The organism is Xanthobacter cornucopiae, assembly GCF_043195065.2.
GTDB lineage: Bacteria > Pseudomonadota > Alphaproteobacteria > Rhizobiales > Xanthobacteraceae > Xanthobacter.
In genome coordinates, this window is record NZ_CM195531.1 from 4,784,551 (window position 1) to 4,841,356 (window position 56,806).

Consider the following 56,806-nt stretch of genomic DNA (forward strand, 5'->3'; position numbering starts at 1 on the left):
AGTCCATCGTCGGCCGCTTCCTGGAGCATTCGCGCATCTATTGCTTCGGCGCCGGCCACGGCCTGCCGAGCCCCCAGGCCATCGTCTACATCTCCTCGGCCGACCTGATGCCGCGCAACCTGGACCGCCGGGTGGAGACGCTGTGCCCCATCACCAATCCCACCGTGCACGAGCAGGTGCTCGACCAGATCATGGTGGCGAACCTCATCGACAACCAGCAGAGCTGGCGGGTGTTGCCCGACGGCTCTTCTGAACGCATAGTCCCCGCTCTGGGCGAAGAACCCTTCAACGCCCATCAATATTTCATGACCAACCCGAGCTTGTCTGGACGTGGAAAGTCTCTCAAGGATTCTTCGCCGCGCAGTCTACTCGTCCGCCGCTGAGGTGACGGACGATCCCCATCGCGCGCCCGGCCGGCTCATGGTCGGCGCGCCGGTGGCGGTGATCGACATCGGTTCCAACTCGGTCCGCCTGGTGGTGTACGAGGGGATGAACCGGGCGCTGGCCCCCATCTTCAACGAGAAGGCACTGTGCGGCCTCGGCCGCGAGGTGCTGTCCACCGGCCGGCTGGCGGAAGACGCGGTGCAGCGCGCCTTCTCGGCGCTGCGCCGGTTCCGCGCGCTGTGCAACGCCATGGGGGTGGGGGCGGTCTATGCCCTCGCCACCGCCGCCGCGCGCGACGCGCAGAACGGGCCGGCCTTCATCGCCGAGTGCGAGGCCATCTGCGGCACCACCATCGAGCTGCTCACCGGCAAGCGCGAGGCCGAGCTGGCCGCCTGCGGCATCCTGGCCGGGGTGCATGAGCCCGACGGCGTGGTGGGCGACCTCGGCGGCGGCTCGCTGGAACTGGTGGACGTGAAGGGCGGGCGCATTGGCGCCGGCATCACCCTGCCGCTGGGGGGGCTCGCCCTGCAGGACCGCTCGGCGCGCTCCACCCGCAAGGCCGAGAAGATCGTCAAGGACACCATTCCAGACGCCGGCGTGCTCGGCGACCTGGCCGGGCGCACCTTCTATGCGGTGGGCGGCACCTGGCGGGCGCTGGCGCGCCTGCACATGTTCCAGAAGGGCTATCCGCTGCATGTGATGCACGGCTACGTCATTCCCGCCCGGGAGGCGCTGGACTTCACCCGCATCGTGCATCGCGCGGACGCCGACACCCTCGCCCATATCGACGTGGTGTCGGACGCGCGCCGGCCGCTGCTGGCCTATGGTGCGCTGGTGCTGGAAAACGTGGTGCGCCAGGGCCGGGCCTCGGAGGTGGTGATCTCGGCGCTGGGCGTGCGCGAGGGCCTGCTCTATTCGCTGATGACGCCGGAGGAGCGGGCCGACGATCCGCTGCTGGTGGCGGCCGCCGAGCTGAACGTGCTGCGGTCGCGCTCGCCCCGCCATGGCGAGGAACTGGTGGCCTGGACCGACGCCTTCTTCGCCTCGTCTCCGGTGCTGGAGGAAGCGGCGGACGAAACCCGCCTGCGCCGGGCCGCCTGCCTGCTGGCGGATGTGAGCTGGCGCGCCCATCCCGACTATCGGGGCGAGCAGAGCCTCAACATGATCGCCCATGCGGCGCTGGCCGGGCTGGATCATCCCGGGCGGGCCTATGTCGCTCTGTCGGTTTACTTCCGCTATGTGGGCATCAGCGCCGACGATGCGCAGACCCGGATTCTGGAGCTCGTCTCCACCGGCCAGCTCGATCGCGCGCGCATCCTGGGCGGCGCCATGCGCGTCGCCTACCTGCTGTCCGCCGCCATGCCGGGCATCCTGCCGCGCGCGCCGCTGCGGGTGCGGGGGGAGCAACTGGTGTTGAGCGTGCCGCGCGACATGGCGCCGCTGGTGAACGAGCGGGTCCAGGCCCGCCTGCGCCAGTTGGCGCGCCTGACCGGGCGCGAGCCGGTGACGGAAGTGGTGGACTGACGCCATGTCTCCCCTCTCCCTTGTAGCCGCGGGCGAGAGGGGCCGGGGCACCTGATGGTGCCCGGAATGGCGCCTGAACGGGGCTCGTCAGCGCCGGACGCGTCCCCGTCCCGCCGGGGCAGGCTCACCCGCAGCTCCGCTTCCCTGAGGGGGCGGCGGTGTGGGGGGCTCGGGTGGCGGGTGCCTGTTCGGGTTTTGAGCGCCTTCGTGCGACCGAACCTCGGTCATTGCGCACACCAATTCGCCCCGGGAACCTGACGCCGGCAGGCGGTGCACCTGAATGGTACCGGGGCGATGGCGCAGGCCGGCCGGGCGGGTGCGCCTCCATTCCAGCGGGGAGGTTTGGCGGCAGGTCCGCTTCCTTGAAAGGCGGCGGTGCGGGGGCTTGGCTGGCGGGTGCCTGTTCGGGCGTCCCGCGCCCGTCGCGGGGCCGGGGCCGGGGCCCCGGCCCTGGCGCGGACCAGCTCGCCCCGGGAACCTGACGCCGGCAGGCGGTGCACCTGAATGGTACCGGGGCGATGGCGCAGGCCGGCCGGGCGGGTGCGCCTCCATTCCAGCCGCGGCGGTTTGGCCGCAGCTCCGCTTCCCTGAGAAGGGAGACATGCGGGTGCCCGGATGCCGGGTCTCTGTCCGGGCCTCAGGCACCCTGCGGGCGGCTGGGCCGGTGTCACGGCGGGTCATGGCGGTGGGCGGGCGTGTTTGCGCCGTCGTCGCGCGGCTCATGCGGACGGGGGCAAGAGGAGAACGCAGGCCACCGATGGGGTGCGGGGCAGTGGGCGTCGTCAGCCTCAAGGGGCCGTGCCCTCGGCGGGCGGCGCGTTACGGAAGCCAGCCTCGCAGCGGGTGCGAGAACGTGGCCGGCGCAGTTTGCTGCTCCCGGGGCGCCCCCAGTGGAACGAACGGGGGCCGTGCCAACACTTCAACGCACGCCGGGCCTCCCGGACATTCCCAGGCGAACGTCGGGCTCGGGAATGGCGGCCGGTGCGGGTCTGCGCGGCTGCGGGCGGAAAACCGCTCAGCGGTCCACCGCCACCACGCGTCCCTTTTCCACCGCCAGGGCCACCTGGCCGGCCTTGAGGGCGAGGGCGCGCAGGCCGAACAGCTCCCGGCGCCAGCCCTTCAGCGCCGGCACGTCGGCGTCGTCATCCACGGCGATGCGCTCCAGATCGTCGGTGGTGGCGATGACCTTGGCCGCCACGGCGTTCTGTTCGGCGGTCATGCGCAACAGCACCTTCAGCAGCTCCACCGTGGCGCTGGCGCCATTGGGCAGCGGCTTGTCGCGCTCGATGCGCGGCAGGGTGCGCGGGTCGCGGGCAACGCCGCGCTTCACCGCCTCCAGCACCGCCTCGCCATAGCGCGAGCGTTCGAAGCCCTTGGGCAGGGAGCGCAGCTCCGCCAGCTTCTCCGGCGTCTGCGGCTGCTGCACGGCGATTTCGCCGATGACGTCGTCCTTGATGACGCGGCCGCGCGGCAGGTCGCGGCTCTGCGCCTCGCGCTCGCGCCACGCCGCCACCTCCACCAGGACCGCCAGCTCGCGCGGCTTGCGCACACGCGACTTCAGGCGCTCCCAGGCGCTGTCCGGGTGCTGGTCGTAGGTGGCCGGCGAGGTGAGCACATGCATTTCCTCGCCCACCCATTCCGCCCGCCCGCGGGTGTCGAGGTCGGCGGTGAGCTTCACATAGATGTCGCGCAGGTGGGTGACGTCGGCGATGGCATAGGTGAGCTGGGCCTGGCTGAGCGGCCGGCGCGACCAGTCTGTGAAGCGGGAGGATTTGTCGATGGCGTGGCCGCGCACCCGCTGCACGAGCTGGTCGTAGGAGATGCTGTCGCCGTACCCCAGAACCATCGCGGCGACCTGGGTGTCGAACACCGGATGAGGGATGAGACGGGCCTGGTGCCAGATGATCTCGATGTCCTGCCGGCCGGCATGGAACACCTTCATCACCCCGGGGTTCCCCATCAGCTGGTAGAAGGGGGCAAGGTCCAGGCCATCGGCCAGCGTGTCCACGATGATGGCCTCCTCCGGGGAGGCCAGCTGGACGACGCAGAGCTTGGGCCAGAACGTGGTCTCGCGGAGAAACTCCGTGTCCACGGTGACGAAGGGGTGGCGGGCGAGACGCTCACAAGCCGATACGAGGGCGTCGGTCGTGGTGATGGGGTCCATGGCGAAACCATATCCGCGTCGCGGCGCGGACGAAAGAGATTGTGGCGTGATTTTGTCGTTCCCGGGCGGCGCTCTTCCTGCGGGGGCAGGGGGTCACTGCGGCCGCGCCGCGCGGGCGAGGCGGCTTGCGTCTTCCTCCGACATGGGCGGGCCCAGCAGGAAGCCCTGCAGGTGGGTGCAGCCCCGGCGCGTGAGGAAATCGCGCTGCGCCTCAGTCTCGATGCCTTCGGCGGTGGTCTTCAGGTTCAGCGCGTTCGCGAGGCTGAGAATCGCGGTGACGATGGCCTCGGTGTGGGGGTCGTCCACCACATGGCGGATGAAGCTCTGGTCGATCTTCAGGCGGCTGATGTTGAGCACCTGCAGGTAGCGCAGCGAGGAATAGCCGGTGCCGAAATCGTCGAGGGCCAGGATGATGCCCTCGGACCGGAACTCGTCGAGCAGCTGCCGCACCGAGGAATCCGCCTTGAGCAGCAGCGATTCGGTGATCTCCAGCTCCAGCCGCTCCGGCGGCAGGCCGCTGCGGGCGAGCGCGGCCTGGACCTGCTGCTGGGTGTGCCCGCCGCGGAACTGGGCGGGGGACACGTTGACCGAGATGAACAGGTGCTCCGGCCAGCCGGCGGCGGTGCGGCAGGTCTGGTCCAGGATCCAGCCGCCGACGTTGAGGATCAGGCCGGATTCCTCCACCACCGGAATGAAGCGTTCCGGCGGCACCTCGCCACGGGTGGGGTGGTGCCAGCGCAGCAGCGCCTCGAAGCCCGCGAGCTTGAGCGTCCGGGTCTCGAAGATGGGCTGGTAGGCCAGGCGGAACTGCCGCTGCTCCCAGGCCGTGTGCAGGTCCAGCTCGATCTCGCGCCGCGCGCGGGCGGTGGCCCCCATGTGCTGCTCGAACACCCGGGCATTGCCGCGCCCGTCGTTCTTGGCGCCGTACAGCGCGAGGTCGGCGCACTTGAGCAGGGTCGCCACGTCGCTGCCGTCGCGCGGCGACATGGCGATGCCGACGCTGCAGCCGGTGAGCACCTGGTGGTGCTCCAGCAGGAAGGGCGCCTTGAGCGCCTCGATGATGGCCTCGGCGGCGGCGCTGGCCCCCTGGTCGATGCCCGGCTCGCCCTCCTGGCCCCCGTCGTGGCGGCAGATGACGGCGAATTCGTCGCCGCCCAGCCGGGCCACGAAGTCATGGGGCGCCACCGTGTCCAGCAGCCGCTCCGCCACCCCCTGCAGCAGGGCGTCGCCGATGTCGTGGCCGAGGGTGTCGTTGACCGACTTGAAATAGTCGAGGTCGATGAACAGCAGCGTCAGCGGCCTGGCGTCGGCCCGGGCCAGCCCGGCGGCGAGCCGCTCGGAGAAGAACAGGCGGTTGGGCAGGCCGGTGAGGGTATCGTAGCGGGCCCGCCGGTGCTCCTTTTCCGAGAACGCCCGCTCGCCGGCCACCTGGCGAATCACGAAGAAGATGACGATGCCCACGAGGCCGCACACCAGGACCGCGGCGACCACGATGGGCAGAACCGCCTTCCAGGCCTCCTGCTCCAGCCAGTCGGCGCTGTCGGCAATGACCACCGCGAGCGGAAAGTTGGCGAGCCGCTGCACCGCCACCACCCGCTCCTCCTCGTCGAGGATGCCGGCGGCGATGGTGCCGGTGTCGGTATCCTGCGCGAACAGGGCCTGGGCGACCTCGGCCCGCATCGCCGCGTCGCGGGGGAAATGGGCGGCGCTGCCCGGCACCCGCGCCAGCAGCGCGCCGTCGTCGCGCACCAGGGCGATGAGGCCGGTGGGCCGCAGGTCGAGGATGCCGAAGTTGCGCTCCAGGGAGGATTGCTGCATCGCCCCCAGGACGAGGCCGAGAAAGGTGCCGTCGGCGGCGGTGATGCGCCGCGCCAGATAGACGGTGATGGCGCCGGTGGCCATGTTGGCGACCGGCTCGCTCACGAACGTGGCCGGCCCCTTCATGCTGCTGAGGGCGACGAAATAGTCGCGTTCCGAAACGTCGATGTCCGGCGCCGGCCAGCTGCGGGTGAAGCCGATCAGCTTGCCGGTGCTGCTGATGACCGAGAGGGCGTCCACGTGCGGCAGGCCGGATATCTTCTCCCGCATCAGCCGGTGGATGGACCGCTGGGCCATGACGGTCTGGAATTCCTGGGGGGTCTGGATGCCCCCGTCGGCCACGCGCTCCGCGATGCTGCGCTCCACCAGGTCCAGGCTCTGCAGCGCCCGGTCGGTCTGCTGGGCCAGGCTGGTGGCGAGGTTGCGGACCTCTCGGCGGTGCTCGGCATAGGCCTGCTGGTAGAGCGTGCGCGCCAGCAGCGTGGAGCCGAGGGCGATGATGGCGCAGATCAGCACGCCGAGCCCGACCAGGAGCGCATTGGGGCGGCGATGCCGCGGCGGCGCAAGCCCGACGCCTTCCCCGTGGGGGAGATCGGCGATGGCGGGCTCCAGGCGCGAGAGGGTCGGTGCGGGGCCGGAGGGGAGAGGGCCTGAACTCAATCGATGTCTCGTGCTTTGGCGCCTGCCAACGGCCGATGGACCGACGCGCGGCTCAGGTGTGCCCTGCTCATACCACGCTTCGGCGGCGGCGAAACAGGACTGTCCGCTTGACAAGGGACAGGGCGCATGCACCTTCCCCCGGCTTCAGGCGCGGACATTCCGCGGCGCGGCGCGCGAGCGTTCCGGCCGGCGCGGAATGGACCTGCGGGGGCTGAGCGCGCCGGCCGGCTGCGCGCGGCCTTTCGCCGGAGGGGCCATGCCCCCGCGTCCCACCCGCTTCAGCCTTGAAAGGGCAAATCCGATGCACCGCTATCGCTCCCACACCTGCGGCGCGCTCACCACCGCCGAGGTCGGCGAGCAGGTCCGGCTTTCCGGCTGGTGCCACCGCATCCGCGACCACGGCGGCGTGCTGTTCATCGACCTGCGCGACCATTACGGCCTCACCCAGGTGGTGGTGGACCCCGACAGCGCCGCCTTCAAGGACGCCGAGAAGGCCCGCTCGGAATGGGTCATCCGCATCGACGGCAAGGTGCGCCTGCGCCCCGAGGGCACGCAGAACCCCGACCTCGCCACTGGGGCAGTGGAGATCTACGCCACCGCGCTGGAAGTGCTGGGCGCCGCCGCCGAGCTGCCGCTGCCGGTGTTCGGCGATGTGGAATATCCGGAAGAGACCCGCCTCAAGTATCGCTTCCTCGACCTGCGCCGCGAGAAGCTGCACAAGAACATCATGACCCGCGGCGCCATCATCGACGCCATGCGCGCCCGCATGAAGGGCCAGGGCTTCTTCGAGTTTCAGACGCCCATCCTCACCGCCTCCTCGCCGGAGGGCGCGCGCGACTTCCTGGTGCCCTCGCGCCTGCACCCCGGCAAGTTCTATGCGCTGCCCCAGGCGCCGCAGCAGTACAAGCAGCTGATCATGATGAGCGGCTTCGACCGCTACTTCCAGATCGCCCCCTGTTTCCGCGACGAAGACCCGCGCGCCGATCGCCTGCCCGGCGAGTTCTACCAGCTCGACCTGGAAATGAGCTTCGTGGAGCAGGAAGACATCTTCGCAGCGGTGGAGCCGGTCATCCGCGGCGTGTTCGAGCAGTTCGCGGGCGGCAAGCCGGTGACCCAGAACTGGCCGCGCATTCCCTATGCGGAGTCCCTGCGCAAGTACGGCACCGACAAGCCGGACCTGCGTAACCCGCTGGTGATGCAGGAGGTGTCCGAGCACTTTCGCGGCTCGGGCTTCAAGGTGTTCGCCCGCCTGCTGGAAGTGGAGAAGAACGAGGTGTGGGCCATTCCCGCCCCCAAGGGCGGCTCCCGCGCCTTCTGCGACCGCATGAACGCCTGGGCCCAGGGCGAGGGCCAGCCGGGGCTGGGCTATATCATGTGGCGCGAAGGCAATGAGGGCGCGGGCCCGCTCGCCAAGAACATCGGCCCCGAGCGCACCGAGGCCATCCGCCAGCAGCTCGGCCTTGCCGCCGAGGATGCCGCCTTCTTCGTGGCCGGCGATCCCGCCAAGTTCTACAAGTTCGCCGGCAGTGCCCGCACCAAGGTGGGCGAGGACCTGAACCTGATCGACACCGAGCGGTTCGAGCTGGCCTGGATCGTCGACTTTCCGTTCTACGAGTGGTCCGAGGACGAGAAGAAGATCGACTTCTCGCACAATCCCTTCTCCATGCCCCAGGGCGGCCTGGAGGCGCTTCAGACCCAGGACCCGCTCACCATCAAGGCGTTCCAGTACGACATCGCCTGCAACGGCTATGAGATCGCCTCCGGCGGCATCCGCAACCATCGCCCCGAGGCCATGGTGAAGGCGTTCGAGCTCGCCGGCTATGACGAGGCGACGGTGATCGAGCGTTTCGGCGGCATGTATCGCGCGTTCCAGTATGGCGCCCCGCCCCATGGCGGCATGGCGGCGGGCGTGGACCGCATCGTGATGCTGCTGTGCGGCACCACCAACCTGCGCGAAATCTCCATCTTCCCCATGAACCAGCAGGCCCTGGACCTGCTCATGGGCGCGCCCAACGAGGCGAGCCCCAAGCAGCTGCGCGAACTCCACATCCGCCCGGTGCCGCCGCAGAAGTGAGGTTGCAAATGGTATAGGCTCCACCCCGGCCAGTCACGGATGGCGCGATTTCGCCATCCGGCGGGCCGGGGAGGATGCCGATGCATTTCGGGTACAAGGCTTTCGTGGTGGCCGCCATGCTGTTTCCGGCGGTGCCCGCCTGGGCCGACGAGGCCGCCGACAAGGCCGCGCTGGCGCGCGAGGCGGTGGAACTCGCGGTCGGGCCCGGCCTCGACGGCCGGATCAACCGCATGGTGGGCGAGCTGGTGGCGCGGCTGCCGGCCGACCAGCAGGCGGGCGCGCGGGCCGAGCTGCTGAAGACCGCCAGCGGCGCTCGCGGCGATCTGGCCGTCGTGTTTGCCGATTACTACGCCGGTGCCTTCACCCTGGACGAGCTGAAGGCCATCGTTGCCTTCTATTCCAGCCCGGCGGGCCGCAAGCTGATCCTTGTCGACGAGAACAAGCCCGCCGAGGTGAACGCGGCCATCCAGCAGACCTTCCAGAAGCTGGTGGCGTCGCTGGGCGTCCGCAGGCCCTGAAATCCAAGGTTCTCGCGGCGCGCGGCCAGCCGGACGCGGGCGGGCGTGGCGTGCCATCGGGGCGCGGCCGGCTGCGCCCCGATGCGTGTCATGCCTTTGATGCGTGTCATGCTTGGCCCCGGCCCTGCCGGGGCCCGAGCGTCTCGGGCTTCCGGTCTCAGGGCGTGTTGACGGCGCCGAAGGTGAACAGTTGCAGCGGCACGGCGGGATCGTCGGAATTGATGAAGGCCAGCAGCGGCACCCGGCCCTTGGGAGTCGCGGTCAGCACCAGGGTTCGCGGATCGCGGATGAACTGGGCGATGGCCTCGGCCACCGCCGCCGCCTCCGGCGCGCCCGGCGCCACCGCGGCGATGCCCTGGTTCAGCACCTCCAGCATCTGCGCCCGGTAGTCGTCCACGCTCACCCCCTCGGCCTCGGCCAGGCGCTGGAGCATCAGGTTGGCGAGGCCGAGATCGGTGACGGACAGGCTGAGCGGACCCAGGGTCAGCCCCGGCAGGGCGGCGGCCAGCGTGTCCTCGGAGGCGAGGGCCGCCGCCGGGAGATTGTCCACCCGGGCGGAGAACGCGGTGCGGAAGGCGTCCTTCACCTCCACCTGGGCCGGGGCGATGGCGAGGCTCTGGGTGGCGGCGTCATAGGTGGCGCCGAGGGCGAGCGAGAAGGTGGCCCGCTTCAGGCCGGCCGCCGCCAGGGTGTTGAACGGCTCGCCGTCGTCCGGGTTGATCGGGCCGGACACGTCGGTGAGCTCGAAGCGGATGCGGGTGGGCAGCAGGCCGGAGAGGTCGCCCCAGGTCAGGCTGGCGCGGCCGACGCGGATCGGCTCGGCCGGGGCGTCGTCGCCGGCGTCCACAGGCAGCTCGATGTCGTTGGCGCTGACACCGGTGAGGGCGCTGAAACCCGCGAGCGCCACGTCCGGCTGGGTCGGGTCGGGGCTGTGGGCGAGGCTGATGAGCCGGGGCAGGTTGAGCCCGGTCAGCGCGATCCGGCCGAACTTCACCGCGCGCCCGTCGCTGTCGCCCTCCACGCTGTCGAAGCGCAGCTCGGCCAGGATGCCGTCGGCGAGCGGGCCGAGGGCGAACAGCGCGGCGCGGCCGCCGCCCACCGGCTCGATGGTGCGCAGGTCCCGCACCTCGAACGCGGTGAAGGCGATGCCCTGCAGCAAAGCGGTGGCATCGGCCAGCAGGGGGGCGGCGTCGGCCGGCGGTTCGTCCGCCGACAGCGCGGCGAGCGCCGCGAGGCGCGCGGGGGTGAGCACCGCTGGCCTGACGGCGAGGCCGGTGAGGCGCAGACCCGATCCCTCGGACCGGATGTCCTCCTCCTGCTGAATGCTGAAGGCGCCGGTTTCCAGGGCGCCGAGCACCGGCCGCAGGACACCGCCACCGCTGGCGGCGAGCAGGGGCGTGAGGTCGATGTCGCGGGCCAGGATGGCGACCGCCTCGGCGCGCGGCAGGCTGGAGCCGCCGTCGGCCTCCTGCGCGTCCCCGGGCCCGGAGGCGGCGCCATCGGCACGGGGCGCGGCGGCTGTGTCGGCGGGCTGCGCCTGGGTGGCGAAGCGGGCCACGGAGAGGCGCGCGATCCTGCCGGCGCGCACGTCGGTGGCGGTGATGCCGTCGAGGGTCAGCTCGCTGGCCTGGGCCAGGCCCCGCGTTCGTACCAGGGAGCCGGGAGTGATACGGGTGACGGCATGGGGCACGTCGATGCGGGTGGCGTCCACGGCGGCGAGCTGGCGCAGCGCGATCACCACCGGGCTGGCGGCCACCGCGTCGTCGACGGCGCCGGCGGTGGGGGTGACCACCAGCGGGCCGGTGTAGCCGGCGATGGCCACGTGCGGCAGGCTCTCCACCACCCGGGTGCCGTCGGTGGCGTCAGTCCGGGTGAGGGTCACTCCCTCCAGGGCCACGGCGTCGGCGGTGATTCGCCCGTCCTGCGGCGTGCCCACGCCCCGCGCGGCGAGCTGGGCGATGGCGAGCGACACCGCGCCATCGGCGGAGGTGACCTTGAGGTCGCTCAGGGTCAGGCTGCGGTCCTTGAGCGAGACCGCGCTGGCGCCGAGGGTGGCCTTGGCGCCGCTGGCGCGCACCTGGGCCAGGGCGTCCTCGATGACCGCGTGGGCCTTCATCTGCGACCAATACTGGACGCCGGCATATCCGCCGATGCCGATGGCGAGCACGGCGACAATGCCGATGACAAGCGGTTTCTTCATGGGAAAAGGCCTCGTGGCGGACCTCTGCGGAAAGCACAGCCTGGCTGTGCACACGCAGCATTGCTCAATTTGTGCGGTGGGCCGTGACATCGGCGAACCGCGCCGCTACCTTTCGCCCCCGTTCCGGGACCGACGCAAGACAGTTCGTATGCATAACACGCGAGCGTGCACACGCGAACGCGTGCGCGCGGTATCCCGGGGAACGTGATGGCCGGTGAAGGAGCTGGAACGAGGATGGCGTCGAATATTTCCGAGGATCTGCGTTCCGGGGCGCTCATCTATCATCGCCTGCCAAGGCCCGGGAAGCTGGAGATCCAGGCCACCAAGCCGCTCGGCAACCAGCGCGACCTGGCGCTGGCCTATTCTCCCGGCGTCGCCGCGGCCTGCGAGGCCATCGCCGCCGATCCGCTCCAGGCGGCGGAGCTGACCATCCGTTCCAACCTCGTCGGCGTGGTCTCCAACGGCACCGCGGTGCTGGGCCTCGGCGCCATCGGCCCCCTCGCCGGCAAACCGGTGATGGAGGGCAAGGCGGTCCTGTTCAAGAAGTTCTCCGGCATCGACGTGTTCGACATCGAGATCGACGCGCTGACGGTGGAGCGCATGGTGGATGTCATCTCCGCGCTGGAGCCCACCTTCGGCGGCATCAACCTTGAGGATATCAAGGCCCCCGAGTGCTTCGAGGTGGAACGCCAGCTGCGCGAGCGCATGAAGATCCCGGTGTTCCACGACGACCAGCATGGCACCGCCATCATCGTCGGCGCCGCCGTGCGCAACGCCATGGAAGTGGGCAACCGCAAGATCGGTGACCTGAAGATCGTCGCCTCCGGCGCCGGCGCCGCGGCGCTGGCCTCCCTCAACCTGCTGGTGAAGCTGGGCGCCAAGAAAGAGAACATCTGGGTCTGCGACATCGAGGGCGTGGTCTACGAGGGCCGCAACACCCTCATGGACCCCTACAAGGAGAAGTTCGCCCAGAAGACCGAGAAGCGCACCCTCGACGAGGTCATCGAGGGCGCCCACATCTTCCTCGGCCTGTCCGCCGGCGGTGTGCTGAAGCCGGAGATGGTGAAGAAGATGGCGGCGAACCCGCTCATCCTGGCGCTGGCCAACCCCACCCCGGAAATCATGCCCGAGCTCGCCCGCGAGGCGCGGCCCGACGCCATGATCTGCACCGGCCGGTCGGACTTCCCGAACCAGGTCAACAACGTCCTGTGCTTCCCCTACATCTTCCGCGGCGCGCTGGATGTCGGCGCCACCGACATCAATGACGAGATGAAGATGGCCGCCGTCGAGGCCATCGCCGCACTGGCGCGCGAGACCCCGTCCGACGTGGTGGCCCGCGCCTATGGCGGCGAGACCCGCATGTTCGGCGCCGATTCGCTCATTCCCTCGCCGTTCGATCCGCGCCTGATCCTGCGCATCGCGCCAGCGGTGGCGAAGGCGGCCATGGAGACCGGCATCGCCACCCGCCCCATCGCCGATTTCGACCATTACCTCGCGGTGCTGGACGATTTCGTGTTCCGCTCCGGCTTCATCATGCGCCCGCTGTTCGCCCGCGCGAAGCTGGACATGAAGCGCGTGATCTTCGCCGAGGGCGAGGACGAGCGCGTGCTGCGCGCGGTCCAGGCGGTGGTGGAGGAGGGCATCGCCCGCCCGATCCTGGTGGCCCGCCCCAATGTGGTGGACTCGCGCATCAAGCGGTTCGGCCTCGCCATCAAGGCCGGCGTCGATTTCGAGCTCATCAATCCCGAGGACGATCCGCGCTATCGCGATTATGTGCGCGACTATATCGAGGTGAGTGGCCGTCGCGGCGTGACGCCGGATGCGGCCCGCACCCTGGTGCGCACCCATCCCACCGTCATCGCCGCGCTGGCGGTGCGGCGCGGCGAGGCGGACGCCATGCTGTGCGGCATCGAGGGCCGCTTCACCCGCCACCTGCGGCAGGTGCGGGACATCATCGGCCGCGCCCCGGGGGTGAAGGAACTGGCGGCGCTGTCGCTGCTGATCACGCCCAAGGGCAATTTCTTCATCTGCGACACCCAGATCCAGACCGAGCCCACGGCCCCGGACCTGGCCGAGATGACGGTGCTGGCAGCGGCCCACGTGCGCCGCTTCGGCCTGGAGCCGCGCATCGCCCTGCTGTCCCACTCCAACTTCGGCAGCCATGAGACGTTGTCGGCCAAGCGCGTGCGCGCCGCCCTCGACATCCTGCGCGAGCGGGCGCCCGACCTGCAGGTCGATGGCGAGATGCAGGCCGATGCCGCTTTGGTGGAGGACATCCGCAAGCGCGCGCTGCCGCATTCGCGGCTGAACGGCGTCGCCAACGTGCTGGTGATGCCCGACCTCGACGCTGCCGACATCGCCTACAACATGCTGAAGGTGCTGGGTGATTCCCTGCCTGTGGGGCCCATCCTGATGGGCACCGACAAGCCCGCCCACATCCTGAGCCCGTCCATCACCGCGCGCGGCATCGTCAACATGACGGCGGTGGCGGTGGTGGAGGCGCAGACCGGTCCCTGATCGGTCGCCGCGTCCGGCTGTGTCCAGGGCGCCGGTGCCGGGGAAACCCGGCGCCGGCGTTTTTGTGCGCACGCCTGGGCGAGCGGTGCGTCGGCGACGCCCTGGTGCTGGGGCGGGGTCAAGCCTGGGTCCGTGGGCTCGGGGCCGTGGGTGCTCTGTCAAGCCTGCGCGGTGCTTGAGCGGAGAGCGTTCGTGCCGGTGGACGGCGCCGGCCGCCGCTCTCAGATCAGCGGGATCTCGTAGAGCAGGTAAGGGTCGGGTGCGTACCATGCGGGCGGACAGCGGCGCAGCAGCAGCCCGCCGTTGGCCTCGATCACCCGCCGGGAGCCGATATTGTCCTCCACGCAGCTCAGCCGGACGATGCCGAGGCCCATGCCCCGGCAGATGTCGAGGGCGAGCGCCAGCAGGCGCGTGCCATGCCCCTGGCGCCGGCGGCCGGGGCGCACCGCATAGCCCACATGTCCGCCGAAATGGGCGAGGGCGGGGGTGTCGATCCGGCAGCGGATGTTCACCGCGCCGATGAAGTCGCGGTCCTCCACCAGCCAGAAGGTGTTGGAGGGCACGCCAGACAGCGCCGGCGCGCCGGGCATGGGCACCTGCCCGTCCTCGTCGAGGCGGCGCAGGTAATCGGAAAAGTGGCTGTCCACGAAGGCGATGACATCGGCCTCCAGCGGCGCGCGCGCGGCCCACACGAAGCCTTCGCGCAGGGCCTCCACATAGCTGGCCCGGAACAGGCCGTGCGGACGCACGAGGATGCCGCCTGCGGTCATTCCGGCCCCTCCCGTCCCTCAGCCCTGCCAGCGGCGCGGGCGGTAGAAGGTATGCACGCCGATGCGGTCGAGCTTGTTCATCTCCCGCACCCAGCTCGGATGCACCCAATAGGCGTGGTAGTGGGTGGCGCGGCCGACGCTGTCGAGCCACAGCTTGCCGTCGAGCATGTCGGCGGCGATCTCCTTGGCCTGCACCCACATGTCCGGCTCGCGGATGACGTCCTTCACATTGTCGCAGGCGAAGGTGAACTGGCAGGCCAGGTGCCGGTGGGCGTTCTGATAGACGGTGCCGCAGACGTCGGCGGGATAATAGCCGGAGAACACACGGTTGACGATCACCTGGGCGACCGCGATCTGGCCCCGCTTCGGCTCGCCCCGGCTCTCGAAATAGATGGCCTCCGCCAGGCATTTCTGGGCGCGGGCCAAGGTCGTTCCGTCCAGGTTCAGGCGCTGGGCCGGAGAGGGCCAGATGCCGTCGCGCTCCGGGCTCTGCTCCTCGGCCACGGCGGGGGCGAGCGCCGGCGCCGGCGCCGGCGGCTGCAACGGCTGGGGCACGAAGCCCTGGTCGGCCAGGGCGTGGTATTCGAAGGCCAGGGGCGGGAACTGGCGCGGATCGCGGCCGAACACGGTGGTGTCGTCGTGGCGCAGGATCGGCGCCGCCGCCTCGCCGGGTGACACTTCGGCCAGGGCATTGTTGAGCGGGTCCGCCTCCGGCACGGTTTCCGGCTCGGCCGGCAATTCCACGTCGGCGGCTTCCATGCCGTCGAAATCGGTGCCGAAACTGGTGGAGGCCGCGAGCCCGGCGCCGTCGTCCTGGATCACCGGCAGCTCCAGCAGCAGGTCCAGGGCCAGTTCCAGGTGCGGGCTGGCGGGCATCGGCTCCACCGCCGGCTCCGGCGCGTCGGGATCGGCGAGGATGGCGGACGGTGCCGGCGGGGAGATGGGCTGCGGCTCGGCGAGCACCAGCGGCGGGGGGTATTGGAAATCGCGATCGGGGGTGATGGCGGCGACCACGCGGACCGGCTCCGGCGCCGGCGCGACGGGCAGCGCGGGCCCGTCGGGCATGGCGCCGATGGGCCTCGGCAGATCGAGGGTGGCGACCTTCAGGCGGCGCATGGGGGCAGAGAGGGGCGCCGACAGCAGGGTCGTGGCGCCGGGGCTTCCGGCCAGGCCCGCGTCGCCGGCCGCCAGCGGCACGGACAGGGGGCCGAGCACGCCAACGGCGACGATGAGCGGCAGCCCGTGCCGCCACACCTGCGAAGTAGCCATGGTCCCGCCCTCGCCCGCTTACGCACCACACACGCCGGCTGTGACCCGCCGGCGACAGGCAAGAGCATTGGCCGATTACCCTTGATCGGAGGTTAACCGTATCGCCAATTCCGCCTCGCGGGCAAACGGCGTGCCGGCGGCGACGGCCAGCGCGCGGGCGCGGGCGAGGCCATGGGTGCCGAACCGCACCTTGATCGCCTCCTCCACCCATTTGTCTTCCTGGACGGCGCGCTGGGCCGCGCGGCGACCGCCTTCCGCCAGGAAGGCGGCATGCGCACCGACCGCCGCGTCGAAGCCTTCCAGCCCTTCCCCCGAGGCGGCGGACAGGCGGATGACGGGCACCTTCCAATCGTCCGCGCCACCGGACAGGGACAGCGCCCCGGCCACCTCGGAGGCGGCCCGGCGCGACACCTCCACCATGTCGGCCTTGGTGACGACGATGATGTCGGGCAGCTCCATCACGCCTGCCTTCATGAACTGAAGGCTGTCGCCCGAGGCCGGCTGGATGCACAGCACCACGGTGTCGGCCACCAGCGAGATGTCGGCCTCCGACTGGCCGACGCCCACCGTCTCCACGATCACGAGGTCGTAGACCGCGCGCAGCAGCACCACGGCGGCGATGGCGTCGTCGGACAGGCCGCCGAGCCGGTCGCGCGCGGCCATGGAGCGCACGAACACGCCGCGATCCTCGGGGTCGGTCTGGATGCGGGCGCGGTCGCCCAGCAGCGCCCCGCGGGTGCGGCGCGAGGACGGGTCCACCGCCAGCACCGCCACCGTCTGCCCGGCGGCGCGGGCGCGGTGCACCAGGGCGTTGGTGAGGGTGGACTTGCCGACGCCGGGCGGGCCCGTGAGGCCGAGGACATGGGCCTTGGCGGCCTTGGCGGCGGCATCGAGCAGGGTCACGAGGTCCGGCTGGCCGCGCCGGGTCTCCACGGCGGCCAGCGCCTGGGCGACGGCCTTTTTGCCGCCGCCGCGCAGCGCGTCGAGGTCGGTGAGGTTGGACAAGGGGCGCAGCATCCGCAGAATCGAGGGCAAGGAACGCCCGCCATCACAGCAGCTTTGCCGGCCGGCGGCCAGGGGGAGCGGGGCAGGCCTGGGGCCCGCGGCCGAAACGGGAAAAGGCGCCGGCGAATGCCGGCGCCTTCCCATTGATCGGAACCGTGCGGGGGAACGGAACCGATCAACAGTCTGAATTCAGGTCACTCGCAATGGGAGCGCGACACGCGCACCACCTCGCCGTCCGGGTTCTGCAGGTAGCACCGTCCGTCGCGCCCCCACACATAGAAGGCCTCGGGCCGGTCCGACTGGGCGCCGATGAGGGCACCGGTGGTGCCGCCGATGAGGGCGCCCGCCGCCACGCCGCCGGCGCGCCCGGTCACCGCGCCGCCGATCAGCGCCCCGGTGGCGCCGCCGATGAGGGCACCGGCCGCGGCGTTGCTCTGGGCCCGCGCCGGGGCGGGGCCCGCGAGGGCGAGGCAGGTGGTGACGAGGGCGGCCAGTCCGGCACGGATGAACATGGTGTTTTCCCTGTCGCCCCGGTGGCTTGGCCATCCGTGGCGTGATGACGAGATGGGGTTTAGCAAGCTCAACATGAACGGCAGATGAGCGGAACGGTTGGCAAAGGTGCAGCTTCGGACCGCTCCGCCACCGCCCTCCCCGCACGGCGCGCCCGTCAGGCGCGGCATGGGCATGAGGGCGCGCGGGGCGGCGTCAATGGACTTGCGTTGCCGGGTGGGTCCGGTGCAGGGTTTGCGCCTTCATTTCGAGGACGTCGCATTCATGAGCGAGACAAACCCCTTCGGCGGGCGCATCACCCACCTCACCCCGGCCGACGTGAAGGCCGGCCTGGCGGATGGCTCCATTCTCCTGGTGGATGTGCGCGAGCCGAACGAGATCCAGGCCGAGCGCATTCCCGGCGCGGTGAACGTGCCGCTCAGCCGGTTCGCGGTGGAGCCACTGCCGGACCCGGCCGGCAAGCGCCTCGTGTTCTCCTGCCGCTCGGGCCAGCGCTCGCAGCAGGCGTCCGCCGCCGCGCAGCGGGCGGGCCTGCCGTTCGAGGAGCATATGCAAGGCGGCATCCTGGCCTGGAAGGCCGCTGGATTCGACATCGAGCGCGGCTGAGCGCGCTCGGCCCGTCCGCGCGCCCCGGGGCCGCTGGGGCCGGGGCGCGAAATCGCCCTGGTGCCTGGTGCCTGGTGCCTGGTGCTTGGTGCTTGGTGCTTGGGGCGGTGGCCGCGCGCCGGCGCGTCGGCCCGGGGGCGCGGCCGCTCATCTGCGCGCGGGGCCATCGTCACGCTTGAAGGTTTTGTGTCTTCGCGCTTGGATGGCGGCATGTGCAATTTCACATCAGGAGCATCATGCCGGTAACCACGTCCGGTCAACCTCTCGATGCCGCGGCGCCTGGCGCCCCGGTGGACGAGGTCGCGGCCTATCTGAACGCCTTCGGCACCCCCGATGTGGTGGAGGTTCTCCTGCCGGACACGTCCGGTGTGTTCCGGGGCAAGTGGCTTCCGGGAACCTCCATCGGCAAGGTGTGGAAGGATGGGGTCGCGATCCCTCTGTCCATCTTCGGCCTCGACGTGTGGGGCTGCGAGGTGGAGTCCACCGAGATCCATCTTGAGACCGGCGACAAGGACGGCCTGTGCTGGCCGGTTCCGGGCACGCTGAAGCCGGTGCCCTGGGCCTCCCGGCCCACCGCCCAGGTGCTCATCACCATGCACGAGCCGGATGGCTCGGCCCGTGGCGCTCCCTGGCGGCTGGATCCGCGCCAGCAGCTCGCCAAGATCGTGTCGCGTTTCGAAGCTCTGGGGCTCACCCCCTGCGTCGCCTTCGAGCTGGAATTCTACCTGCTGCGGCCCGGCGCCCCCGGCGAGGCGCCGCAGCCGGTGTTTCCGGCAACCGGGCAGGCGCGGCAGAACATGTACGCCATGTCGGACCTCGATGCCTTTTCCGAGGTGCTGCACGAGATCCGCGAAGCCTGCCGGCTCCAGGGCCTGCCGGCGGATACGGTGATCTCGGAAGCGGCGCCCGGCCAGTTCGAGGTCAATCTTTACCACCGGGTCGATCCCATGGCGGCCGCCGACGACGCCCTATTGCTGCGGCGCCTGATCGACGGCGTGGCCCGGCGCCATGGCCTGCGCGCCACCTTCATGGCCAAGCCGCTGGCCGATTTCGCCGGCAACGGCATGCATGTGCACATTTCCCTGGTGGACACGGGCGGCGGCAATTTCTTCGCCCGGCCGGAGGGGGGCGAGGCGGCGCTGCGCCATGCGGCGGGCGGCATGCTGGCCGGCATGCTCGATTCGACGCTGTTGTTCGTGCCGAGCTACAACGGCTACCGGCGCCTGGTGCCGGGCAGCTACGCGCCGGTGTCGGTGACCTGGGGCTATGACAATCGCTCGGTGGCGGTGCGCGTGCCCAATGGCCCGCCGCAGGCCAAGCGGCTGGAGCACCGCATCGCCGGGGCGGAGGCCCATCCCCATCTGGTGCTGGCGGCCATCCTGGCGGGCATCCTGGAGGGGCTGGAACACAAGATCGAGCCGCCGCCGCCGCTGGTGGGCAATGCCTATGACCGCGACGCGCCGAAGCTGAGCCCGTCCATGGCCGACGCGGTGTCGCGTTTCGCATCTTCGCCTTTTATCGCCAAGGCGTTCGGTGAGGATTTCCGAAGGGTGTACGCAGTCATGAAGGCCGAAGAAATGGCAGCCTTTACGCGCGTCATCCTTCCATTGGAGTATGAAACCTATCTATGAGAGCAAAGGAGCCTGAGAAGTCGCGTGCTTTTAGGCTCCTTTCCTTGTCCATGCCGGGGCGCCATGGCAGCAATGGGCCCTCCAATGCTTTTACCGGGAGATCTTAACTTTTCCGGTTGAGCGCCACGGCCCAACGCAATAGCCTTCGGGAGCGGGCGGGAGAGACAATCCCGTCGTCTCTCAGAGGAGAAAAGCGGATGAGTCGCGCTTTCAAGGCGGCCGTTCTGGGTGTGGCGCTCGGTTTGGCGCTTGGCGCCGGCGTGGCGCCGTCGGGGCCGGCGTTGGCCCAGGAGAAGGTGGTCAACGTCTTCAACTGGTCCGATTATATCGACCCCACCGTGCTCGAGGATTTCACCAAGGAAACCGGCATCAAGGTCCGCTACGACGTGTTCGACAGCAACGAGGTCCTGGAGACCAAGCTGCTTGCCGGCAAGACCGGCTACGACGTGGTGGTGCCCTCGGGCTCGTTCCTGCAGCGGCAGATCAAGGCGGGCATCTTCCTGCCCCTCGACAAGTCCAAGATCCCGAACCTGCAATATGCCTGGCCCGAGGTGACCGACCGCCTCGCGGTGTACGATCCCGGCAACGCCCATGCCGTCAACTACATGTGGGGCACCACCGGCATCGGCTACAATGTCGACAAGGTGAAGGAACGGCTCGGCGACATCCCGCTGAACACCTGGGACATCGTGTTCAAGCCGGAGATCCTCTCCAAGGTGAAGGACTGCGGCGTCTACATGCTGGACGGCCCGGAGGAGGTCATCCCCTCCGCCATGAAGTATCTCGGCCTCAATCCGGATTCCAAGAACCCGGAGGATATCGCCAAGGCCGGCGAGCTTCTCATGAAGATCCGCCCCTATATCAAGAAGTTCGATTCCTCGGGCTATATCAACGCCCTGGCCCGTGGCGACATCTGTCTGGCCGTAGGCTGGTCGGGCGACGTGTTCCAGGCCAAGACGCGGGCCGAGGAAGCCGCCAAGAAGACCAAGAAGGCGCCGGTGAACGTGGGCTACCAGATCCCCAAGGAAGGGGCGCTGATGTGGTTCGACAACTTCGCCATCCCGAAGGATGCCAAGCATGTGGATGAGGCGCTGACCTTCATCAACTACATGATGCGCCCGGAGGTGGCGGCGAAGAATTCGAACTACATCTCCTACGCCAACGGCAATCTGGAGTCGCAGAAGTATATCGACAAGGCGATCCTGGACAATCCGGCCATCTTCCCGGACAAGGAGACCTTCTCGCGCCTGTTCATCGTGACCACCAACGAGCCGGCGGTTCAGCGCGTGATCACCAAGACCTGGAACACCTTCAAGCGCGGCAAGTGAGCTGCAGCAGGCGATGCGCCGCCGGTGACGTGCGGCGTCCAGGTCCGTTCGCCATCGACCCTTCCGGCATCCGCCGGGAGGGTTTTCCATGCGCGGGTCACGCGCGGGCAGGCGCCCTTGCGGGGCCGCGGCTCGCGGTCAGATCCGTCCCTTCAGCTTGAACGGCGCCATGCCCTCGCGGGCGAGTTCGTCGGCGCGCTCGTTCTCGGGGTGGCCGGCGTGGCCCTTCACCCAGTGCCACTGCACCTCGTGGCGCTTCAGCGCCTCGTCGAGCCGCTCCCACAGGTCCTGGTTCTTCACCGGCTTCTTGTCGGCGGTGCGCCAGCCGTTGCGCTTCCAGCCATGCACCCATTTGGTGATGCCGTCCTTGAGGTATTGGCTGTCGGTGTTGAGCTCCACCACGCAGGGCTCCTTCAGCGCCTCCAGCGCGCTGATGGCGGCCATCATTTCCATGCGGTTGTTGGTGGTGAGCGCCTCGCCGCCGTTCAGCGTCCTCTCATGGGCGCCGAAGCGCAAAAGGGCGCCCCATCCGCCGGGGCCCGGATTGCCGGAGCAGGCCCCGTCGGTGAAAATCGCAACTGTCTTCTTCATGCGGTGAGGCCGTAATCCTCGGCGCCCGCCACCTGCTGGTGGAAGCGCAGCTTCTTGAGATATTCCAGGGGGTCCTTGGGCTTGACCAGGGCCCCGGGCGGCACGTTCAGCCAGTCCACCAGGCGGGTGAGCAGGAACCGCAGCGCCGCGCCACGGGCGAGCTGCGGCAGGGCCGCCACCTCCACCGCGCTCAGCGGGCGCAGCTGCGCATAGCCCGAAAGCAGCGCCCGCCCCTTGGTGACGTTGTAGGAGCCGTCCGGCTCGAAGCACCAGGCGTTGAGGCAGATGGCCACGTCATAGGCGAAGGCGTCGGTGCAGGCGAAGTAGAAGTCGATGATGCCGGACAGCTTTTCATCGAGGAAGAAGGCATTGTCCGGGAACAGGTCGGCGTGGATGATGCCAGACGGCAGCCCCTTCGGCCAGTCGCCCTCCAGCGCCGCGAGCGCGGCGGTGATGGCGGCGGTGAGGCCGGGCGCCACGGTGTCGGCGGCGCCGTGGGCGGCGTCGAGCAGGGGGCGCCAGCCGGCCACCGACAGCGCATTGGCGCGTTCCATGGTGAAGTCGGCGCCGGCCAGATGGAGCTGGGCGAGACCCTGGCCCAGCTCGGCGCAATGGTGGGCGGTGGGCCGCCGCACCGAGACGCCGGGCAGGAAGGTGACCATGGCTGCCGGCCGGCCCGCGAGCTCGCCGAGCACCGTGCCGTCGCGCCGCGCCACCGGCTGCGGGCAGGAGAGGCCGCGCGCCGCCAGATGCTGCATCAGGCCGACGAAGAAGGGCAGGTCGCCCCGCGCCACCCGCTTCTCGTACAAGGTGAGGATGAAGGTGCCGCCGGTGGTCTGCACCAGGAAGTTGGAGTTTTCCACCCCCTCGGCGATGCCGTGGAAGGAGGTGAGGGTTCCGATGTCGTAACGGGCGATGAAATCGGCCATCTCGGCGGCCGAAACCTCGGTGTAGACGGCCACGAGCTACTCCGCCGCATCCGGCCGCAAGGCGCGCGGCAGGGGAAAGAACACATCTTCCTCGCTAGCGGTAACGGTGTCCACCGTCACCGAAAAGCGGGCCGCGAAGGCGTCGATGATCTCCTCCACCAGCACCTCGGGGGCGGAGGCGCCGGCGGTGACGCCGAGCCGGACGATGCCGTCGAACAGGGACCAGTCGATGTCGGCCGCCCGCTGCAGCAGCACCGCGCGGGCGCAGCCGGCGCGCTCGGCGGCCTCCCGCAGCCGCTGGGAGTTGGAGGAGTTGGGCGCTCCCACCACGATCAGCGCGTCCACCTGGGGCGCCACCTGCTTCACCGCCTCCTGGCGGTTGGTGGTGGCGTAGCAGATGTCCTCCTTGTACGGCTCGGCCAGCGCCGGGAAGCGCGCACGCAGGATCGCCACCATGCCGGCGGTATCATCCACCGAGAGCGTGGTCTGGGTGACATAGGCGAGGGCTGCGCCCTCCGGCGGGGCCACGGCATGGGCGTCCTGCGCCGTCTCCACCAGGGTGATGGCGCCCTCGGGCAGCTGGCCCATGGTGCCGACGACCTCGGGATGGCCCCGGTGGCCGATGAGCAGGATGTGGCGGCCCTTGCGGTGGTGCACCTCGGCTTCCCGATGCACCTTGGTGACCAGGGGGCAGGTGGCGTCGATGGCGAACAGGTTGCGGCCGGCGGCGGCGGCCGGCACGCTCTTGGGCACGCCATGGGCGGAGAAGATCACCGGCGCGCCGGTGTCCGGCACGTCATCCAGCTCCTCCACGAAGACGGCGCCTTTGCGCCGCAGCGCCTCCACCACATATTTGTTGTGCACGATCTCGTGACGCACATAGACCGGGGCGCCGAAGCGGCGCAGCGCCTCTTCCACGGCGTCGATGGCCCGCACCACGCCGGCGCAGAAGCCGCGCGGGGCGCAGAGCAGGATGGCGAGCGGCGGCCTCCCGGCGGGCGTCGGGGGCGTCTCGTCCGGAAGGGCGGGGGCGGCGTCCATGGCCGTGGGATCCGGGTGGGGCATCCGGGGAGAAGGAAGCGCCGCGCGCCGCCTGTCAAGCGCGCCGTGGCGTCGGCGCTCGCCCGGCGCCTCTTTTCCGGGCGTGGATATTTGCAAGTCGCGGCGCGGGCGATTATGTTGGGCGCATCCTGGACATTGCGAAGTGTTTCGCGGTCAGCCCCCCGGGAAAGGGGGCGCGCAGGCGAACCCGTGCATGTCCGTCCGCGTCAGCCGCGCCGCCCTCGCCGTGGCGCGGGACGCGCCGCGAGAAGAAAACGCCGAACCCCAAGCCTCAGAGGCCGCCATGTCGACGAATACACCATTGATGCCCAAGGCCACCGCCGTCTGGCTGGTGGACAATACGGCACTCTCGTTCGAGCAGATCGGCGATTTCTGCAAGCTGCACCCGCTGGAGGTGAAGGGCATCGCCGACGGCGAGGTGGCGCAGGGCATCAAGGGCCTCGACCCCATCTCCACCGGCCAGCTCTCCCGCGAGGCCATCACCATCGCCGAGCGGGACCCGAACCGCCGCCTGAAGCTCCAGGAGTCCAAGGTCCGCCTGCCGGAGCAGAAGAAGCGCCGGGGCCCGCGCTACACTCCGGTGTCGCGGCGCCACGACCGGCCGAACGCGATCCTGTGGCTGCTGCGCAACCATCCGGAGCTGAAGGATGCGCAGATCATCCGCCTGGTCGGCACCACCAAGTCCACCATCCAGGCCATCAAGGACCGCAGCCACTGGAACGCGGCCCAGCTCTCGCCCATGGACCCGGTGACCCTGGGCCTGTGCAGCCAGATCGACCTCGACCTGGAGGTGCAGCGCGCCGCCAAGGACCGCCCGGCGGCCCTGGCCCAGGAGGATCGCGGCGCCACCCTGCTGCCGGCCGACGTCACCACCGCCCAGGAGGAGGCGGACGAGCGCGGGCGCGGACGCGGCCCCCTGGACCTGGAGACGGTGTTCGCCAAGCTCGGCGGTTCCAAGAAGAGCGAGGAAGAACACGAGGATTGAGGCCCGCCCCTCCGGCACCGCGCCGGCCGGCGCGGCTCAGGCGCCGGCGAAGTCGGTGAAGATGAGGTCCGGCGCGCTCGGCGCCGGCCTGGCCGGCGTCAGCCGGCCCGCCCACAGGAGCGTGACATCGCTGGCGCCGGTGAAGGCCATCACCGGCGCTTCGCCGAACAGCTGGCTGGCATCGGAACGCCAGGCGATGCGGGCGATGTCGGCCTCGCCTTCCGTGGCGTAGCTGGCCCGCAGCGCCGCGAACGGCGCCGCTATCGCATCCGTGAATTCCGCCTCCAGCGCGATCGCCTCGGCATCGAGGCCGGTCAAGCGCACGCGGGCGCTGCCGCCATCGGCAAAGCGCAGGGTGAAGGCGCGGGCCTGGGGCGCGAAGCCCACTTCCTTCAGCTTCACCAGCAGCCGCTCTTCCTGCGCCACCGGGCCGATCAGCACCGCGGCGCCGAAGGCGGTGCTCGCGAGCGGTGGCGGCGGCAGCGGCCGCAGGCGCCAGGAGCCGTCCGCCAGGAACAGCTCGATCACCGTGGCGCCGCGATCCTCCGCCTTCAGCCACAGCTCCACCTTGTCCAGGCCCGGGGTCGCCACCTCGCCCACCCGGAACGGCACCGCCGCGCGGCGCCAGAAATCGGGCAGCGCATAGCCCACCACCGCCAGCTCCGGTGTCTCGTAGAGGGTGGTGCGCCGTGTGGCCGGCTCGCTCTTGGCCAGCTCGCTCTTGGCCGGCTCGCTCCTGGCCGTGCCGGCGGGCGCGGGCTGCGGGGGGCAGCCGAGATAGGCCGGCACCGCGCGATCGGCAACCATGGCATGCACATAGGCCGGGTGGCGCGCGGCCACGCGGAACCGGCGCACCGCTGGCGACACCAGGGTCAGGGCGACGTTTTCCGGCCCGTTGCAGCCGGGCGCCACGCTTTGGTTGCGCACGCCGACGCCGAGCGGCGCGCCGGCGGGCGTGGCCGGCTGGGCCAGGGCCAGGCCGGCCAGGCCGCGCGGCGCGGCGACCGGGGCCAGGGTGGCGACGGTTGCCGCCAGCAGGGTGCGCAGCCCGGCGCGGCGCGACAAGGAAAAGGTCTGGGACGGCATGGGCGATCCGCGGTGACGGGAGGGATGCACTTACATAGCGCAAATCATCCGCTTCAGAACCGTGAGACCTCTCGCAATCCCGCCGCATCGATCCCATATGATCGAAGTTCCGCAGCGGAAGTCCGGGCGTGGCCGTGGGTCGCGCCGGCCCGGCTGGGCGGCGAGGGGAGGGAATTACGTGCGTATCAGGCCGGTTCTGGCGATGGCGGCGGTGATCGCCGCCTTGAGCGTGATGGTGACGGACGTGGCGGAGGCCCGTCGCGGCATGACCGCGGGCAACCGGGGCACGCGCACCATGAGCGCGCCGCCGCCCACCACGACCGCTCCCAATACGGCGCCGCTGCAGCGCTCGACCACGCCGCAGGCGGCCCCCAATCCCGGCGCGGCCGCCACACGCCCGCAGCCGCCGCGCTCCTCCTTCTTCGGGTCGGGGCTGGCCGGCGGGTTGATGCGCGGCCTGCTCATCGGCGGCCTGATCGGCCTGCTGATGGGGCAGGGTCTGGGCGGGTTGGCCGGGCTGATGGGCCTGCTGCTGCAGGGCGCGCTGGTGGCCCTGGTGGTGTTCCTGGTGCTGCGCTTCCTGCGCCGCCGCCAGCCGGCGTCCGCCGGGGTCCATGGCCGGGTCGCCGCTGCGGGGGCAGGCGCGGGGGCGGGTGCCGGCGGATGGCCGGGCGCGGTCCCCGGCATGGCCGGCGGTCCCACCGCCGGCGCCCAGCCGGCGGCGGCGCGGCGTGGCCCGGTGGACGAGATTGGCGTGACGCCTGCGGATCTCGACAGCTTCGAGCGGCTGCTCGGAGAGGTGGAGGCCGCGTTCGGCCGCGAGGACGAGGGCGCGCTGCGGGCGCGCACCACGCCCGAGGTGTTCGAGGCCATGACGGCGGAGCTGAAGGCCAATGCCGCGCGGGGCGTGCGCAACGTGGTGTCGGACGTGAAGCTGCTCCAGGGCGACATCGCCGAATCCTGGCGCGAGGATGGGCGGGAGTATGCGACTGTCGCCATGCGCTACGAAAGCCGCGACGTGGTGGTGGATCGTGCCAGCGGGCGGTTCCTGTCGGGTGACCGCGACCGGCCGGGCCAGAGCACGGAGCTTTGGACGTTCCTGCGCGAGCCCGGCGGTTCCTGGCGTCTCGCGGCCATGCAGCCGGTCTGAGCGGGCTGGTCCCATCGCCGCCGCGACGCGCGGAGGGGAGGAGTGCGCGCCGGCGGGGGCTTCCCGTGGCCGGCGCGCCGTGGTCTAAACCGGGGGCGCGCAGCGGCCCAGGGCCGGGGCGCCTGTCCGCATCCCCTGTCCGCATCCCCTGTCCGCATCCCCTGGCCGATGCCCAGCCGCGAGCTCCGTCTCAAGCGATGCCTCACGCCCTGCTTCCCGTTTCCGCTTCTCCCACGTCCGGCCTCGCCGGTCTGGCGCCCGGGCAAGGCGTCATCAGCGTGCGCGGCCTGTCGAAGGTCTATGCCACTGGCCACAGCGCCCTGAAGAACATCTCCCTGGAGATCGTTCCCGGCGAGATCTTCGCCCTGCTGGGCCCCAACGGCGCCGGCAAGACCACGCTCATCTCCATCATCTGCGGCTTGGTGACTGCCAGCTCCGGCGAGGTGAGCGTGGCCGGTCACTCCATCGTCGACGATTATCGCGCCGCCCGCGCCCGCATCGGCCTGGTGCCGCAGGAGCTGGCCACCGATTCGTTCGAGACGGTGCGGGCCGCCGTGGCCTTCTCGCGCGGGCTGTTCGGCAAGGCGCCGAATCCAGCCTACATCGAGCAGGTGCTGAAGAGCCTGTCGTTGTGGGAGAAGCGCGACGCCAGGATCATGACGCTGTCCGGCGGCATGAAGCGGCGGCTCCTGATCGCCAAGGCGCTGTCCCACGAGCCTGAGGTGCTGTTCCTGGATGAGCCCACGGCCGGTGTGGACGTGGAGCTGCGGCGCGACATGTGGCGCCTGGTGCGGGGGCTCAAGGACAAGGGCACCACCATCATCCTCACCACCCATTATATCGACGAGGCCGAGGAGATGGCCGACCGGGTGGGGGTCATCAACCGGGGCGAGATCATCCTGGTGGAGGAGAAGGCGACGCTCATGCGCAAGCTCGGGCGCAAGCGGCTCATCGTCGAGCTGGCCGAGCCGCTCGCCGCCTTGCCGGCGGCGCTGGCGCCCTATGAGCTGGCCCTGTCCGGCGACGGCCGCCTCCTCACATATAGCTATGGCGCGGACCAGCAGGGGCAGGGGCACGCCATCGCCCGCCTGCTGGCGGATCTGGCTGCCGCCGGCGTCGCCTTCGACGACCTGCGCACCGAGCAGAGTTCCCTGGAAGACATCTTCGTCAGCCTCGTGAGGCCGCAGTCGTGAACCTTCAAGCCGTCCGCGCTATCTACGGGTTCGAAATGGCGCGCACCAAGCGCACCCTGCTGCAGAGCATCGTGTCGCCGGTGATCTCCACCTCGCTCTATTTCGTGGTGTTCGGCTCCGCCATCGGCGCGCGCATGGAGCAGGTGGAGCATGTGCCCTATGGCGCCTTCATCGTGCCCGGTCTGCTGATGCTGACCCTGCTCACCCAGTCCATCTCCAACGCCTCGTTCGCCATCTATTTCCCGCGCTTCACCGGCACCATCTACGAGGTGCTGTCGGCGCCGGTCTCGCCGTTCGAGATCGTCGCCGGCTATGTGGGGGCGGCGGCGACGAAATCGGTGTTGCTCGGCCTCATCATCCTGGCCACGGCCTCCCTGTTCGTGCCGCTGGAGATTCGCCATCCGGTGTGGATGCTCGGCTTCCTGGTGCTGACGGCGGTCACCTTCTCGCTGTTCGGCTTCATCATCGGCATCTGGGCCGATGGCTTCGAGCGCCTGCAGCTCATTCCGCTGCTGGTGGTGACGCCGCTCACCTTCCTGGGCGGCACCTTCTATTCGCTGGACATGCTGCCGCCGGTCTGGCGCACCGTCACGCTGTTCAACCCGGTGGTCTATCTGGTGTCGGGCTTCCGCTGGAGCTTCTTCGGCATCTCCGACGTGGCGGTGGGCATCAGCTTCGCCATGACGCTGGGTTTCCTGGCGGCATGCCTTGTCATCGTCAGCTGGATGTTCCGCACCGGCTACCGGCTGAAGAGCTGAGCCTTCGACCCGAAAGGACGCGCCCGTGACCGAAGCTTCCGCCCGCCCCGGCTATCAGGCGTTCACCGCCGCTGCGCCGGATGTCTATGCCGGCCTCGCCGCCATCACCAAGGCCGTGGACGCCACCGGCCTCGACAAGGGGCTGACCGAGCTGGTGAAGCTGCGGGCATCGCAGCTCAACGGCTGCGCCTTCTGCCTGGCGTTCCACCTGTCCGTCGCCCGCAAGGCGGGTGTCGCCCAGGCCAAGCTGGACCTGCTCGCGGCCTGGCGCGATTCCGGCCTGTTCTCGGCCCGGGAACGGGCGGCGCTGGCCTTCACCGAGGAATTGACGCATCTCCACGCCGAGGCCGCCTCGGATGAGGCGTGGGCGGCCGTGCGGGCCGAGTTCACGCAAGACGAGGCGCTGTTCCTGACCGTCACCATCGCCACGATCAACGCCTGGAACCGCATCGGCATCGGCCTCAGGTTCGCGCCGCCGGCCTGATCCCGGCCGGGGTTCCCCGTTCCCGATTCTCCGCGAACGGTGAACGGGCCGCCGCGGGCGGCGGACCCGATGGGGCTGGGGCCATTCCCATAGGGCGAGGTGACGCAGGGGTGTGCTTTTGTTGATCGAGGTCAAGCAGCTCCGCCTCGTTGGCCATATATTGAGCGCCTCCAAGAAAGATGGTGTGCCATGCTGAAGCTCGCGATTCTCATCTGGTCTATCCTGGCTGTCGCTTTCGCCGGCACCCTGATCCTCATCGTCCTGGTCGTGACGAGCACGGCGCAGGCGGATGCGCGCGCGATTCCCATCGCCGCCGGGATCGGTGCCCTGCTCGCGATTCCCGCCGCGATTTTCGTCTCCAAGCGCATCCTGGCTCTGAGCAGCCCGGGCCGCTGAAGGCCACGCGACTGATCCCGCCTCCCCACGGCGGCGGGACGATATGCCGTGATTGCATGAAAAAGGCCGGTGAGGCGTGCTCACCGGCCTTTTTCATTCCGCTGCGTCAGATTCATTCCGCCGCGTCAGACAAGGGCGCAGCCGGCGTCCAGCGCAGCACCGGGGCGCGGGCGGCCCGGGTTTCGTCCAGGCGCCGGCGCGGCGCGTAATGGGGGGCGCCGAGGAAGCGCTCGGTGTCGCCCGCCTTGGCCGCGAGGGCGAGGTCGCGCAGCGCCGCGATGAACAGGTCGAGGGACGCCTTCGATTCGCTCTCGGTGGGCTCGATCAGCATGGCCCCGTGAACCACCAGCGGAAAATAGACCGTCATGGGGTGGTACCCCTCGTCGATCAGCGCCTTGGCGACGTCGAGGGTGGTAAGGCCGGTGCCGGCGAGCCAGGCATCGTCGAACAGCGCCTCGTGCATGGCCGGGCGGTCGGCAAACGGCGCGGTGATGAGGTCCTGGAGGCTGGCGCGCACATAATTGGCGGCCAGCACCGCATCCTCGGAGGCCTGGCGCATGCCGTCGGCGCCGTGGGAGAGCATCCAGGCGAAGGCGCGGACGAACATGCCCATCTGGCCATGGAAGGCGCTCATGCGGCCGAGCGCCTGTTCCGCCCCTGCCGCGCCGGCGTCCTCCACCAGGGCGAACGCGCCGTTCCGCTCCACCAGCGCCGGCACCGGAGCGAACGGCGCCAGTGCCGGGGAGAGCACCACCGGCCCGGCGCCGGGACCGCCGCCGCCGTGGGGGGTTGAGAAGGTCTTGTGCAGGTTGATATGCATGGCATCGACGCCGAGGTCGGCCACGCGCACCTTGCCGAGGATGGCGTTGAAGTTGGCGCCATCGCAATAGAAATAGGCGCCCGCCTCGTGCACGGCGGCGGCGATCTCCACCACGTCGCGCTCGAACAGGCCGCAGGTGTTGGGATTGGTGAGCATCAGCGCGGCGACCTCGGGCGTCAGCGCGTCGCGCACCGCCTGCGGGTCAACGGTGCCGTCGGCCCGGGCCGGAATGGCCTTCACCGTATAGCCGATCTGGGCGGCGGTGGCCGGATTGGTGCCGTGGGCGCTCTCCGGCACTAGCACGATGTGGCGGGCGCTGCCGTGGGCCAGGTGGGCGGCCTTGATCGCCATCATGCCCGTCAACTCGCCATGGGCGCCGGCCTTGGGTGGAAGCGCCACCGCCGCCATGCCGGTGAGCGCCAGCAGATAGCGCGCCAGCTCTCCCATCAGCGCCAGCGCCCCCTGGACGGTGGAGGCCGGCTGCAGCGGATGCACGTCGGCGAAGCCCGGCAGGCGCGCCAGCTTCTCGTTGAGCCGCGGATTGTGCTTCATGGTGCACGAGCCGAGCGGGAACAGGCCGCTGTCGATGCCATAATTCATGCGCGACAGGCGCACGTAATGGCGCATCGCCTCCGGCTCTGACAGGCCGGGCAGCGCCGGCGGCCTCGCGCGCCCGAGGCCGCCGAGGCGATCGGGGGTGCCCTTGGGCTCCGGCAGGTCGACGCCGGTGACCTCCGCGCGGCCGATCTCAAAGATGAGGCCCTCTTCCAGGTCGAGGGCGCGGTTGCCGGTGAAGGTGTCCGGCGCCGCGGGCAAGGGGGAGGGCAGCGGGGTGGGCAGGGGGGCGACCGGCGCGGTCGCGCCACGGCCTTCGCGGTTCATGACAGGGCTCCGGGAACGGGGATGCGGGCGGCGCGGCTCATGCCAGCACCGCGGCGAGGGCGGCGGCGTAGGCGGCGCGGTCGGCCTCGGTGGTCACCTCGGTGGCGGCCACCAGCAGCAGGTCGTCATGGCCGGCGTCGGGCGCAAGGCGCGCATAGGGCACGCCGGCCAGGATGCCGCGCTCCGCGAGGCGCTCCACCACCGGTGCGGCCGCAACCGGCAGGCGCACCGTGAACTCGTTGAAGAAGGCGGGGTTGAGCACGCTGACCCCCGGCACCGCGGCGAGCCGGTCGGCAAGGTCGCAGGCCGCCTCATGGTTGAGCCGCGCCAGCCGGGCGAGGCCGGCCTGGCCCAGCAGCGTGAGATGAATGGTGAAGGCCAGCGCGCACAAGCCGGAATTGGTGCAGATGTTGGAGGTCGCCTTCTCGCGCCGGATGTGTTGCTCGCGGGTGGAGAGGGTGAGCACGAAGCCGCGCCGGCCCTCGGCATCCACGGTCTGGCCGGCGAGGCGGCCGGGCATCTGCCGCACGTATTTCTGGCGCGTGGCGAACAGGCCCACATAGGGACCGCCGAAATTGAGGGCGTTGCCGAGCGACTGGCCTTCCCCCACCACGATGTCGGCGCCCTGGGCGCCGGGCGGCTCCACCAGCCCCAGCGCCACCGCCTCCGTCACCACCGCCACCAGCAGCGCGCCCGCCGCATGGGCGGCGGCGGCGATGGGGGCGAGGTCGACCAGGTTTCCGAACACGTCCGGGCTCTGCACCACCACGCAGGACACGGTTCCGTCGATGGCGCCGAGGAGGTCTTCGCCCCCTTCCGGCCGGGCCGGCAGCGCGCGCACCGCGTCGTCGGCATAGCGCGAGACGGTCTCGATGGTGGCGCGATAGTGGGGGTGGAGATTGCCCGCCAGCACCGCGGTGCGCCGCCTGGTGATGCGATGGGCCATCAGCACCGCCTCGGCGGCGGCGGTGGAGCCGTCATACATGGAGGCGTTGGCCACCTCCATTCCGGTCAGCTCCGCCACCTGGGTCTGGAACTCGAACAGGTAGTGCAGCGTGCCCTGGGCGATCTCGGGCTGGTAGGGGGTGTAGGAGGTGAGGAATTCCGAGCGCTGGATCAGGTGATCCACCGTGGCCGGCACATGGTGGCGATAGGCGCCGGCACCGAGGAAGAACGGCACCGATCCGGCCGGCACGTTGCGCGCGGCGAGTCGCGAGATGGCCCGTTCCACCTCCAGCTCGCCCTGGGCGCGGGGCAGGGGTGCCAGCGCCACCGTGCGCTGGGCTGCCGGAATATCGGCGAACAGGGCGTCGATGGAGCCGGCGCCGATGCGCGCCAGCATCTCGGCGCGGTCCTCGGGGGTGAGGGGGAGATAGCGCATGGTCGGGGCTCACACCGTGAGATGGTGATGGTCGATGACGATTTCGGCGCGCAGGGAGTGCGCCACGTAGCAGGCCTCGTGGGCGGCGTGGTGCAGCGCCGCCACGTCGGCGTCGGTGGGGGCCTTCGCACCGGAGAACACCATCACCGGGGCGAGGGTGATGCGGGAGAGGAACAGGCGGCCCTGGGCATTGGCGGTCATGATGCCGAAGGCGGCATCCTCGTAGCTGTCCACCCGGAAGCCGGCCTTGCGGGCGAAATCCAGGGCGAACAGCATGTGGCAGCTCGATGCGGCCGCCACCAGCGCCTCTTCCGGGTCCACCGCATCCTCGCGCGAGAAGGGCGGGCGCACCGAGGCGGGGGCGGATGAGCCGGGCACCTCCAGGCCGTCGAAGGCCCAGACATGGGCGCGCGAATAGCGCCCATCAGTGAAGACGGCGCCGTCGCGGCTCCAGCGGATGGTGGCGCGATAGTCGTGGGCCATGGGTCAGCCTCGCTTGCCCGGGGCTTCAGCCGAGGCTGGCGACGAACGCCGCATAGGCGGCTTCGTCCATCAGGCCGTCGAGCTCGGCGGGGTTGGCGATCTTGAGCTTCAGGAACCAGCCGTCGCTCTCCGGCGCGGCGTTCACCAGCGCCGGATTGCCCTCCAGCTCGCCATTCACGGCGATCACCTCGCCGGAAACGGGGGCGTAGACCTCGCTTGCCGCCTTCACGCTTTCCACCACCGCCACTTCCTGGCCCTGGCTCACCACCTTGCCGAGGTCGGGCAGCTCCACGAATACCACGTCCCCGAGCTGGCCCTGGGCATAGTGGGAAATGCCCACGAGAGCGGTCTCGCCCTCCACGCGCACATATTCATGGTCCTTGCTGTAGCGCAGTTCAGTCATGCTTCAGGCCTCTTTGGACGGTTTGCGCGCATAGCGCGTCGGCACGAAGGGAAGCGCGGCGACGGTGGCCGCCAGCGCCTTGCCGCGCACCAGGAGATCGAGACGGGTGCCGGGCGTGGCCAGCGCCGGCGGCACATAGCCCATGGCGACGGCGGCCTGGAGGCTCGGCGCGAAGCCGCCGGACGTCACCGTGCCGACAACAGAGCCGGCATGGAGGATGTCCGCGCCCTCCCGGGCCGGGGCGCGGCCATCCAGCCGCAGGCCCACGCGCAGTCGCGCCGGGCCGTCGGCCAGTTCCGCCTGGATGCGCGCGGCGCCGGGAAAGCCCCCTTCGGCCCGGCGGCGGGCCTGGATCGACCAGGCCAGGGCCGCTTCCACCGGCGAGGTGGAGAGGTCGATGTCGTGGCCATACAGGCACAGGCCGGCTTCCAGGCGCAGGCTGTCGCGGGCGCCGAGACCGATCGGCTTCACCTCCGGTTCCGCCAGCAGCGCCGCCCACACGGGGGCGGCGTCGGTGTCCGCCAAAGCGATCTCGAAGCCGTCCTCGCCGGTGTAGCCGGAGCGGGAGAGGTGCACGGCGATGCCGTCGAAGCGCGCCGGGGTGGCGGCCATGAAGTCGAGCGCGGCGGCCTCCGGGCAATGGCGGGCGAGGGCGGTGGCCGCCTGCGGCCCCTGCACGGCGATGAGGGCGCGCGCATAGTGGGGCGAAAGCCGCACCGACGGCGGCAGGTGGGCGGCGAGGTGGGCGAAATCGACAGACTTGCGGGCCGCGTTCACCACCAGCAGCAACTGGCCGTCGGCGTCCGGCGCGGGCGGGCGGCTCACCATCAGGTCGTCGATGATGCCGCCGGACGGGTCCAGCAGCTGCGAATAGCGCTGGCGGCCGGGGGCAAGGGTGAGAATGTCCGCCGGCACCAGGGCTTCGAGGGCCCGGGCGGTGGTGGCGTGGTCCGGTCCTTCCAGCAGCGCCTGACCCATGTGCGACACATCGAACAGGCCGGCGTGGGCGCGGGTCCACAGATGCTCGGCGAGGATGCCCTCGGCATAGTGCACCGGCATCTCATAGCCGGCGAACGGCACGATGCGCGCGCCGAGCGCCACATGGGCGGCGAACAGGGGGGTGGTGTGCAGCAGGGTGCTGACGAGGGGATCGACGGCGTCCGTCATCGCGGCTCCGGGGAAAGCGCCAGGTCTCGGGACAGTAAAGTCCCAGCGGCGCCCCCTCTGTCTGCGGAACCTGAGAGATTTCACCGTGCCGTGTGGACCGGCTCGGCTTACTCCTTCGGTGAGCCAGGGGCGGACCCGTGGCTGCTTTCCAGAGCGTCGTCCCCCTGCGGTCCATTGGCCTGAGCGGTTCCGGGGCGGTTGCGCCTTCGGCGCCGGTTCTGCCCGCCATAAGGCGCGCAGCCGGTCTCTCCCGCAGGGATCATCCGAAACATTGCCGCGAGCGGCGCCGGAGCCAGCTCCGAATCCGCTCGATAGGCAATTTCAATTGAACAATAAGCAAAACCGAGCAAACGTCAACCTCGGGCGCGCCGTGTCCGGCGCGCCTCGGCGCGGGCCGCTCAGCGCGGCGGCGGTTCGAATGCGCTCGATGAGGGCGGCGTGGAGAACGCCCCGCTGCCCGACGAACTCGCGGGAGTGCTGGTGGAGGCGGAGGGCGGCGGGCCGAACACGTCGCCCTTGGGCGCGCCGGGGTCCGATCGCGCCGGCGCCGGCGCCGCGGGGGGCGGTTCATCGCTGGCCGGCTTCGGCTTGGCGGCGGCGACCGGCCGGGCGCGTGGCCGCGCCGCCGGCTTCTCCTTCTCGCCCTGCGGGTCGTAGCCCACATAGATCACGTAGCGCTCCAGATCCTCCGGCTTCAGCAGCGGAAAGGCGATCTGGTCCTCCACCACGGTGAAGGCGGAATGGGGCTGGCCGGGAGGCACTTCCACCGGCACGGTGAAGAATTTGGTGGTGACGGTCCTGGGGGTGGGTCCTTCCTCCACCACCGCCACGCGGATGGGCACGCGCACCGTGCCCGGCGCGCCCTTCTCGCCGAGCAGCAGGCGGCCCTCGATACCCACCTTGACTGTCATGGTCTGGCCGGCGATGGCGCATTCGCGGGCGAGCTGGCCCACATTGCCCTGGTAGCGCAGGGCGCCCGAGCCGTCGGCCACCTGCCAGGTTCCGGCACCGGTGCGCACGGTCACGGTGGGGCAGGAATAGGTCACCGCATTGGCGCCCGTGCCCACGGTGAGGGCCGGGGTGGCGGCGCTGGAAACGCCGGCGGCGTTGCCGGTGGCGACGCCCGTATCCTGGGCGCCGAAGGCTCCGTCCAATCCCTCGCCCGACGCGCATCCCGCCAGCGCCAGCGCCAGGGCCAAGCCGACGAGGCCGTGTGCGGGGGTGCCTGCTTGCGCAAGAGCCATGTCGCTCATCTCCATAGGCCTGTCCATCTCGGCAAGGGTTATAGCAAACCGTGCCGCATGAGCGTACCGGAGGACGGGCGCTTTTTACCCTTTGGTTACCAAAAGCGGGAAACATGGTGAATCGGCGCCCGGCGGCGCGGCCGGGCACCGATTCCGCGGTCCCACGGCGATCAGCCGCCGGAGAGGCCGACAGGCTTGCCCACCACCACCACCAGCGCCTTGCGGGCGGTGGCGAGGCGGCCGGCGACACGCTTGATGTCGTCCAGCGTCACCGCCTCCACCAGGGCGTTGCGGCGGTCCACGTAGTCGATGCCGAGGTCGTCGAGCTGAATCTGCAGCAGCTGCCCCGCCACTTTGGAAGAGGTGTCGAACCGCAGCGCGTAGCTGCCGGTCAGGTAGCTCTTGGCCTCGGTCAGCTCCTCGGGGGTCGGCCCCTGGTCGAGGATGCGCTGGAACTCCGAGGTGATGAGGGCGACGGATTCCGCCGTCCGCTCATTCTTGGTGGCGGTGCCGGCGAACCACAGGCCCACATGGGCCAGGGCCACCTGGTAGGAATAGACCGAATAGGCGAGCCCACGGGCCTCCCGCACCTCCTTGAACAGCCGCGACGAGAAGGCGCTGCCGCCAAGGATGTGGTTGAGCACATAGGCGGCCATGAAGTCCGGGTCGCGCCGCTCCAGGCCCACGGTGCCCATCACCACCACCGATTGCGACACGTCGAGCGGGATGACATCCACGGTGCCGATCTTCTGCGGCGTGACGTTGGCCACCGGCGTCAGCTCCGCCTGGGCGGGGAGTGCGCCGAACACCGCGTCGAGCCGCTGGCCCAGCTCCTCGGCGGAGATGTCACCCACCACGGCCACCCGCAGGTTGGCGCGCGCCAGCGTCCGCCGCGCGAAGGCGGCGATGTCGTCCCGGGTCAGGCCGGGCACGCTTTCCAGAGTGCCATCCACCGGCCGGCCATAGGGGTGGCCGGGGAAGGCCAGCGCATACCAGCGGTCGCCGGCGATGGCGTTGGGCTCGGTGGAGCGGCGGCGCAGGCCCGCCATCAGCGCCGCGCGGACCCGTTCGATCGCCTCGTCGTCGAAGCGCGGCTTGGTGACGGCGAGGCGCAGCAGGTCGAACGCCACGTCCCGGTTCTCCGAGAGCGTGCGCAGCGAGCCGCGGGTCTCGTCGCGGCCGGCATCGAAATGCAGTTCCACCGCATGCTCGGCCAGCTTCTGCTGGAACGCCTGGGCATCGAGGTCGCCCGCGCCCTCGTCGAGCAGGGAGGCGGTGAGATTGGCAAGGCCAACCGTCTTCGGCCCGTCCTGCGCGGCGCCGCCGAGGAAGGCGAATTCCATGGCGATGAGCGGCAGGGTGGTGTCATGCACCAGCCAGGCCTTGATGCCGCCGGGGCTCGTCACCGCGGTGATGCGGCTCGACTGCGCCTGGGCCGCGGTGTCGGAAATGAGGGAGAGAGCCATCGTCACCATCACGAGAAAAAGCCAGCCGCCGGCCCGGAGGGGCCAGCGGGCGCAACCGCGGGGCAGGGCCCTCACGAGCGATCATCCTTCTTGAGGGCGTCCGTCTTGGGCGCGTCCGTCTTGGGCGCGCCTGTCTTGGGCGCGTCCGCCTGGGGCGCGGCCGCTGGGGGCGCCGATTTCAGGTGCCCCGTCACCGCGCGGTTGGTGGTCAGGTAGCGCCGGGCGGCGGCCTGCACGTCGGCGGCGCTCACCGCCTTCACCCGGTCGGGCCAGGTGCGCACCTCTTCGGCGCTGGTGCCGGTGGCCCAGGCGGCGCCATAGATGCGCGCCAGGGTCGCCTGATTGTCCTGGGCATACACCATGTCGGCGGTCAGCCGGCTCCTGGCCCGCTTCAGCTCCAGCTCGTCGACACCGTTGGCCGCGATGTCGGCGACGATGGCGTCGAGGGCCTCCTCCAGGGTCTCCAGGCTCACGTCGGGCCGGGGGCTGGCATAGACCACGAAGCGGGTGGCGTCATAGGACGTGCCCTGATACCAGGCGCCGGCACCGGCGGCGATGCCCTTCTCGGCCACCAGGGTGCGATAGAGCCGACCGGTCTGGCCGCCGCCGAGGATCTGCGCCAGCACCTCCAGCGCCTCGGCCTCGCCCGCCGCGGCGGTGCGGTCGGACGGCACCAGGTAGGAGCGCTGGACGCTGGGCTGGGCGACGCGGGCATCGGCCAGGGCAACCCGGCGATGGGCCTGCGGCTCCGGCTCCTGCGGGCGGTTGCGCGGCGGGGTGTCGGCGCGGGCCACCTTTCCATAGGTCTTCTCGGCGAGCGCGCGCACTTCGTCCGCGTTCACGTCGCCGGCCACCACCAGCAGCGCGTTGTTGGGCGCGTAATAGCGGCGATAGAAGGCCAGGGCGTCTTCCCGGTTCAGCTGCTTGATCTCGTGCTCCCAGCCGATGATCGGGTGCTGGTAGGGGTGGTTCACATAAGTGGTGGCCTGCAGGATCTCGCCGAGCCGGGCGGAGGGCTCGTTGTCGGTGCGCATGCGGCGCTCTTCCAGCACCACGTCGCGCTCGGGCAGCACCACTTCGTCGGACAGTTTGAGCCCGGTCATGCGGTCGGCCTCGAAGCCCATCACCTTCTCAAGGTGCTCCTTGGCCACCCGCTGGAAATAGGCGGTGTAGTCCTGGGAGGTGAAGGCGTTCTCCTGGCCGCCCAGGCGCGCCACCTCGGCCGAGAACGCACCCTGGGGGTGGGTCTCGGTGCCCTTGAACATCAGGTGCTCCAGGAAATGGGCGATGCCCGACTTGCCTGGCTGCTCGTCGGCCGACCCCACCTTGTACCAGACCATGTGGGTGACCACGGGGGTGCGATGGTCGGGAATGACCATCACCTGAAGGCCGTTGTCGAGCTTGAATTCGGAAATGTCGGGACCCGCGGCCGAACTGGCGCGGGGAGCAAGCGCAGCCGCGCTCGCGGCAAGGATGGCGACCATGGCGATACGGCTCATCTTCACGTGACGGATCTTCCGGCATGACGCGCGCCAGAAGGCGCACGCGCTTCAAGAAAGATAGGCGCTTTGCCGGCGAAGGCCAGGGGCCGGCTGGAGCTTTTGAGGGGTTCGAGGGTCCGGGCGGTCCCTGTTGCGGCATGCGCCGCCCCCACCGCAGGGTGGGGATGCGCTCGGCCGCCGAACGCCCGCCGCCGCCCGACACGGGGCGGCCTAGCCCCTGCGCGGATCAGTTGGTCCGGTCGAACAGGGTCGGCAGCTTCCACTGCTCCTGCTTCTTCTCCACCACGCCATAGGGGGCGTTGGGGGCCGGGGTCTGGTAGCCCGGCGGCGGCTGGAGCAGGCTTTCGCGGGTCGGCTCGCCGTTGAAGGTCAGCGGCTTTTCCTTCTCGCCGCCGAGGCTCGGCAACCAGCCCTTGGAACCGAGCTGGTTGGGCATCAGCTCGTCGCGGGTGGTGCCCGTGGGCGCGGGCTCGGTGGGGATGACGCCGAGAATCTTCTTGCGGCCCTTGTTCAGCTCCGAGGGCATCAAGGGACGGCCCGGGTCGTCGCGGACCACGGGGGCATTGGCGGCGGCGGCCTCGCGCTGGCGGCGCGCGATGTCCGGGTCCTTGGGCCAATTGGGATTTGCCCGGTGGGCGGCATCCTGCGGGCTGGGCAGCGTGCCGACGGCGTTGGCCGGCGGCACCACCAGCGGCGCGCGCTCGCGATAGTCGATCTCGGGCTTTTCCTTCTCCTCGGCAAACCCGAACAATTGCATCATGCTCTGCACGGGATTGGAGGTGAACTCGTCCTCCGCCGCCGCCGGGCGGGGGGAGAGGGCGGCGAACGCCACCCCCAGGGCGACGCCCAGGGACAGGGCGCCGGAGACGGTCCACGCGGACGGACGGGTCGTCGTCGGACGGTGCATCGGCCTCGCCAGTGTCACGGCATCGGGCCGGGATGTCGGGCTCACGGGCATGGTGCTCCCCTCAAGGCTCGCGCTCAGCTTCAGAATGGGGTGACATTGGTGGCGGCGAGGGCGGCGTTTTTGAGGCACGCCCGAAGAAAGCATCGTAAAGCAGCAGGCCGACACCGGCAACCACCGCCACATCGGCCACGTTGAACACGTACCAGCGGTAGCCGAAGGCGTGCAGCGCGATGAAGTCGAACACCGCGCCGTACACCACCCGGTCCACCGCATTGCCGATGGCGCCGCCGATGAGCAGGCCGAGGCCGAGCGCCTCCACCCGCCGGTGGGCGCGCGTCAGCCATGCGGCGAACGCCAGCGCCGCCACCACCTTGATGGCCACCAGCACCCAGCGCCCGGCCTCGCCCTGGGGGAACAGGCCATAGCTGATGCCGGTGTTCCACAGGGCCACCAGGTCGAAAAAGGCGGTGACCGGCACCACCCCCGGCCCATGCGCCGCCATGAAGGCCATGGCCCAGCCCTTGGTGACCTGGTCGGCCACCAGCACCGCCAGGGCGCTCAGCAGGCCCAGGGCGATACGCGACGAAGAGGGCGTCATCGGCATGGCGGCGGGGCTCCGGGCCTCAGGCGGCGGCGGTGGCGTAGAATTCCCGCAGAGCGGCGGCGTCGCGCGGCGTCACGTCGGGGAAGTGCGGGTCGGCGCCCACCTCCGGCGAGATCTTCCAGGAGCGGGCGCACTTGCGGCCCACGGCGCGGGCCGGCTCCACCGCCACCCCCGGCACCTCGGCCAGGCGGAAGGCATCGGCGGGGCCGGCGTCGCGCACCAGGGTGGCAGCGCTGGTGATGCAGATCTCGGCGAGGTCGAGGCCGGCGAAGGCATCGGCCAGGGCCTCGTCGCTCACATGGACCACGGGCGCCGCCTCCAGCGACGAGCCCATGCGCTTCTGCGCCCGCTCCACCTCCAGCGCGCCGAGCACCACCCGGCGCACCTGCCGCACCTTGCGCCACTGCTCCGCCAGCGTGCCGTCGCGCCAGTCCGGCGGCGTGTCGGGGAACGCCAGCAGGTGCACCGAGCCCGCTTCGTCGCCGGTGCGGGCGAGATAGGCCTCTTCGGTGGTGAAGGGCATGATGGGCGCCAGCCAGGTCACGAGCCGGTTGAAGGTCTCGTCCAGCACCGTCAGGGCGGCCTTGCGGGTGAGCGAGGACAGTGGATCGCAATAGAGCGCGTCTTTGCGCACGTCGAAATAGAAGGCCGACAGCTCGATGTTCATGAACTGCGTGAGCAGCGCGTGAACTTTCTTGTAGTCGAAGGCACGGTAGGCGGCGCGGATCTCGCCGTCGAGCTCGCTCAGCCGGTGCAGGATGAAGCGCTCGAGCGACGGCATGTCGGCGAACGCCACCCGCTCGTCGGGTCGGAAGTGGTGCAGCGAGCCCAGCAGCCAGCGCAGGGTGTTGCGCAGCTTGCGATAGGTGTCCGCCGTGGTCTTCAGGATTTCCGGGCCGATGCGCAGGTCGTCGGAATAGTCCGAGGCGCAGACCCACAGGCGCAGGATGTCGGCGCCGGAGGTCTTGATGACGTCCTGGGGCGAGGTGACGTTGCCGAGCGACTTGGACATCTTGCGCCCGTCCTCGTCCAGCACGAAGCCGTGGGTCAGCACCGCGTCGTAGGGCGGGCGGCCGCGGGTGCCGCAGCTCTCAAGAAGGGACGAGTGGAACCAGCCGCGATGCTGGTCCGAGCCCTCGAGATACATCACCTTGTCGCGGCCATTGGGCGCGCGCGTCGCCTTCAGGTCGGGCCGGGCCTCCAGGGTGAAGGTGTGGGTGGAGCCGGAATCGAACCACACGTCCAGCACGTCGTTGACCTTGGCCCAGCCCTCGGCGGCACGCGCGCCCAGGAAGCGCGCGGTGGCGCCCTCCTTGAACCAGGCGTCGGCCCCCTCGGCCTCGAAGGCGGCGGCGATGCGGGCGTTCACCTCCGGGTCCTTCAGGATCTCCACCGACCCGTCGCCCCGCTCCTTGACGAACACGGCGATGGGCACGCCCCAGGCCCGCTGGCGCGACACCACCCAGTCGGGCCGGTTGGCGATCATGCCGGTGATGCGGTTTTCGCCGGCGGCGGGCACCCATTCGACGGTCTTGATGCCGGCCAGCGCGCGGGCGCGCAGGGTGTCGGGATCGTTGCCGGCGAGGGTGGCCGGTCGCTCGGCCGGGGTGCCGTCGCCGTTGCGGATGTCCTGGTCCATGGCGATGAACCATTGCGGCGTGTTGCGGAAGATCACCGGCTTCTTGGACCGCCAGGAATGGGGATACTGGTGCTTCACCCGCCCGCGCGCCAGCAGGTTGCCGGCCGCGATCAGCGCCTCGATGACGGCGCCGTTGGCATCGCCCTTCTCGCCCTTCTCGGTGATGACGCGCCGGCCCTCGAAGCCGGGCGCCTGGGTGGTGTAGAAGCTGTCCTCGTCGACCGGATAGGGGATGGCGGGGCTGATGCCGCGCTCCTCCAGAAAGCGCCGGTTGTGGGTCCAGATCTCGAAGTCCTCGCGGCCATGGCTGGGCGCGGTGTGGACGAAGCCGGTGCCGGCATCGTCGGTCACATGGTCGCCATCCAGCAGCGGCACCTGGAAGCCGTAGCCGAGAGCGGCGAGCGGATGGGCCGCGACGAGGCCGGCCAGCTCCGTCGCGCTCACGTCGCGCACGCGCACGAAGGCGGTGGCGCGGGCCTGCCGGAACACGTCGTCGGCCAGCTTGTCGGCCAGGATCAGCCGATCTCCGGCGGCGGCCCAATTGTCTGCGGGCGCCTCGGTCACCTCATAGAGGCCATAGGCGATCTTGGAGGAGAAGGAGATCGCCCGGTTGCCGGGCAAGGTCCAGGGCGTTGTGGTCCAGATCACCACGCTGGCGCCGCCGAGGTCGTCGCGGACGCCGGAGGCCACCGGGAACTTCACCCACACCGTGTCGCTCGTGAAGTCCTGGTATTCCACCTCCGCCTCGGCCAGGGCGGTCTTTTCCACCACCGACCACATCACCGGCTTGGAGCCGCGATAGAGCAGGCCGTTGTCGGCGAACTTCATGATCTCGCGGGCGATCTGCGCTTCGGCCGCGAACGCCATGGTGGTGTAGGGGTGGTCCCAGTCGCCTTCCACGCCGAGGCGCTTGAACTCGGCGCGCTGGATATCCAGCCAGTGCTGGGCGAAGGCACGGCATTCCTGGCGGAACGCCACCATGGCGGCGGCGTCGGACAGGTCCGGCTTGGCCTTGCCCTTCTTGCGGTAGTTCTCTTCCTCGATCTTCCACTCGATGGGCAGGCCGTGGCAGTCCCAGCCCGGCACGTAGTTGGAATCGTGGCCCAGCATCTGCTGGGAGCGGGTCACCACGTCCTTCAGGATCTTGTTGAGCGCGTGGCCGATGTGGATGTTGCCATTGGCATAGGGCGGACCGTCGTGCAGCACGAAGCGCGGGCGGCCGCGGCCAGCCTCGCGCAGGCGGGCGTAGAGGCCGAGGCGCTGCCAGCGCTCCAGCAGCTCCGGCTCTTTCTTGGGCAGGCCGCCGCGCATGGGAAAGTCGGTTTCCGGCAGCAGCAGGGTCTTGGAATAGTCGGGCGCGGCGGAGGCGGGCGTGGTGTCGGTCATGGATCGGGACTCGGGATAGGAAGGCCGTCGGCGGCCGAAAGGGGATCGCGGCAAGGGCTCCCGGCTCCCCCGCGCGCTCAGGCGCGCCGGCGGGGGACCGGGCCGATAATTCGCGTCGCCGCTGTCCGCCGCGCGCGGTGCGGGGGCGCGCAGATCTGGCGCTTGCGCGGCCATGGCGTCCCGCCCTGCATGGCGTGGGTCATCCTCAAGCCGGTGGTTCAATCCGAAGGCCGGCTTCTAGCAGGCGGCCCGCGCCGGGAAAAGCCCGCAGATGGGCGCGGGTCGCCGCCGCATGAGCGCTCAAGCAAAAAGACCCCGGCGCCTGGAAGCGCCGGGGTCCGTTGGTTCCCCTCTTTTTATTTGGGACCGGACAGGGCCGGGAGCGGCGCGGGGGCGGTGACGCCCCCGCGCCTGGAATGTCAGCTCACGAGTGGTAGGCGCGCTCGCCGTGCTCGTTGATGTCGAGGCCTTCGCGCTCCACATCCACGCTCGGCCGCAGGCCGACGACGATGTTGACCAGGAAGAAGATGATCGCGGACACCACGCCCGACCAGACCACGGTGACCAGGGTGGCCTGGGTCTGCACCCACACCTGATGGCCCATGGAGTAGTCGGCGACGCCGGCGCCGCCGAGGGCCGGGGACACCAGGATGCCGGTGCCGATGGCGCCGATGATGCCGCCGACGCCATGGACGCCGAACACGTCCAGGCTGTCGTCATAGCCGAGCGCGTTCTTCACCGCGGTGCAGAAGAAGAAGCAGACCAGCGCCGCGACGATGCCGAGCACGATGGCGCCGACCGGGCCGGAGGCACCGCACGCCGGGGTGATGGCCACGAGGCCGGCCACCGCGCCGGACGCCGCGCCGAGGGCGGAGGGCTTGCCGCGCACCAGCCATTCGATCAGCAGCCAGCCCACGATGGCGCCGGCGGTGGCGAGGATGGTGTTGACCACCACCAGAGCGGTGAGGCTGTTGGCTTCCAGGTTGGAGCCGGCGTTGAAGCCGAACCAGCCGACCCACAGCAGCGAGGCGCCGACCAGGGTGAACACCAGCGAGTGGGGCGGAAGCTGCTCCTTGCCGTAGCCGATGCGCTTGCCGACGATGATGCAGCCCACCAGACCGGCGATACCGGCATTGATGTGCACCACCGTGCCGCCGGCGAAGTCCAGGGCGCCGAGGGTGAACAGATAGCCTTCCGAGAACCACACCATGTGGGCGATCGGGAAGTAGACGAAGGTGGCCCACAGCACGGCGAACAGGATCACCGCCGGGAACTTGGTGCGCTCCGCGAAGGCGCCGATGGCCAGCGCCGGCGTGATCGCGGCGAAGGTCGCCTGGAAGGCGATGAAGGCGAACTCGGGGATCTGCACGCCCTTGGTGAAGGTGTCAGCCAGGCTGTCCACGGTGACGCCCGCGAGGAACGCCTTCTCGAAGCCGCCGATGAAGGCGTTGCCGGAGGTGAAGGCCAGCGAGTAGCCGTAGAGCACCCAGACGATGAACAGCACGGCGGCGATGGTGAGCACCTGCAGGAACACCGACAGCATGTTCTTGGCGCGGACGAGGCCGCCGTAGAACAGGGCGAGGCCGGGCACCGTCATCAGCAGGACGAGGATGGTGGACGTGAGCATCCACGCCACGTCGCCCTTGTTCACGGTGGAAACCGCCGCGGCGGCGGCGGGAGAGGCGGCCGCCGGCGCCATGTCGGGCTGGGCAAGGGCTGGCAGGGCGAAGGCCGTCGCCGCCAGCAGCGCGGGAATGCCCGCGCGGGTCCACGTCTTAAACGTCATGGAAGAAGGCTCCGTGAAAAGAGGATGGCTCAAAGCGCGTCGGCGTCGGTCTCGCCGGTGCGGATGCGCACGGCGTGATCGATGGCGAGGACGAAGATCTTGCCGTCGCCGATCTGGCCGGTCTTGGCCGAGGCGGTGATCGCCTCCACGACCTTGGAAACCTGGTCGGCGGCGACCGCCACCTCGATCTTCAGCTTCGGCAGGAAGCTCACCGCATATTCGGCGCCGCGGTAGATTTCGGTGTGGCCCTTCTGCCGTCCGTAGCCCTTCACCTCGGTCACGGTCAGCCCGTGCACTCCGATACCGGTGAGGGCGTCGCGCACCTCTTCCAGCTTGAATGGCTTGATGATGGCCATGACGATCTTCATGGATCGGTCCCTGTCCCCTGATGCCCGTGGACTCGGCCCCGCGAAGCTCACCTTCGCGTGCCGCCCAGCCGGTGTTTTCTGTCGGCTCCGCCGAGCGGGACGGGGAAATCCGCGCCGCGGCAGGCAAGCCTGCGCAGAACGGAATCAAGGAACGTGCCAAGTGCCGCGAGAGCGGGAGTCCCGCTGCTTATTTTCTCGCCATGGGGGGCAGGGCTGTGGCGGCGCCCGAAGGTCGCCGCTTTCTGCGCCTATTTTCTAGGCATGGTGCCCGAAAGACGTTCAAAGTTTAGTCGCAATGGGTTCATTTGGATTGGATGCGCCGCATCAATCCTTCTTGCGCCGCCGAAGCGACCAGGACGCCCTCGCGGGTGAAGAACTCGCCCCGGCAGAATCCGCGGGAGCCGAAGGCGGCGGGGCTCTCCTGGCTGTAGAGCAGCCATTCGTCGGCGCGGAACGGGCGATGGAACCACAAGGCGTGGTCGAGGCTCGCCACCTGCATGTCGCGGTCGAACACCGAGCGCCCGTGCGGCAGCAGCGCCGCCTGCAGCAGCGAGAAATCGGACGCGAAGGCCAGCACGGCCTGGTGGATGGGCAGGTCGTCGGGCAGCGGCGCGCGGGCGCGCACCCACAGGCTCGGCCCGGCGCCGCCGGTGCTGCCCAGATAGGAGGGTTCCAGCGCGATCGGGCGGATCTCCAGGGGGCGGATGGCCATCCAGTCGCGCGTGGCGGCCTCGGGGAAGCGGGCCAGCAGCCGCGCCCGCCAGGCCTCGTCCGGGGGCAGGTCTTCCGGCATGGGCACCTCGGGCATGGTGCTCTGGTGCTCGAAGCCGCCTTCCTCCAGCTCGAACGAGACCGCCATGGAGAAGATGGCCTTGCCGTGCTGGATCGCCACCACGCGCCGGGTGGTGAAGGAGCGGCCGTCGCGGATGCGGTCCACTTCGTAGATGATGGGAACGGTGGGGTCGCCGCCCAGCAGGAAGTAGCCGTGCAGCGAGTGGGTGACGCGGGGCGCATTCACGGTGCGCCGCGCCGCCACCAGGGCCTGGGCCACCACCTGGCCGCCGAACACCCGCCCGCCGCCCGGATTGCCGCTGCGACCGCGGAACAGATTGATCTCCAATTGCTCCAGGTCGAGGATGGACAAGAGCGCTGCAACGTCGGAAGACGGCGTTTCGGTCATGAAGGAAGGCCTCGCAGGAGCCCAGGCACGCCGCGAGCGGGTGCCGGGGACAGGGAATGTCTGGAGGCACGAACACGCCATGCGCCCTCGGGGCGCGTCAAGTCCGTATACGTGAGGCGCATTCCGCATTCTGCGCCCCGGATGCCCGCCGGCCGGGATGCGGCCGGTCCGATCATCCGCGAACGACATCTCGTGAGGAGACCCGTCCATGAGTGGCCCATTCGAGCCCGCCGTCGCGCCGTCGCCTTTCACCGGGGCCGGCGCCTTTCTCGCGCCCGCGGTGACCTTCGACGTGGCGATCGTCGGCGGCGGCCTGGCCGGGCTCAGCCTGGCCCTGGCGCTGCGGCAGGGGCTCGGCCCGGATGCGCGCATCGCCCTGTTCGATCCCGCCCTGGCGAGGCCGGTGATCGACGACGAGCGCTGCTCGGCCATCGCCGCCTGCGGCCGGCTCATGCTGACCGCCCTTGGCGCGTGGCAGCGGATCGCGGGCGAGGCGCAGCCGATCCAGTCCATGGTGGTCACCGACAGCCGGCCGAAGGACGTGGCCCGGCCCACCTTCCTGACCTTCGATGGCGACGTGGCCCCCGGCGAGGCGTTCGCCCACATGGTGCCGAACGCGGTGCTGCAGGCCGCCCTCATCGCCGCCGCCGAAGCCGCCGGCATCGCGCTCAAGGCCGACACGGTGGCCGCCTTCGCGCCCGAGGGCGCGGGCGTGGGCCTGACCACCGCCACCGGCGGGCCGGTGTCGGCCAGCCTGCTCGTGGCCTGCGACGGCGCCCGCTCGCGGCTGCGCGCCCTGGCGGGCATCGACACCGTGTCCTGGGGCTATGGCCAGAGCGCCATCACCTTCACCGTGGAGCATGAGCGCCCGCACGAGGGCCGCGCCGAGGAACATTTCCTGCCGCCGGGGCCGTTCGCCATCCTGCCGCTGCCCGGTAACCGCTCCTCGGTGGTGTGGACCGAGCGCACGCGCGATGCCGAGCGGCTGTCGGCCCTGCCCGCCGCGCTGTTCCAGGAAGAGCTGGAGCAGCGATTCGGTCATCGCCTGGGCTGGGTGAAGCCGGTGACGCGGCCGCGCCCCTATCCGCTGGGCTTCTCCATGGCGCGCAGCTTCATCGGCGAGCGACTGGCCCTGGTGGGGGATGCCGCCCATCTCATCCACCCCATCGCCGGGCAGGGGCTCAACATGGGGCTGCGCGACGTGGCGGCGCTGGCCGAGGCGGTGACCGACGCCGCGCGGCTGGGACTCGACTTCGCCTCGCCCCAGGTGCTGGAGCGCTACCAGCGGTGGCGGCGGTTCGACACCCTGGCCATGGGAGTGGCCACCGACGGCCTGAACCGCCTGTTCTCCAACCATTCGGATGCGCTGCGGGCGGTGCGCGACGTGGGGCTGGGCCTGGTGGACCGCCTGCCGCGCCTCAAGGGCCTGTTCATCCGCGATGCCGCCGGGCTCACCGGCGCGGTGCCGAAGCTGCTGCGCGGCGAACGGCTCTGAGTCGCAGCGGGCCGGGCCCTCGTCCGCCCGCCGGCGCCCGGATGGTCCCGCTCTACCGTCCGCGTGCGGGCGCTGCGCGGCGGGGGCAGGGGCGAGGGTCTGTCGCGGCGCCAGCGGTGCGAGAACGGCGCGGGCGGCGCGTGTACGGAGGCGCCTCCGACGTCGGCGGGGCGAAGCGCGTGGCTGGCCGGGCAGCCTTCGCCGATGGGTCGCCCTCGCCGATCAGCCTGGGGCGGCCGGTTTGTTCACACTGCGGTCGCGGCTTTTCTTGCTTGCGAGGAATCATTCACCCTCCGCTGCAGCGGGCCGGGACGCCTGCCGTGGGGCGTGGCGGCGGACGCAGCGCACCGCGTGCCAGGCGGTCACACGGGGTGTGGGAGCGGTGCGATGAGCCCCGGGTCGTCGTTGCGCACCGCGTTCACCGCGGTGGAGACCGGCCAGAAGGTGAGCTGCTCCGGTGGGGCCGGACGCAGCAGCGGGCGCGGGTCCTCCGCTGACAGGAAGGTGGCGATGTCGCATGCGGCGAGCACCACGGGCATGCGGGCGTGAAGGGGCCGCAGGGTTTCGTTGGCCGGGCAGGTGAGAAGCGTGAAGGTGCGCAGCCAGTGGCCGGTGGCCGGGTCCTTCCAGCCGTCCCACAGGCCGGCGAACCCCAGGGGGCGCCCATCCACGGGCGCGATATAGAAGGGTTGGGCGGCGCCGTCGCGCCGCTGCCATTCGTAGAAGCCATCGGCTGGCACGATGCAGCGCCGCTTCTTCCACCAGGACTGGCGGAAGGAGGGCGTCTCGGCGACGCCCTCCGCGCGCGCGTTGATGAGGCGGGCGCCACCGCTCGGGTCCTTGGCCCAGGACGGCACCAGTCCCCATCGCAGCAGAGAGAGGTCCAGCGCGCCGGTGTGCGGATGGAGGCGCACCACCATCAGGTTCTGGGTGGGGGCGGCATTGTAGCGGGCCGGGCAATTGGGCAGTGCCGCCGCGGGGTCAAGCCCGAAGTGCTCGGCATAGGCGAGCGGCGGGCGGTGCTGGACGAAGCGGCCGCACATGTTCGGGCGATCTCCGTCTGGGAATCCGGCCGGTGCCCGGGTCAGGCGGCGAGACGGAAGCGGCCGTCGATGGCTGGCGGGCCGTCGGTGAGGACGCGCCCGGTCTCCACCAGATGCTCCAGATGCGCCAGCACCGTGAGCGAGGCCGCCCCCACGAGGCGCGGGTCGAGCCCGATATAGATGCCGCGCACCAGGTCGGGAATGGTCTCGGCCGCGCGTTCCAGGCCTCGCAAAATGGCCACCTCGCGGGCGATGCGGTGGTCGAGATAATCGCGCACGAAGGCGGGAGCGTCACGAACCGGGCCGCCGTGGCCGGGCAGGTAGATCGTTTCCTCCCGCGCGCCGAGGCGCTCCAGGGAGCGGATGTAGTCGCCCATGGCGCCGTCCGGCGGCGCGACGATGGAGGTCGCCCACGCCATCACATGGTCGCCGGAGAACAGCAGGCTGTCTTCCTTCAGGGCGAAGGAGAGGTGGTTCGCGGTGTGGCCGGGGGTCTCCACCGCTGTCAGCGTCCAGCCGCGCCCGGAGATGGTGTCGCCGTCGGCAAGCTGGTGGTCGGGGAGAAAGTCGGTGTCGGCGCTGGCGTCGAGGGGATTGATCTCGCCGATGTGCAGCGGGCGCGCCGCGCGATGCGGGCCGCAGCCGACAATGCTGGCGCCGGTGGCGGCCTTGATGGCGGCGGCGGCGGGGGAATGGTCGCGATGGGTGTGCGTGACCACGAGGTGGGACACGCTCTCCCCGGCCACCGCGTCGAGCACGGCGGCGATATGTTCCGGGCTGTCGGGCCCGGGGTCGAGAATCGCCACCTCGCCCTGGCCGATGATGTAGGTGCATGTTCCGGTGAAGGTGAAGGCGGACGGATTCGGCGCCACCACGCGGCGCACGCGCCCGGTGACGGGCCGCACCTGGCCGGCGGGCGAGTCGAAATCGCGATCGAAGGAAATGTCAGCGCTCATGCCGCAAGGCTAGAGCATTTTCGCGCGGCGTTGAAACCTGAAAACGCCGGCTGGGGCCTTCGCGGCGTGGCGGCCACCGCGCGGGCCGGAGCGGGCGGAGGGGCCGGCGCAGAAGAGGACGGGCGGCGCCGGGCAATGAAAAAGCCCGCCGGGCATGCCGGCGGGCTTTCGGTCTCTTCCGCTTGGACGGATCAGAACTTGTAGTTCACACCCGCCTTGACGGTGTGGAACTTGGTGTCGTTGTCGAGCGAGATGCCGCCGATGGAGCCGATGTTGTTGGCGCTGCCCAGGTCGACGTACAGGTACTCGGTCTTGAAGGTCCAGTTGTTGGTGATGGCGTATTCCACGCCGCCGCCGATGGTCCAGCCCCAGCTGGTGGTGGCCTTGCCGACGCTGGCGACCAGATAGTTCACGTCGGTCGAGGTCCGGCCATAGGCCGCGCCGCCGGTGATGTAGGGCAGGAACCGGTCGAGGGCGTAGCCCAGACGGCCGCGGATGGTGCCGAAGTAGTCGACGGTGGAACCGGCCGAGACCGGGCCGATGGTCACGGTGCCGGAGATGTCGGACCACTGGATGTCGGTCTCGAGGCCGACGACCACGTTGTTGGCGAACTGGTAGTTGTAGCCGAGCTGACCGCCGACGAACCAGCCGGAAGAGGTGATGCTGGCGCTCGCGACCGGGACGGTGAGGGCATACAGATCGTAATTGAACTTGTCGCCGCCGTAACCGGCGTTGGCGCCGATGTAGAAGCCAGTCCAGGAGAACACCGGCGCGGCAATGGCCTTGACCGGATACTTGGTGGCGAGGTCAGCGGCCGCGGCCGGAGCAACGAAAGCCGCCAGAGCGACAGAGGCGAGAAGGAACCGCTTCATTGTAAGCCCCCTTGTTCGGGTTGTTCAGATCAGGTGAGGCCAAGCGGCCCGGAGGACCGGCTCAACAACTCAGTGAAGATGTCCTAGCAGCTCTTGAAGCCCTCCGACGTATCATTTCAGCCACATATGGTCCTAATCTGCGGGCGAGATCTGAAGATGATACAATATGATACCGTTTTTGGTATGAAAATTGGGGCTGACGTTCGGAAAGAGTGGCGGCTTAATGGCGTAATGGTAACCGAAGGGTAAGCAGATCTTTTCACTCCGACGATTTAAGGAGGTTTCATTCAACCTTCGGGCGGATTTCTTCCGGAGGTCCCGCGATCACTGTCGCCGTGGACACGATTCGGTGCCGCCTGCCGCGGCGCTCCGGAGCGCGACGTGCATCGACTTCAGAACGGATCGGGCGCGATTCGCTCTTCAGAAGGAGCGGGGCCGCCGGTCGGGCGCTGCCGTCGCGCGTGTCGCCTAGCCGTTGGAGCGCGGCTGGGGGAGGCACGGGGGTACCTGTGTTGTTCAAGCGAGAGCGAAGGGCTGAGTTTTCCGGATCATGGCGTTGATGATGACGAGGAGCTGGCGCGCGACGGCGATGAGGATGGTCTTTGGTGCCTTGCCCTTGAGGCGCATGCGGTCGCGCATGGCGGTGAGGGCGGCGATGTAGAGGGCCTCGCGGACCTTTCGGCGTCCGCCCCAGATGCGCCGGTCCCCTCGCCATATGCCGCTTTCCCGGGCGTGGGGCGCAAGGCCGGCCAGGGAGGCGATGCGGCGGCGTCGGCAGAGGGTGCCCAGTTCGGGACGTTCGCCGAGCAGGGTGGCCAGGACGGTGGGCCCGATGCCCGGCACCGCCGCCAGCAGGCGGGCCTGGGTCGAGAGGGTGTGATCGGCGGCGATCAGGCCGGCGATGCGCCGGTCGATGGCGAGGGGCTGTCCGCCGAGCAGGACGATCATGGTGGCGATCTGCGCGGCGATCTCGTCCTGGCCGGCGCTGTGGCGGCGCAGCTTTTCGGCTTTTCGCATCTCGACCCATGGCCTGCGGCGGCGCAGGAAGACGGAGAGCTGGACGCGGGCGGCGCTGACGGGGACGGTGACCGGCAGGCTGAGGGTGCGGCCCATCTGGGCGAGCGCGCGGGCATCTAGCCGGTCGGTCTTGGCGAGGACGCCGGTGGCCCGGGCGAACTCGCGGGCCTGGCGGGGATTGACGCGGCAGAAGGGCTGGCCGCGCTCGGCGAGGGCGGCGATGAGGTCACCGTCGCAGCCGCTGGTGGCCTCGAACACGACGAGGGCATCCGCCTCGATCGCGGCGGCCGAGGCGGCGATGGCATCGGACGTATTGGGGATTCTCTGGGTCCGGCCGGACGGCAGGGCGCAGAGGTCGCGGACGGCGCGACGATCGCAGCCGACGACGGGCTGTGGCGTGGTGATGGCTCCGGCCCATGTCGTGCGGGATCGCAGTCCCAAGCAATTGTTCGGGGTTCAGCGACAGCGGAAGGGACCCTTGCTCCCGCACGGGCTGCACCCCCTCGGGCGGGGGCGGGCTCCCTTCCGCTCCATCACTCTCTCACAGATCCAATAGACAGGGGGGAGCGTGAGCGCGTTGGAGGCGGGCTTGGCGGTGTCGTGCCGTGGGTATTCCGCCAGCGCGAACGGGGGACGAGCGGGTGCCGCCGGCCGGAGGCTGAGGCGTGGCGGCTGCAAGGGGCCCCGGAAAGGCGCGGTGGCGGAGAACGCCAGGAGGCGAGGCGCGGGTCGTGGAGGGATGCCGGGTCCCTCGCGGGGATGTCTGGCGCGGATGTCAGGCGCAGGTGTGGGGAGCCGGGTGGGCCATGCTCGCCGCCCGATGACACGGAGGGGAAATGGACCGATTGCCGATGGGGAACGCTCATGCCCCGCTGAGCGCAGACGGGGTGAGTTCTGGAAACCGGCCGCATCGAGCCAGACGGCCGAAACAGGCTTGGCTCTCTTCTGGGATGGGGCTGGATCTCCGCTTGAAGTCGGAGGGATGGGCCGCGGGGCCGGGTGCGTAAATAAAAAAGCGCCGGACGATGTCCGACGCTTTCTGCTGATCCAACGCCACATCTCCCCTTGGAGAGAGTGGCGCCAACCCATATCCGAACCCGGCGCGCCTTGAGGGGCGCGCCGGTCCGGTCGAGATCAGAACTTGTAGTTCACACCCGCCTTGACGGTGTTGAACTTGGTGTCGCTGGTGAGCACCACGCCGCCGAGCGGGCCGCTGTCCTTGCTGCCGAGGTCGACATACAGGTACTCGGTCTTCAGCGTCCAGTTGTTGGTGAGGGCGTACTCGAAGCCAGCGCCGAGGGTCCAGCCCCAGTTGGTCGAGGACGAGCTCACGCCCCACGGGCCGTAGCCGGGGAACAGGCTGTTGTTGACGTTGCCATAGGCCGCGCCGCCGGTGATGTAGGGCAGGAACCGGTCAAAGGCGTAGCCGAGGCGGGCGCGGATGGTGCCGAAGTAGTCGACGCTCGAGCCGGCGATCCAGTTCAGGCCGCCGATGTTCAGGCCGCTGACCTGACCCGAGATGTTCGACCACTGCAGGTCGGTCTCAAGGCCGACGACCACGTTGTTGGCGAACTGGTAGTTGTAGCCGAGCTGACCGCCGACGAACCAGCCGGAGGTGGTGGCATCGGCCGAGCCGACCGGGACGCTGAGGATGCTCAGGTCATGGCTGGACTGGTCGCCGCCGTAGCCGAAGTTGGCGCCGATGTAGAAACCGGTCCACGAGAACACCGGGGCGGCAATGGCCTTGACCGGGTACTTCGTCGCCAGGTCAGCAGCCGCGGCCGGAGCCGAGAGCGCCGCCAGCGCGACAGTGGCGAGAAGGAACCGCTTCATCACTTAATCCCCCGTTTTGGGTTGCAAGACTTCGAGCAGGATGGAACCGCTTGCGGATGCCGTCGTCCCCAACCGCCCTGTGACTCTCATTTAGCAGAGGCCGGGAAAAGATTCCGTATCTTTCGTGCCACAGTGCATCGAAAAGCTCGCTCTGCAACCGCATCTCTGGCTACCATGATACCAATGCGGCCCGTGAATCCGGTTGCAGGGGTCCCGGCCTGCGCGCAACTGTGTCCGGGTAAGGTAAAATATTTGTAAACTAAGCACTTCTCGGATGCGCTCGGAGTCCGCGCCCGACTCTCCGGCGGCGATTTCCGCACCCGCGCGGTGGACCCGGGACGCGGTCGGGTTGCAACTCTAGGATGGTCTGGCTGTTCGGGTGGGGTGTGGATCCCGCTCTCGGTCCGATCAGCGGGTGCCGGCAGATAAAGGGGTTGTTTTGCGGTTTTATAATACCGATTTCCGGCCTTACGCCTGTCGGTTCAGAACAGAATACCGTCAGATGTCTTGCCGTGGACACCGCTGAACGGTGTCGGGCGGTGCCGGCGCGGGCGCTGTCCGCTCTTTTCCACGAGGGGAGGGGCGGTCGCGGGCGGGGGATTCGCGGCGGGAGGAGTGGCCGGGCGCTTTGCCGCGCGGATGTGGATCGCGCCGAGGGCGTCAGAACCTGTAGTTCACGCCAGCCTTCACGGTGTGGAATTTCGCCTCCAGCGTGCCAAGCGCGGTGATGCCCAGGGCGCTGTCGAAATAGCCGTAGTCGAAGCTGCCGAGATCGACGTAGAGGTATTCCGCCTTCATGGTCCAATGGTCGGCGAAGGCATATTCGGCGCCGATGCCTGCGGTCCAGCCCCAGTTGGTGGCGGCGGTCGATGAGTCGCGCAGGCCAGCGGCATCGTAGACACTGCGGTTGAACTGCACCCGCCCGTAGGCGGCGCCCGCGGTGAGATAGGGCAGGAAGCGGTCCATGGCGTAGCCCAGGCGGGCACGGACCGTGCCGAAATAATCCAAGGCTCCGCCGGTGCTTGCGGCGTCGCTCAGGGCGCCCGCCATCGAAAGCCCGCTCTGCCGCGCCTGCCCCTTGATGCCACTCCATTGCAGGTCGGTTTCGAGCCCGAGCACGAAACGGCTCGGCAGCTCGATATTGTATCCGATCTGCCCGCCGGCGACGAAGCCCGACGCGGTGAGGGAAGTGCTGCGCGTGCCGTCGAAGGCGGTGAGGGTGGTGAGGGACGTGGCGCTGAACAGCAGGGCGTCGGAGGTGACGGTGTCGCCGCCATATCCCACGTTGCCGCCCACATACAGCCCGGTCCATGAGGTGGCGCGGGGCAGGGAAGCGCGGAGCGCCTCGCGGGTGGATAGGTCGGCGGCCAGCGCCGGCGCCGCGAGCGACGCGGCAACGAGGGCGGCGGCAATGGCGGACGGCTTCATCTGCAAATCCCGAACTGGCTGGCGACGGGGACGGACGATCGAACATCGACGCGCGGCTCCGCTCCCGCCCGTGGCGGCCGGATCTTCCGATGCTGAGGGCGCGGCGGGGTGGGGAGCGCGGCGGCGGCAGGCGGGCGGTGCCGCCGCCCCGCCCGGCGGGCCGGGGGCTTGCGGTGGGAACAACCCTCTGACTAAACAATTGATAACCATGTTAGCGTAAACAGCCGGTAAACACGCCCGGGTTGATCGGGGGCGACGTGAGGTCGGCATCGGCGCCGGAGTCGCAGGGCACTGCGGGCGCCGTTGATGACGCCCTGTTCCGGCCGCGCCGCCGCCGGACGGTGGAGGGCGCCTGGGGTGGACATGTCGCCGGGCCGTCGATGCGGGCTGCTTGCTCCCGGTCGCGCGGTGGGCCATGCGGGCGGGGCGGCGGGGACGCCGCAAGAGGTGCGGAGGACATGACCATGTACACGAGACTTCTGGTGGCGGGCGCGCTGGTGGCGTTCGCGTCTGCGGCCGTCGCCCAGGGCATGACGCGCAGCACCGATCTGAGCTGCGCCCAGGCCGCGGCGCTGATCCAGGGAAAGGGGGCGGTGGTGCTGGCCACGTCGCCCACCCTGTATGACCGCTACGTGCGCGATCTCAGCTTCTGCATGTATGACCAGCAGTTGAAGCCGGAATGGGTGCCGACGCGCGACAATCCGCAATGCTTCGTCGGCTACACCTGCTTCGAGCCCTCGCGCGGGGGCGGCCGGTCGGGCGGCTGAGCGGCGCGCCATCGCCCGGGCCGGGATGTCGCCAGCGGGCGCGGCCAGGAGTGTGGCCCGGAGCGTGGCCAGCGGGGGAGTTGGCGGGCGTGGCGCGGCGTGTCGGGATGGTCGCCCTCGGGCGCGGGACGCAGGTGGCGCCGGGAACCGCCCATGAAAAAAGGCGCCCCGTGGGGCGCCTTCTTCGTCAGCCGATGCCGCGATCCTTGAGGATGCCCTCGATCTCCTCCAGCACCACCGGATCGTCGATGGTGGCGGGGGTGGACCAGGGATCGTGGTCCGCGATCTTCTTCATGGTGCCGCGCAGGATCTTGCCCGAGCGGGTCTTGGGCAGGCGGTTCACAGTTACCGCCAGCTTGAAGGCGGCCACCGGGCCGATGCGGTCGCGCACCAGGCCCACCAGCTCCTTCTCGATCACCGCCGGCGCCCGGCGCTCGCCGGCCTTCAGCACCACGAAGCCGCAGGGCACCTCGCCCTTGAGCGAATCCTTGACGCCGATCACCGCGCATTCGGCGACGTCGGGGTGGGAGGCGATCACCTCTTCCATGCCGCCGGTGGACAGGCG

At 70.0% G+C, this 56,806-nt stretch carries 48 protein-coding genes and 2 riboswitches (2 of these 50 running past the window's edge); of the genes, 16 read left to right on the forward strand and 32 right to left on the reverse strand.

What is annotated here, in order from left to right; translation table 11 throughout:
* Both V5F53_RS21040 and ppx read left to right on the forward strand, forming a co-directional pair.
* Window positions 1-383, forward strand: partial view of an RNA degradosome polyphosphate kinase gene (locus tag V5F53_RS21040; RefSeq protein WP_393995603.1) — the final stretch only. Its footprint begins 1,813 nt before the window's first position; only the last 383 of its 2,196 coding nucleotides appear in the window; the start codon falls outside the window, past its left edge; the stop codon is at window positions 381-383.
* A gap of 37 nt (window positions 384-420) precedes the next feature.
* Window positions 421-1,908 (forward strand): exopolyphosphatase, encoded by a 1,488-nt coding sequence (ppx, locus tag V5F53_RS21045; RefSeq protein WP_393995940.1) that lies wholly within the window; start codon window positions 421-423, stop codon window positions 1,906-1,908.
* 1,015 nt (window positions 1,909-2,923) lie between these two features.
* On the opposite strand, the gene rnd is transcribed toward ppx, so the two are convergent.
* Both rnd and V5F53_RS21055 read right to left on the reverse strand, forming a co-directional pair.
* Window positions 2,924-4,072: a ribonuclease D gene (rnd, locus tag V5F53_RS21050; RefSeq protein WP_393995604.1), complete on the reverse strand. Its 1,149-nt coding sequence runs from the start codon at window positions 4,070-4,072 to the stop codon at window positions 2,924-2,926.
* Window positions 4,073-4,165: 93 nt separating this feature from the next.
* Window positions 4,166-6,550 (reverse strand): bifunctional diguanylate cyclase/phosphodiesterase, encoded by a 2,385-nt coding sequence (locus V5F53_RS21055; protein ID WP_393995605.1) that lies wholly within the window; start codon window positions 6,548-6,550, stop codon window positions 4,166-4,168.
* Window positions 6,551-6,851: 301 nt separating this feature from the next.
* On the opposite strand from V5F53_RS21055, the gene aspS reads away from it, so the two are divergent.
* Window positions 6,852-8,624 (forward strand): aspartate--tRNA ligase, encoded by a 1,773-nt coding sequence (gene aspS / locus V5F53_RS21060; protein WP_393995941.1) that lies wholly within the window; start codon window positions 6,852-6,854, stop codon window positions 8,622-8,624.
* Window positions 8,625-8,704: 80 nt separating this feature from the next.
* Entirely contained in the window at window positions 8,705-9,142 is a 438-nt protein-coding gene (locus tag V5F53_RS21065; protein WP_393995606.1) for a DUF2059 domain-containing protein, read from the forward strand.
* 157 nt (window positions 9,143-9,299) lie between these two features.
* Here V5F53_RS21065 and V5F53_RS21070 read toward each other — a convergent pair whose 3' ends face one another.
* A complete protein-coding gene (locus tag V5F53_RS21070) occupies window positions 9,300-11,342 on the reverse strand; it encodes an aq_1923 C-terminal domain (protein ID WP_393995607.1) in 2,043 nt (680 codons plus the stop codon).
* Between the two features lie 234 nt (window positions 11,343-11,576).
* On the opposite strand from V5F53_RS21070, the gene V5F53_RS21075 reads away from it, so the two are divergent.
* Complete coding sequence (locus tag V5F53_RS21075) at window positions 11,577-13,859, forward strand: NADP-dependent malic enzyme (RefSeq protein WP_393995608.1); 2,283 nt, start codon at window positions 11,577-11,579, stop codon at window positions 13,857-13,859.
* A 221-nt stretch (window positions 13,860-14,080) separates the two neighbouring features.
* On the opposite strand, the gene V5F53_RS21080 is transcribed toward V5F53_RS21075, so the two are convergent.
* From V5F53_RS21080 to V5F53_RS21095, 4 genes are all read right to left on the reverse strand, one after another.
* Window positions 14,081-14,629 (reverse strand): GNAT family N-acetyltransferase, encoded by a 549-nt coding sequence (locus tag V5F53_RS21080; protein WP_393995609.1) that lies wholly within the window; start codon window positions 14,627-14,629, stop codon window positions 14,081-14,083.
* 18 nt (window positions 14,630-14,647) lie between these two features.
* Window positions 14,648-15,898, reverse strand: a complete 1,251-nt coding sequence (locus V5F53_RS21085) for a cell wall hydrolase (protein ID WP_393995610.1) — start codon at window positions 15,896-15,898, stop codon at window positions 14,648-14,650.
* Between the two features lie 75 nt (window positions 15,899-15,973).
* On the reverse strand, window positions 15,974-16,933 hold the full coding sequence (locus V5F53_RS21090) for a GTP-binding protein (RefSeq protein ID WP_509212711.1): 960 nt from the start codon (window positions 16,931-16,933) through the stop codon (window positions 15,974-15,976).
* Between the two features lie 164 nt (window positions 16,934-17,097).
* Window positions 17,098-17,415 (reverse strand): YMGG-like glycine zipper-containing protein, encoded by a 318-nt coding sequence (locus V5F53_RS21095; RefSeq protein WP_393995612.1) that lies wholly within the window; start codon window positions 17,413-17,415, stop codon window positions 17,098-17,100.
* Between the two features lie 262 nt (window positions 17,416-17,677).
* Here V5F53_RS21095 and V5F53_RS21100 point away from each other — a divergent pair, with 262 nt between their 5' ends.
* The 3 genes from V5F53_RS21100 to V5F53_RS21110 all read left to right on the forward strand — a co-directional run bounded on the left by V5F53_RS21100 (window position 17,678) and on the right by V5F53_RS21110 (window position 20,978).
* On the forward strand, window positions 17,678-18,019 hold the full coding sequence (locus V5F53_RS21100) for a rhodanese-like domain-containing protein (RefSeq protein WP_393995613.1): 342 nt from the start codon (window positions 17,678-17,680) through the stop codon (window positions 18,017-18,019).
* Between the two features lie 236 nt (window positions 18,020-18,255).
* Complete coding sequence (locus V5F53_RS21105; protein WP_393995614.1) at window positions 18,256-19,650, forward strand: glutamine synthetase family protein; 1,395 nt, start codon at window positions 18,256-18,258, stop codon at window positions 19,648-19,650.
* 197 nt (window positions 19,651-19,847) lie between these two features.
* Complete coding sequence (locus tag V5F53_RS21110; protein ID WP_393995615.1) at window positions 19,848-20,978, forward strand: polyamine ABC transporter substrate-binding protein; 1,131 nt, start codon at window positions 19,848-19,850, stop codon at window positions 20,976-20,978.
* Window positions 20,979-21,116: 138 nt separating this feature from the next.
* Here V5F53_RS21110 and rnhA read toward each other — a convergent pair whose 3' ends face one another.
* From rnhA to ispH, 3 genes are read right to left on the reverse strand one after another with little or no spacing between them, the layout of a single operon-like run.
* Complete coding sequence (gene rnhA / locus V5F53_RS21115) at window positions 21,117-21,569, reverse strand: ribonuclease HI (protein WP_393995616.1); 453 nt, start codon at window positions 21,567-21,569, stop codon at window positions 21,117-21,119.
* Window positions 21,566-22,531, reverse strand: a complete 966-nt coding sequence (locus tag V5F53_RS21120; protein ID WP_393995617.1) for a homoserine kinase — start codon at window positions 22,529-22,531, stop codon at window positions 21,566-21,568. The genes rnhA and V5F53_RS21120 overlap by 4 nt, the downstream gene beginning before the upstream one ends.
* Before the next feature lie 3 nt (window positions 22,532-22,534).
* Complete coding sequence (gene ispH, locus V5F53_RS21125; RefSeq protein WP_393995618.1) at window positions 22,535-23,539, reverse strand: 4-hydroxy-3-methylbut-2-enyl diphosphate reductase; 1,005 nt, start codon at window positions 23,537-23,539, stop codon at window positions 22,535-22,537.
* Window positions 23,540-23,843: 304 nt separating this feature from the next.
* Between ispH and V5F53_RS21130 the strand changes: the two genes are divergently transcribed.
* Window positions 23,844-24,545: a DUF1013 domain-containing protein gene (locus V5F53_RS21130; RefSeq protein ID WP_393995619.1), complete on the forward strand. Its 702-nt coding sequence runs from the start codon at window positions 23,844-23,846 to the stop codon at window positions 24,543-24,545.
* Window positions 24,546-24,581: 36 nt separating this feature from the next.
* Here the strand turns inward: V5F53_RS21130 and V5F53_RS21135 are convergent, their stop codons facing one another.
* Window positions 24,582-25,631: a hypothetical protein gene (locus V5F53_RS21135; RefSeq protein ID WP_393995620.1), complete on the reverse strand. Its 1,050-nt coding sequence runs from the start codon at window positions 25,629-25,631 to the stop codon at window positions 24,582-24,584.
* Window positions 25,632-25,809: 178 nt separating this feature from the next.
* Here V5F53_RS21135 and V5F53_RS21140 point away from each other — a divergent pair, with 178 nt between their 5' ends.
* From V5F53_RS21140 to V5F53_RS21160, 5 genes are all read left to right on the forward strand, one after another.
* Entirely contained in the window at window positions 25,810-26,781 is a 972-nt protein-coding gene (locus V5F53_RS21140) for a TIM44-like domain-containing protein (protein WP_393995621.1), read from the forward strand.
* A gap of 251 nt (window positions 26,782-27,032) precedes the next feature.
* A complete protein-coding gene (locus tag V5F53_RS21145) occupies window positions 27,033-27,974 on the forward strand; it encodes an ABC transporter ATP-binding protein (RefSeq protein ID WP_393995942.1) in 942 nt (313 codons plus the stop codon).
* Window positions 27,971-28,732 carry an ABC transporter permease gene (locus tag V5F53_RS21150; RefSeq protein ID WP_393995622.1) on the forward strand — a complete coding sequence of 254 codons (762 nt, stop codon included), beginning with the start codon at window positions 27,971-27,973 and terminating at the stop codon, window positions 28,730-28,732. The genes V5F53_RS21145 and V5F53_RS21150 overlap by 4 nt, the downstream gene beginning before the upstream one ends.
* A 25-nt stretch (window positions 28,733-28,757) precedes the next feature.
* The gene (locus V5F53_RS21155) at window positions 28,758-29,216 is read left to right on the forward strand and encodes a carboxymuconolactone decarboxylase family protein (protein ID WP_393995623.1); all 459 of its coding nucleotides are present in this window, start codon (window positions 28,758-28,760) and stop codon (window positions 29,214-29,216) included.
* A gap of 189 nt (window positions 29,217-29,405) precedes the next feature.
* Complete coding sequence (locus tag V5F53_RS21160) at window positions 29,406-29,612, forward strand: hypothetical protein (RefSeq protein WP_393995624.1); 207 nt, start codon at window positions 29,406-29,408, stop codon at window positions 29,610-29,612.
* Between the two features lie 112 nt (window positions 29,613-29,724).
* Here V5F53_RS21160 and gcvPB read toward each other — a convergent pair whose 3' ends face one another.
* The 14 genes from gcvPB to tesB form a co-directional block, all read right to left on the reverse strand.
* Complete coding sequence (gene gcvPB, locus V5F53_RS21165; protein ID WP_393995625.1) at window positions 29,725-31,314, reverse strand: aminomethyl-transferring glycine dehydrogenase subunit GcvPB; 1,590 nt, start codon at window positions 31,312-31,314, stop codon at window positions 29,725-29,727.
* 37 nt (window positions 31,315-31,351) lie between these two features.
* Entirely contained in the window at window positions 31,352-32,695 is a 1,344-nt protein-coding gene (gene gcvPA / locus V5F53_RS21170) for an aminomethyl-transferring glycine dehydrogenase subunit GcvPA (protein ID WP_393995626.1), read from the reverse strand.
* Window positions 32,696-32,704: 9 nt separating this feature from the next.
* On the reverse strand, window positions 32,705-33,178 hold the full coding sequence (locus V5F53_RS21175) for an OsmC family protein (protein WP_393995627.1): 474 nt from the start codon (window positions 33,176-33,178) through the stop codon (window positions 32,705-32,707).
* A gap of 25 nt (window positions 33,179-33,203) precedes the next feature.
* On the reverse strand, window positions 33,204-33,581 hold the full coding sequence (gcvH, locus tag V5F53_RS21180) for a glycine cleavage system protein GcvH (protein WP_393995628.1): 378 nt from the start codon (window positions 33,579-33,581) through the stop codon (window positions 33,204-33,206).
* A 3-nt stretch (window positions 33,582-33,584) separates the two neighbouring features.
* On the reverse strand, window positions 33,585-34,748 hold the full coding sequence (gene gcvT, locus V5F53_RS21185) for a glycine cleavage system aminomethyltransferase GcvT (protein WP_393995629.1): 1,164 nt from the start codon (window positions 34,746-34,748) through the stop codon (window positions 33,585-33,587).
* A 55-nt stretch (window positions 34,749-34,803) separates the two neighbouring features.
* A riboswitch (glycine riboswitch) is annotated at window positions 34,804-34,902 on the reverse strand.
* Window positions 34,903-34,905: 3 nt separating this feature from the next.
* Window positions 34,906-35,011, reverse strand: a riboswitch (glycine riboswitch).
* 135 nt (window positions 35,012-35,146) lie between these two features.
* Complete coding sequence (locus tag V5F53_RS21190) at window positions 35,147-35,992, reverse strand: hypothetical protein (protein ID WP_393995630.1); 846 nt, start codon at window positions 35,990-35,992, stop codon at window positions 35,147-35,149.
* Window positions 35,993-36,162: 170 nt separating this feature from the next.
* Window positions 36,163-37,458: a M16 family metallopeptidase gene (locus V5F53_RS21195; RefSeq protein WP_393995631.1), complete on the reverse strand. Its 1,296-nt coding sequence runs from the start codon at window positions 37,456-37,458 to the stop codon at window positions 36,163-36,165.
* A gap of 71 nt (window positions 37,459-37,529) precedes the next feature.
* A complete protein-coding gene (locus V5F53_RS21200) occupies window positions 37,530-38,957 on the reverse strand; it encodes a M16 family metallopeptidase (RefSeq protein ID WP_393995943.1) in 1,428 nt (475 codons plus the stop codon).
* Between the two features lie 229 nt (window positions 38,958-39,186).
* Complete coding sequence (locus tag V5F53_RS21205; protein ID WP_393995632.1) at window positions 39,187-39,912, reverse strand: hypothetical protein; 726 nt, start codon at window positions 39,910-39,912, stop codon at window positions 39,187-39,189.
* 16 nt (window positions 39,913-39,928) lie between these two features.
* On the reverse strand, window positions 39,929-40,465 hold the full coding sequence (lspA, locus tag V5F53_RS21210) for a signal peptidase II (protein WP_393995944.1): 537 nt from the start codon (window positions 40,463-40,465) through the stop codon (window positions 39,929-39,931).
* A gap of 25 nt (window positions 40,466-40,490) precedes the next feature.
* Window positions 40,491-43,496 carry an isoleucine--tRNA ligase gene (gene ileS / locus V5F53_RS21215; protein WP_393995633.1) on the reverse strand — a complete coding sequence of 1,002 codons (3,006 nt, stop codon included), beginning with the start codon at window positions 43,494-43,496 and terminating at the stop codon, window positions 40,491-40,493.
* A gap of 424 nt (window positions 43,497-43,920) precedes the next feature.
* A complete protein-coding gene (locus tag V5F53_RS21220) occupies window positions 43,921-45,282 on the reverse strand; it encodes an ammonium transporter (protein ID WP_393995634.1) in 1,362 nt (453 codons plus the stop codon).
* A 29-nt stretch (window positions 45,283-45,311) separates the two neighbouring features.
* Window positions 45,312-45,650 (reverse strand): P-II family nitrogen regulator, encoded by a 339-nt coding sequence (locus V5F53_RS21225; protein ID WP_234050913.1) that lies wholly within the window; start codon window positions 45,648-45,650, stop codon window positions 45,312-45,314.
* A 301-nt stretch (window positions 45,651-45,951) separates the two neighbouring features.
* Complete coding sequence (gene tesB / locus V5F53_RS21230; RefSeq protein WP_393995635.1) at window positions 45,952-46,830, reverse strand: acyl-CoA thioesterase II; 879 nt, start codon at window positions 46,828-46,830, stop codon at window positions 45,952-45,954.
* A 208-nt stretch (window positions 46,831-47,038) separates the two neighbouring features.
* Between tesB and V5F53_RS21235 the strand changes: the two genes are divergently transcribed.
* Window positions 47,039-48,325 carry a ubiquinone biosynthesis hydroxylase gene (locus tag V5F53_RS21235; protein WP_393995636.1) on the forward strand — a complete coding sequence of 429 codons (1,287 nt, stop codon included), beginning with the start codon at window positions 47,039-47,041 and terminating at the stop codon, window positions 48,323-48,325.
* Window positions 48,326-48,687: 362 nt separating this feature from the next.
* Here V5F53_RS21235 and V5F53_RS21240 read toward each other — a convergent pair whose 3' ends face one another.
* From V5F53_RS21240 to V5F53_RS21265, 6 genes are all read right to left on the reverse strand, one after another.
* Window positions 48,688-49,368: an SOS response-associated peptidase gene (locus V5F53_RS21240; protein WP_393995637.1), complete on the reverse strand. Its 681-nt coding sequence runs from the start codon at window positions 49,366-49,368 to the stop codon at window positions 48,688-48,690.
* Window positions 49,369-49,409: 41 nt separating this feature from the next.
* Window positions 49,410-50,324 carry an MBL fold metallo-hydrolase gene (locus V5F53_RS21245; protein ID WP_393995638.1) on the reverse strand — a complete coding sequence of 305 codons (915 nt, stop codon included), beginning with the start codon at window positions 50,322-50,324 and terminating at the stop codon, window positions 49,410-49,412.
* Between the two features lie 191 nt (window positions 50,325-50,515).
* Entirely contained in the window at window positions 50,516-51,196 is a 681-nt protein-coding gene (locus V5F53_RS21250) for an outer membrane protein (protein ID WP_393995639.1), read from the reverse strand.
* 516 nt (window positions 51,197-51,712) lie between these two features.
* The gene (locus V5F53_RS21255; protein WP_393995640.1) at window positions 51,713-52,654 is read right to left on the reverse strand and encodes a transposase; all 942 of its coding nucleotides are present in this window, start codon (window positions 52,652-52,654) and stop codon (window positions 51,713-51,715) included.
* Between the two features lie 693 nt (window positions 52,655-53,347).
* Window positions 53,348-54,046, reverse strand: a complete 699-nt coding sequence (locus tag V5F53_RS21260; RefSeq protein ID WP_393995641.1) for an outer membrane protein — start codon at window positions 54,044-54,046, stop codon at window positions 53,348-53,350.
* 660 nt (window positions 54,047-54,706) lie between these two features.
* On the reverse strand, window positions 54,707-55,474 hold the full coding sequence (locus V5F53_RS21265) for an outer membrane protein (protein ID WP_393995642.1): 768 nt from the start codon (window positions 55,472-55,474) through the stop codon (window positions 54,707-54,709).
* A gap of 464 nt (window positions 55,475-55,938) precedes the next feature.
* Here V5F53_RS21265 and V5F53_RS21270 point away from each other — a divergent pair, with 464 nt between their 5' ends.
* Entirely contained in the window at window positions 55,939-56,241 is a 303-nt protein-coding gene (locus tag V5F53_RS21270) for a hypothetical protein (protein ID WP_393995643.1), read from the forward strand.
* 187 nt (window positions 56,242-56,428) lie between these two features.
* Here V5F53_RS21270 and V5F53_RS21275 read toward each other — a convergent pair whose 3' ends face one another.
* On the reverse strand, window positions 56,429-56,806 hold the final stretch of the coding sequence (locus tag V5F53_RS21275; RefSeq protein ID WP_393995644.1) for a propionyl-CoA synthetase. 1,533 nt of this gene lie beyond the right edge of the window; the window shows 378 of its 1,911 coding nt (coding positions 1,534-1,911); its start codon lies beyond the right edge, outside the window — the gene reads right to left on this strand; its stop codon occupies window positions 56,429-56,431.

What these genes read in the sequence shown, in the direction of transcription:
- V5F53_RS21235 (WP_393995636.1), top strand. Translation starts at nt 47,039, where the DNA reads ATGAGTGGCCCATTCGAGCCCGCCGTCGCGCCGTCGCCTTTCACCGGG.
- V5F53_RS21130 (WP_393995619.1), top strand. Translation starts at nt 23,844, where the DNA reads ATGTCGACGAATACACCATTGATGCCCAAGGCCACCGCCGTCTGGCTG.
- V5F53_RS21250 (WP_393995639.1), bottom strand. Translation starts at nt 51,196, where the DNA reads ATGAAGCGGTTCCTTCTCGCCTCTGTCGCTCTGGCGGCTTTCGTTGCT.
- V5F53_RS21190 (WP_393995630.1), bottom strand. Translation starts at nt 35,992, where the DNA reads ATGGCTCTTGCGCAAGCAGGCACCCCCGCACACGGCCTCGTCGGCTTG.
- V5F53_RS21070 (WP_393995607.1), bottom strand. Translation starts at nt 11,342, where the DNA reads ATGAAGAAACCGCTTGTCATCGGCATTGTCGCCGTGCTCGCCATCGGC.
- V5F53_RS21245 (WP_393995638.1), bottom strand. Translation starts at nt 50,324, where the DNA reads ATGAGCGCTGACATTTCCTTCGATCGCGATTTCGACTCGCCCGCCGGC.
- V5F53_RS21225 (WP_234050913.1), bottom strand. Translation starts at nt 45,650, where the DNA reads ATGAAGATCGTCATGGCCATCATCAAGCCATTCAAGCTGGAAGAGGTG.
- rnd (WP_393995604.1), bottom strand. Translation starts at nt 4,072, where the DNA reads ATGGACCCCATCACCACGACCGACGCCCTCGTATCGGCTTGTGAGCGT.
- V5F53_RS21100 (WP_393995613.1), top strand. Translation starts at nt 17,678, where the DNA reads ATGAGCGAGACAAACCCCTTCGGCGGGCGCATCACCCACCTCACCCCG.
- ppx (WP_393995940.1), top strand. Translation starts at nt 421, where the DNA reads ATGGTCGGCGCGCCGGTGGCGGTGATCGACATCGGTTCCAACTCGGTC.
- V5F53_RS21075 (WP_393995608.1), top strand. Translation starts at nt 11,577, where the DNA reads ATGGCGTCGAATATTTCCGAGGATCTGCGTTCCGGGGCGCTCATCTAT.
- V5F53_RS21160 (WP_393995624.1), top strand. Translation starts at nt 29,406, where the DNA reads ATGCTGAAGCTCGCGATTCTCATCTGGTCTATCCTGGCTGTCGCTTTC.
- ileS (WP_393995633.1), bottom strand. Translation starts at nt 43,496, where the DNA reads ATGACCGACACCACGCCCGCCTCCGCCGCGCCCGACTATTCCAAGACC.
- V5F53_RS21080 (WP_393995609.1), bottom strand. Translation starts at nt 14,629, where the DNA reads ATGACCGCAGGCGGCATCCTCGTGCGTCCGCACGGCCTGTTCCGGGCC.
- gcvPA (WP_393995626.1), bottom strand. Translation starts at nt 32,695, where the DNA reads ATGCGCTATCTCCCCCTCACCCCCGAGGACCGCGCCGAGATGCTGGCG.
- V5F53_RS21270 (WP_393995643.1), top strand. Translation starts at nt 55,939, where the DNA reads ATGTACACGAGACTTCTGGTGGCGGGCGCGCTGGTGGCGTTCGCGTCT.
- V5F53_RS21095 (WP_393995612.1), bottom strand. Translation starts at nt 17,415, where the DNA reads ATGTTCATCCGTGCCGGACTGGCCGCCCTCGTCACCACCTGCCTCGCC.
- V5F53_RS21265 (WP_393995642.1), bottom strand. Translation starts at nt 55,474, where the DNA reads ATGAAGCCGTCCGCCATTGCCGCCGCCCTCGTTGCCGCGTCGCTCGCG.
- V5F53_RS21220 (WP_393995634.1), bottom strand. Translation starts at nt 45,282, where the DNA reads ATGACGTTTAAGACGTGGACCCGCGCGGGCATTCCCGCGCTGCTGGCG.
- V5F53_RS21200 (WP_393995943.1), bottom strand. Translation starts at nt 38,957, where the DNA reads ATGAGCCGTATCGCCATGGTCGCCATCCTTGCCGCGAGCGCGGCTGCG.
- lspA (WP_393995944.1), bottom strand. Translation starts at nt 40,465, where the DNA reads ATGACGCCCTCTTCGTCGCGTATCGCCCTGGGCCTGCTGAGCGCCCTG.
- aspS (WP_393995941.1), top strand. Translation starts at nt 6,852, where the DNA reads ATGCACCGCTATCGCTCCCACACCTGCGGCGCGCTCACCACCGCCGAG.
- tesB (WP_393995635.1), bottom strand. Translation starts at nt 46,830, where the DNA reads ATGACCGAAACGCCGTCTTCCGACGTTGCAGCGCTCTTGTCCATCCTC.
- V5F53_RS21105 (WP_393995614.1), top strand. Translation starts at nt 18,256, where the DNA reads ATGCCGGTAACCACGTCCGGTCAACCTCTCGATGCCGCGGCGCCTGGC.
- gcvPB (WP_393995625.1), bottom strand. Translation starts at nt 31,314, where the DNA reads ATGAACCGCGAAGGCCGTGGCGCGACCGCGCCGGTCGCCCCCCTGCCC.
- V5F53_RS21260 (WP_393995641.1), bottom strand. Translation starts at nt 54,046, where the DNA reads ATGAAGCGGTTCCTTCTCGCCACTGTCGCGCTGGCGGCGCTCTCGGCT.
- V5F53_RS21135 (WP_393995620.1), bottom strand. Translation starts at nt 25,631, where the DNA reads ATGCCGTCCCAGACCTTTTCCTTGTCGCGCCGCGCCGGGCTGCGCACC.
- V5F53_RS21195 (WP_393995631.1), bottom strand. Translation starts at nt 37,458, where the DNA reads ATGGCTCTCTCCCTCATTTCCGACACCGCGGCCCAGGCGCAGTCGAGC.
- V5F53_RS21175 (WP_393995627.1), bottom strand. Translation starts at nt 33,178, where the DNA reads ATGGCCCACGACTATCGCGCCACCATCCGCTGGAGCCGCGACGGCGCC.
- gcvH (WP_393995628.1), bottom strand. Translation starts at nt 33,581, where the DNA reads ATGACTGAACTGCGCTACAGCAAGGACCATGAATATGTGCGCGTGGAG.
- V5F53_RS21240 (WP_393995637.1), bottom strand. Translation starts at nt 49,368, where the DNA reads ATGTGCGGCCGCTTCGTCCAGCACCGCCCGCCGCTCGCCTATGCCGAG.
- V5F53_RS21110 (WP_393995615.1), top strand. Translation starts at nt 19,848, where the DNA reads ATGAGTCGCGCTTTCAAGGCGGCCGTTCTGGGTGTGGCGCTCGGTTTG.
- ispH (WP_393995618.1), bottom strand. Translation starts at nt 23,539, where the DNA reads ATGGACGCCGCCCCCGCCCTTCCGGACGAGACGCCCCCGACGCCCGCC.
- rnhA (WP_393995616.1), bottom strand. Translation starts at nt 21,569, where the DNA reads ATGAAGAAGACAGTTGCGATTTTCACCGACGGGGCCTGCTCCGGCAAT.
- V5F53_RS21065 (WP_393995606.1), top strand. Translation starts at nt 8,705, where the DNA reads ATGCATTTCGGGTACAAGGCTTTCGTGGTGGCCGCCATGCTGTTTCCG.
- gcvT (WP_393995629.1), bottom strand. Translation starts at nt 34,748, where the DNA reads ATGACGGACGCCGTCGATCCCCTCGTCAGCACCCTGCTGCACACCACC.
- V5F53_RS21085 (WP_393995610.1), bottom strand. Translation starts at nt 15,898, where the DNA reads ATGGCTACTTCGCAGGTGTGGCGGCACGGGCTGCCGCTCATCGTCGCC.